This window comes from Ruegeria sp. CDSA141 (assembly GCF_059612005.1).
This window is the reverse complement of record NZ_JBXWPT010000015.1, coordinates 1-55,069: the sequence shown is the minus strand read 5'-3', so window position 1 is coordinate 55,069 and position 55,069 is coordinate 1. Positions and strand designations below refer to the sequence as shown.

At 57.2% G+C, this 55,069-nt stretch carries 61 protein-coding genes, 2 tRNA genes and 1 pseudogene (1 of these 64 cut by a window edge); 34 read left to right on the top strand and 30 right to left on the bottom strand.

Annotated features, from left to right (window positions below; all coding sequences use genetic code 11):
* The 4 genes from hflC to rpiA form a co-directional block, all read right to left on the bottom strand.
* Positions 1-458, bottom strand: partial view of a protease modulator HflC gene (gene hflC, locus AC2FLP_RS17755; RefSeq protein WP_117869375.1) — the 5' portion only. 439 nt of this gene lie to the left of the window's left edge; 458 of the gene's 897 nt are visible here — the first part of the coding sequence; the start codon lies at positions 456-458; its stop codon lies off the left edge, out of view.
* Positions 458-1,600: an FtsH protease activity modulator HflK gene (gene hflK / locus AC2FLP_RS17750; protein ID WP_117869376.1), complete on the bottom strand. Its 1,143-nt coding sequence runs from the start codon at positions 1,598-1,600 to the stop codon at positions 458-460. Before hflK ends, hflC begins: the two co-directional genes overlap by 1 nt.
* Positions 1,601-1,672: 72 nt before the next feature.
* On the bottom strand, positions 1,673-3,031 hold the full coding sequence (gene gor, locus AC2FLP_RS17745) for a glutathione-disulfide reductase (protein WP_496685248.1): 1,359 nt from the start codon (positions 3,029-3,031) through the stop codon (positions 1,673-1,675).
* A gap of 125 nt (positions 3,032-3,156) precedes the next feature.
* A complete protein-coding gene (gene rpiA, locus AC2FLP_RS17740) occupies positions 3,157-3,945 on the bottom strand; it encodes a ribose-5-phosphate isomerase RpiA (protein ID WP_117869378.1) in 789 nt (262 codons plus the stop codon).
* Positions 3,946-4,112: 167 nt separating this feature from the next.
* On the opposite strand from rpiA, the gene AC2FLP_RS17735 reads away from it, so the two are divergent.
* The 4 genes from AC2FLP_RS17735 to AC2FLP_RS17720 are packed head-to-tail and all read left to right on the top strand — an operon-like array spanning position 4,113 to position 7,589.
* Positions 4,113-4,814, top strand: coding sequence for a glutathione S-transferase family protein (locus AC2FLP_RS17735; protein ID WP_496685245.1), 702 nt, complete (start codon positions 4,113-4,115; stop codon positions 4,812-4,814).
* 1 nt (position 4,815) lies between these two features.
* Positions 4,816-6,189: an L-serine ammonia-lyase gene (locus AC2FLP_RS17730; protein WP_496685242.1), complete on the top strand. Its 1,374-nt coding sequence runs from the start codon at positions 4,816-4,818 to the stop codon at positions 6,187-6,189.
* 23 nt (positions 6,190-6,212) lie between these two features.
* A complete protein-coding gene (locus AC2FLP_RS17725; protein WP_496685239.1) occupies positions 6,213-6,629 on the top strand; it encodes a GFA family protein in 417 nt (138 codons plus the stop codon).
* Between the two features lie 45 nt (positions 6,630-6,674).
* Positions 6,675-7,589: a DMT family transporter gene (locus AC2FLP_RS17720; RefSeq protein ID WP_117869382.1), complete on the top strand. Its 915-nt coding sequence runs from the start codon at positions 6,675-6,677 to the stop codon at positions 7,587-7,589.
* On the opposite strand, the gene AC2FLP_RS17715 is transcribed toward AC2FLP_RS17720, so the two are convergent.
* The gene (locus AC2FLP_RS17715) at positions 7,534-8,241 is read right to left on the bottom strand and encodes a thiamine diphosphokinase (RefSeq protein WP_117869383.1); all 708 of its coding nucleotides are present in this window, start codon (positions 8,239-8,241) and stop codon (positions 7,534-7,536) included. The two genes, AC2FLP_RS17720 and AC2FLP_RS17715, sit on opposite strands and share 56 nt — an antisense overlap.
* A gap of 123 nt (positions 8,242-8,364) precedes the next feature.
* Here AC2FLP_RS17715 and AC2FLP_RS17710 point away from each other — a divergent pair, with 123 nt between their 5' ends.
* Entirely contained in the window at positions 8,365-10,077 is a 1,713-nt protein-coding gene (locus tag AC2FLP_RS17710; protein ID WP_117869384.1) for a hypothetical protein, read from the top strand.
* 161 nt (positions 10,078-10,238) lie between these two features.
* Positions 10,239-10,841: a GNAT family N-acetyltransferase gene (locus tag AC2FLP_RS17705; RefSeq protein ID WP_496685235.1), complete on the top strand. Its 603-nt coding sequence runs from the start codon at positions 10,239-10,241 to the stop codon at positions 10,839-10,841.
* On the opposite strand, the gene AC2FLP_RS17700 is transcribed toward AC2FLP_RS17705, so the two are convergent.
* The 5 genes from AC2FLP_RS17700 to nthA form a co-directional block, all read right to left on the bottom strand.
* The gene (locus tag AC2FLP_RS17700; protein WP_299895997.1) at positions 10,832-11,068 is read right to left on the bottom strand and encodes a DUF2842 domain-containing protein; all 237 of its coding nucleotides are present in this window, start codon (positions 11,066-11,068) and stop codon (positions 10,832-10,834) included. The two genes, AC2FLP_RS17705 and AC2FLP_RS17700, sit on opposite strands and share 10 nt — an antisense overlap.
* Entirely contained in the window at positions 11,068-12,363 is a 1,296-nt protein-coding gene (locus AC2FLP_RS17695) for an adenylosuccinate synthase (RefSeq protein WP_117869387.1), read from the bottom strand. The genes AC2FLP_RS17700 and AC2FLP_RS17695 overlap by 1 nt, the downstream gene beginning before the upstream one ends.
* Before the next feature lie 222 nt (positions 12,364-12,585).
* Positions 12,586-12,915: a nitrile hydratase accessory protein gene (locus AC2FLP_RS17690; RefSeq protein ID WP_496685232.1), complete on the bottom strand. Its 330-nt coding sequence runs from the start codon at positions 12,913-12,915 to the stop codon at positions 12,586-12,588.
* Positions 12,912-13,589 carry a nitrile hydratase subunit beta gene (gene nthB / locus AC2FLP_RS17685; protein ID WP_299895988.1) on the bottom strand — a complete coding sequence of 226 codons (678 nt, stop codon included), beginning with the start codon at positions 13,587-13,589 and terminating at the stop codon, positions 12,912-12,914. Before nthB ends, AC2FLP_RS17690 begins: the two co-directional genes overlap by 4 nt.
* Entirely contained in the window at positions 13,586-14,200 is a 615-nt protein-coding gene (nthA, locus tag AC2FLP_RS17680; RefSeq protein WP_496685229.1) for a nitrile hydratase subunit alpha, read from the bottom strand. The genes nthB and nthA overlap by 4 nt, the downstream gene beginning before the upstream one ends.
* A 151-nt stretch (positions 14,201-14,351) precedes the next feature.
* Between nthA and secG the strand changes: the two genes are divergently transcribed.
* The 12 genes from secG to AC2FLP_RS17620 all read left to right on the top strand — a co-directional run bounded on the left by secG (position 14,352) and on the right by AC2FLP_RS17620 (position 23,588).
* Complete coding sequence (secG, locus tag AC2FLP_RS17675) at positions 14,352-14,711, top strand: preprotein translocase subunit SecG (protein ID WP_299895982.1); 360 nt, start codon at positions 14,352-14,354, stop codon at positions 14,709-14,711.
* Between the two features lie 160 nt (positions 14,712-14,871).
* A complete protein-coding gene (gene pyrG, locus AC2FLP_RS17670) occupies positions 14,872-16,515 on the top strand; it encodes a CTP synthase (protein ID WP_299895979.1) in 1,644 nt (547 codons plus the stop codon).
* Between the two features lie 122 nt (positions 16,516-16,637).
* Positions 16,638-17,120, top strand: a complete 483-nt coding sequence (locus AC2FLP_RS17665; protein ID WP_117869392.1) for a bacterioferritin — start codon at positions 16,638-16,640, stop codon at positions 17,118-17,120.
* A 167-nt stretch (positions 17,121-17,287) separates the two neighbouring features.
* Positions 17,288-18,064: an isocitrate lyase/PEP mutase family protein gene (locus AC2FLP_RS17660; protein WP_496685225.1), complete on the top strand. Its 777-nt coding sequence runs from the start codon at positions 17,288-17,290 to the stop codon at positions 18,062-18,064.
* 75 nt (positions 18,065-18,139) lie between these two features.
* Complete coding sequence (locus AC2FLP_RS17655) at positions 18,140-18,433, top strand: DUF1330 domain-containing protein (RefSeq protein WP_299897219.1); 294 nt, start codon at positions 18,140-18,142, stop codon at positions 18,431-18,433.
* A 42-nt stretch (positions 18,434-18,475) separates the two neighbouring features.
* On the top strand, positions 18,476-18,925 hold the full coding sequence (locus AC2FLP_RS17650; protein WP_299895970.1) for a tellurite resistance TerB family protein: 450 nt from the start codon (positions 18,476-18,478) through the stop codon (positions 18,923-18,925).
* Positions 18,926-18,945: 20 nt separating this feature from the next.
* Positions 18,946-19,383: a tellurite resistance TerB family protein gene (locus AC2FLP_RS17645; RefSeq protein ID WP_117869396.1), complete on the top strand. Its 438-nt coding sequence runs from the start codon at positions 18,946-18,948 to the stop codon at positions 19,381-19,383.
* 5 nt (positions 19,384-19,388) lie between these two features.
* A complete protein-coding gene (locus tag AC2FLP_RS17640) occupies positions 19,389-20,147 on the top strand; it encodes a phosphate/phosphite/phosphonate ABC transporter substrate-binding protein (protein ID WP_366140753.1) in 759 nt (252 codons plus the stop codon).
* A 109-nt stretch (positions 20,148-20,256) separates the two neighbouring features.
* Positions 20,257-21,033, top strand: a complete 777-nt coding sequence (locus tag AC2FLP_RS17635) for an ABC transporter ATP-binding protein (RefSeq protein WP_117869398.1) — start codon at positions 20,257-20,259, stop codon at positions 21,031-21,033.
* Between the two features lie 32 nt (positions 21,034-21,065).
* Positions 21,066-21,815, top strand: a complete 750-nt coding sequence (locus AC2FLP_RS17630) for a transporter substrate-binding domain-containing protein (protein ID WP_117869399.1) — start codon at positions 21,066-21,068, stop codon at positions 21,813-21,815.
* Positions 21,816-21,897: 82 nt separating this feature from the next.
* Positions 21,898-22,785, top strand: coding sequence for an ABC transporter permease (locus AC2FLP_RS17625; protein WP_117869400.1), 888 nt, complete (start codon positions 21,898-21,900; stop codon positions 22,783-22,785).
* On the top strand, positions 22,782-23,588 hold the full coding sequence (locus AC2FLP_RS17620) for an ABC transporter permease (protein ID WP_496674983.1): 807 nt from the start codon (positions 22,782-22,784) through the stop codon (positions 23,586-23,588). The genes AC2FLP_RS17625 and AC2FLP_RS17620 overlap by 4 nt, the downstream gene beginning before the upstream one ends.
* A 93-nt stretch (positions 23,589-23,681) precedes the next feature.
* Here AC2FLP_RS17620 and AC2FLP_RS17615 read toward each other — a convergent pair.
* Positions 23,682-23,758: transfer RNA gene (locus AC2FLP_RS17615), tRNA-His, on the bottom strand.
* A gap of 47 nt (positions 23,759-23,805) precedes the next feature.
* The gene (locus tag AC2FLP_RS17610; RefSeq protein WP_496685219.1) at positions 23,806-24,288 is read right to left on the bottom strand and encodes a GNAT family N-acetyltransferase; all 483 of its coding nucleotides are present in this window, start codon (positions 24,286-24,288) and stop codon (positions 23,806-23,808) included.
* A gap of 77 nt (positions 24,289-24,365) precedes the next feature.
* Between AC2FLP_RS17610 and AC2FLP_RS17605 the strand changes: the two genes are divergently transcribed.
* Positions 24,366-24,554 carry a DUF6324 family protein gene (locus AC2FLP_RS17605; RefSeq protein ID WP_117869403.1) on the top strand — a complete coding sequence of 63 codons (189 nt, stop codon included), beginning with the start codon at positions 24,366-24,368 and terminating at the stop codon, positions 24,552-24,554.
* 2 nt (positions 24,555-24,556) lie between these two features.
* Here AC2FLP_RS17605 and AC2FLP_RS17600 read toward each other — a convergent pair whose 3' ends face one another.
* Positions 24,557-24,988: an MmcB family DNA repair protein gene (locus tag AC2FLP_RS17600; RefSeq protein WP_117869404.1), complete on the bottom strand. Its 432-nt coding sequence runs from the start codon at positions 24,986-24,988 to the stop codon at positions 24,557-24,559.
* A gap of 114 nt (positions 24,989-25,102) precedes the next feature.
* On the opposite strand from AC2FLP_RS17600, the gene AC2FLP_RS17595 reads away from it, so the two are divergent.
* Together AC2FLP_RS17595 and AC2FLP_RS17590 are read left to right on the top strand one after the other, a co-directional pair.
* The gene (locus tag AC2FLP_RS17595; protein WP_117869405.1) at positions 25,103-25,426 is read left to right on the top strand and encodes an ArsR/SmtB family transcription factor; all 324 of its coding nucleotides are present in this window, start codon (positions 25,103-25,105) and stop codon (positions 25,424-25,426) included.
* Complete coding sequence (locus tag AC2FLP_RS17590; protein WP_496685215.1) at positions 25,419-25,844, top strand: SRPBCC family protein; 426 nt, start codon at positions 25,419-25,421, stop codon at positions 25,842-25,844. The genes AC2FLP_RS17595 and AC2FLP_RS17590 overlap by 8 nt, the downstream gene beginning before the upstream one ends.
* 214 nt (positions 25,845-26,058) lie before the next feature.
* On the opposite strand, the gene AC2FLP_RS17585 is transcribed toward AC2FLP_RS17590, so the two are convergent.
* The 5 genes from AC2FLP_RS17585 to AC2FLP_RS17565 all read right to left on the bottom strand — a co-directional run bounded on the left by AC2FLP_RS17585 (position 26,059) and on the right by AC2FLP_RS17565 (position 29,265).
* Positions 26,059-26,364 (bottom strand): hypothetical protein, encoded by a 306-nt coding sequence (locus AC2FLP_RS17585; protein ID WP_299895950.1) that lies wholly within the window; start codon positions 26,362-26,364, stop codon positions 26,059-26,061.
* A gap of 59 nt (positions 26,365-26,423) precedes the next feature.
* On the bottom strand, positions 26,424-26,906 hold the full coding sequence (gene nusB, locus AC2FLP_RS17580) for a transcription antitermination factor NusB (RefSeq protein ID WP_299895947.1): 483 nt from the start codon (positions 26,904-26,906) through the stop codon (positions 26,424-26,426).
* Positions 26,903-27,454, bottom strand: coding sequence for a 6,7-dimethyl-8-ribityllumazine synthase (locus tag AC2FLP_RS17575; protein WP_299636648.1), 552 nt, complete (start codon positions 27,452-27,454; stop codon positions 26,903-26,905). The genes nusB and AC2FLP_RS17575 overlap by 4 nt, the downstream gene beginning before the upstream one ends.
* A 2-nt stretch (positions 27,455-27,456) precedes the next feature.
* Positions 27,457-28,578 (bottom strand): 3,4-dihydroxy-2-butanone-4-phosphate synthase, encoded by a 1,122-nt coding sequence (gene ribB / locus AC2FLP_RS17570; RefSeq protein WP_117869410.1) that lies wholly within the window; start codon positions 28,576-28,578, stop codon positions 27,457-27,459.
* 99 nt (positions 28,579-28,677) lie between these two features.
* Positions 28,678-29,265 carry a riboflavin synthase gene (locus tag AC2FLP_RS17565; protein ID WP_117869411.1) on the bottom strand — a complete coding sequence of 196 codons (588 nt, stop codon included), beginning with the start codon at positions 29,263-29,265 and terminating at the stop codon, positions 28,678-28,680.
* A 140-nt stretch (positions 29,266-29,405) separates the two neighbouring features.
* Here AC2FLP_RS17565 and AC2FLP_RS17560 point away from each other — a divergent pair, with 140 nt between their 5' ends.
* The 3 genes from AC2FLP_RS17560 (at position 29,406) to AC2FLP_RS17550 (ending at position 33,922) form a co-directional block, all read left to right on the top strand.
* Positions 29,406-30,704, top strand: a complete 1,299-nt coding sequence (locus tag AC2FLP_RS17560) for a capsule polysaccharide biogenesis protein (protein WP_299895942.1) — start codon at positions 29,406-29,408, stop codon at positions 30,702-30,704.
* Between the two features lie 80 nt (positions 30,705-30,784).
* Entirely contained in the window at positions 30,785-31,918 is a 1,134-nt protein-coding gene (locus AC2FLP_RS17555; RefSeq protein ID WP_299895939.1) for a polysaccharide biosynthesis/export family protein, read from the top strand.
* Positions 31,919-31,921: 3 nt separating this feature from the next.
* Positions 31,922-33,922, top strand: coding sequence for a capsule polysaccharide biogenesis protein (locus tag AC2FLP_RS17550; RefSeq protein ID WP_299895935.1), 2,001 nt, complete (start codon positions 31,922-31,924; stop codon positions 33,920-33,922).
* Between the two features lie 2 nt (positions 33,923-33,924).
* Here AC2FLP_RS17550 and ribD read toward each other — a convergent pair whose 3' ends face one another.
* From ribD to AC2FLP_RS17520, 6 genes and pseudogenes are all read right to left on the bottom strand, one after another.
* Entirely contained in the window at positions 33,925-35,025 is a 1,101-nt protein-coding gene (gene ribD, locus AC2FLP_RS17545; RefSeq protein WP_299895932.1) for a bifunctional diaminohydroxyphosphoribosylaminopyrimidine deaminase/5-amino-6-(5-phosphoribosylamino)uracil reductase RibD, read from the bottom strand.
* Entirely contained in the window at positions 35,022-35,492 is a 471-nt protein-coding gene (nrdR, locus tag AC2FLP_RS17540) for a transcriptional regulator NrdR (RefSeq protein ID WP_117869416.1), read from the bottom strand. The genes ribD and nrdR overlap by 4 nt, the downstream gene beginning before the upstream one ends.
* A gap of 120 nt (positions 35,493-35,612) precedes the next feature.
* On the bottom strand, positions 35,613-36,026 hold the full coding sequence (locus AC2FLP_RS17535) for a secondary thiamine-phosphate synthase enzyme YjbQ (RefSeq protein WP_117872795.1): 414 nt from the start codon (positions 36,024-36,026) through the stop codon (positions 35,613-35,615).
* Between the two features lie 21 nt (positions 36,027-36,047).
* Positions 36,048-36,452 carry a hypothetical protein gene (locus AC2FLP_RS17530; RefSeq protein ID WP_117869417.1) on the bottom strand — a complete coding sequence of 135 codons (405 nt, stop codon included), beginning with the start codon at positions 36,450-36,452 and terminating at the stop codon, positions 36,048-36,050.
* A gap of 78 nt (positions 36,453-36,530) precedes the next feature.
* Positions 36,531-36,839, bottom strand: a pseudogene (locus tag AC2FLP_RS17525) (DUF4166 domain-containing protein); the annotation flags it as partial.
* 238 nt (positions 36,840-37,077) lie between these two features.
* Complete coding sequence (locus AC2FLP_RS17520; protein WP_496685206.1) at positions 37,078-37,515, bottom strand: thiol-disulfide oxidoreductase DCC family protein; 438 nt, start codon at positions 37,513-37,515, stop codon at positions 37,078-37,080.
* A 343-nt stretch (positions 37,516-37,858) separates the two neighbouring features.
* Here AC2FLP_RS17520 and AC2FLP_RS17515 point away from each other — a divergent pair, with 343 nt between their 5' ends.
* Positions 37,859-38,899, top strand: coding sequence for a helix-turn-helix domain-containing protein (locus tag AC2FLP_RS17515; RefSeq protein ID WP_496685203.1), 1,041 nt, complete (start codon positions 37,859-37,861; stop codon positions 38,897-38,899).
* Between the two features lie 150 nt (positions 38,900-39,049).
* On the opposite strand, the gene rpoD is transcribed toward AC2FLP_RS17515, so the two are convergent.
* The 4 genes from rpoD to AC2FLP_RS17495 form a co-directional block, all read right to left on the bottom strand.
* Positions 39,050-41,038, bottom strand: a complete 1,989-nt coding sequence (rpoD, locus tag AC2FLP_RS17510; protein ID WP_299895913.1) for an RNA polymerase sigma factor RpoD — start codon at positions 41,036-41,038, stop codon at positions 39,050-39,052.
* Positions 41,039-41,151: 113 nt separating this feature from the next.
* The gene (gene dnaG / locus AC2FLP_RS17505; protein WP_496685199.1) at positions 41,152-43,098 is read right to left on the bottom strand and encodes a DNA primase; all 1,947 of its coding nucleotides are present in this window, start codon (positions 43,096-43,098) and stop codon (positions 41,152-41,154) included.
* 80 nt (positions 43,099-43,178) lie between these two features.
* Positions 43,179-43,475 carry a hypothetical protein gene (locus AC2FLP_RS17500; RefSeq protein ID WP_496685196.1) on the bottom strand — a complete coding sequence of 99 codons (297 nt, stop codon included), beginning with the start codon at positions 43,473-43,475 and terminating at the stop codon, positions 43,179-43,181.
* Between the two features lie 119 nt (positions 43,476-43,594).
* The gene (locus AC2FLP_RS17495; RefSeq protein ID WP_117869424.1) at positions 43,595-45,025 is read right to left on the bottom strand and encodes a Glu/Leu/Phe/Val family dehydrogenase; all 1,431 of its coding nucleotides are present in this window, start codon (positions 45,023-45,025) and stop codon (positions 43,595-43,597) included.
* Between the two features lie 334 nt (positions 45,026-45,359).
* Here AC2FLP_RS17495 and AC2FLP_RS17490 point away from each other — a divergent pair, with 334 nt between their 5' ends.
* Genes AC2FLP_RS17490 through AC2FLP_RS17480 form a run of 3 tightly spaced genes read left to right on the top strand, consistent with a single transcriptional unit; the run spans position 45,360 to position 48,122 of the window.
* On the top strand, positions 45,360-46,997 hold the full coding sequence (locus AC2FLP_RS17490) for a pilus assembly protein TadG-related protein (protein WP_496685194.1): 1,638 nt from the start codon (positions 45,360-45,362) through the stop codon (positions 46,995-46,997).
* Complete coding sequence (locus tag AC2FLP_RS17485; RefSeq protein ID WP_496685191.1) at positions 46,994-47,524, top strand: TadE/TadG family type IV pilus assembly protein; 531 nt, start codon at positions 46,994-46,996, stop codon at positions 47,522-47,524. Before AC2FLP_RS17490 ends, AC2FLP_RS17485 begins: the two co-directional genes overlap by 4 nt.
* 4 nt (positions 47,525-47,528) lie before the next feature.
* Positions 47,529-48,122, top strand: coding sequence for a TadE/TadG family type IV pilus assembly protein (locus AC2FLP_RS17480; RefSeq protein ID WP_496685188.1), 594 nt, complete (start codon positions 47,529-47,531; stop codon positions 48,120-48,122).
* On the opposite strand, the gene AC2FLP_RS17475 is transcribed toward AC2FLP_RS17480, so the two are convergent.
* Positions 48,087-48,566, bottom strand: a complete 480-nt coding sequence (locus AC2FLP_RS17475; RefSeq protein WP_496685185.1) for a hypothetical protein — start codon at positions 48,564-48,566, stop codon at positions 48,087-48,089. The two genes, AC2FLP_RS17480 and AC2FLP_RS17475, sit on opposite strands and share 36 nt — an antisense overlap.
* Positions 48,567-48,723: 157 nt before the next feature.
* On the opposite strand from AC2FLP_RS17475, the gene AC2FLP_RS17470 reads away from it, so the two are divergent.
* Positions 48,724-49,635, top strand: a complete 912-nt coding sequence (locus AC2FLP_RS17470; RefSeq protein WP_299895898.1) for a pirin family protein — start codon at positions 48,724-48,726, stop codon at positions 49,633-49,635.
* Positions 49,636-49,656: 21 nt separating this feature from the next.
* Here AC2FLP_RS17470 and AC2FLP_RS17465 read toward each other — a convergent pair whose 3' ends face one another.
* Positions 49,657-50,244, bottom strand: a complete 588-nt coding sequence (locus tag AC2FLP_RS17465) for a TetR/AcrR family transcriptional regulator (RefSeq protein ID WP_299895895.1) — start codon at positions 50,242-50,244, stop codon at positions 49,657-49,659.
* A gap of 102 nt (positions 50,245-50,346) precedes the next feature.
* Here AC2FLP_RS17465 and AC2FLP_RS17460 point away from each other — a divergent pair, with 102 nt between their 5' ends.
* From AC2FLP_RS17460 to AC2FLP_RS17440, 5 genes are all read left to right on the top strand, one after another.
* Positions 50,347-50,595, top strand: coding sequence for a hypothetical protein (locus tag AC2FLP_RS17460; protein ID WP_299895892.1), 249 nt, complete (start codon positions 50,347-50,349; stop codon positions 50,593-50,595).
* Positions 50,596-50,722: 127 nt separating this feature from the next.
* On the top strand, positions 50,723-52,009 hold the full coding sequence (locus AC2FLP_RS17455) for a homoserine dehydrogenase (RefSeq protein ID WP_496685181.1): 1,287 nt from the start codon (positions 50,723-50,725) through the stop codon (positions 52,007-52,009).
* 69 nt (positions 52,010-52,078) lie between these two features.
* Complete coding sequence (gene glpX, locus AC2FLP_RS17450) at positions 52,079-53,062, top strand: class II fructose-bisphosphatase (protein WP_117869433.1); 984 nt, start codon at positions 52,079-52,081, stop codon at positions 53,060-53,062.
* Between the two features lie 91 nt (positions 53,063-53,153).
* Complete coding sequence (gene recJ / locus AC2FLP_RS17445) at positions 53,154-54,896, top strand: single-stranded-DNA-specific exonuclease RecJ (RefSeq protein WP_299895887.1); 1,743 nt, start codon at positions 53,154-53,156, stop codon at positions 54,894-54,896.
* A gap of 98 nt (positions 54,897-54,994) precedes the next feature.
* Positions 54,995-55,069 (top strand) — tRNA-Glu (locus tag AC2FLP_RS17440).

Genomic DNA, 55,069 nt, shown 5'->3' with positions numbered 1-55,069 from the left:
GCAATAGCACTGTTGCGGATACGCAGCATCAGCGCGGCGCGGTCGGAACTCAGGATATCGCGCGAGGACACCGAACCCAGAACTTCGCGGGTTTCGGCGCGCAAAATGCGATCCAGTCGATCTTCGGCAACCGGGATACCGCCAACACCAACCGCCTGGCGGAACTGGTTCAGATCCGAAATCCGGTAACGTGCAAAAGCGTCAACCACGAGGCGACGATCATCCAGAGGTGTGACCTCCAGCGGCTGCACGTCGATGGACAAGATGCGGTCGTCATAGCGCACCACTTCCTGAATCAGCGGAATTTTGAACGCCAGACCTGGCTCTTCCTTCACAGCGACAACGCGGCCAAATTGCAGAACCAGAGCACGCTCGCGCTCGTCCACGATGAAGATCGAGGACAGCACGCCGACTATCGCGATAAAAACGATCGGCAATATAAATGTCGTCTTACGCATCAGTTGCTCTCCCCTGCAGGGCTTCGGCGCAGCTCGTTGAGCGGCAGATAGGGTACAACGCCCTGCCCTTGCCCACTCGAGCTCGGGTCTAGAATGATCTTATCGACGTCACCCAAAATCTGTTCCATCCGTTCCAGATACAAACGCTTGCGTGTCACGTCCGGTGCCTTGGAATACTCTTCCAGAACCGCGCTAAAGCGACTGGCCTCACCCTGAGCACTGTTGATCTGTTGAGCACGGTACCCTTCGGCCTCTTCAAGAATCTGCGCAGCTTCACCGCGCGCCTCGGCAAGAACCCGATTGGCATAGGCGTCGGCCACGTTTTGCAGACGGTCACGCTCCTGCGCAGCAGCCTGAACATCGCGGAACGCGGCAATCACGTCCTGCGGCGGGTCGGCCTTGTCAAAGTTAACGCGGACAATATTCACGCCGGAATCGTAACTGTCCATCGTGGACTGAATCAGCTCCTGAAGGCGGTCGGCGATGACACCGCGATCCCTGTTCAGAATCGGAGCAAGCTCACTTTGCGCAATAATCTCGCGCATGGCCGATTCCGATACAGCACGGATTGTCTGTCGCGGATCGCGCAGGTTGAACAAGAACTTGGCCGGGTCATTGATGTTCCAGACGACCTGGTAGTCAATGTCGACCACGTTCTCGTCACCGGTCAACATCAGGCCATCGTCACTGCCGCGTGCTCCGCCCATGTCTTCGTTTTGTTCGCGGGTAACCGGAATGACTTCGGCGGTGACAAACGGCCATGGCGCAAAGTTCAGACCCGGATTTCCAACAGCCGAAAACTCGCCCAGAAACAGTTCGACTGACTGTTCTTCGGGTTTGACGGTGTAAAAACTTGCAAGGCCCCACAAAACTGCAGCCGCCACCAGACCGATCGCAATTGTGCCCTTTGTAAAGGCCGGGCCACCGCCGCCCTGACCACCGCTGCCACCACGACCACCGCCGCCGCGACCGCCCATAAGGACGCGAAGCTGCTCCTGGCCTTTTTTCATCAGCTCGTCGATCTCGGGGATCTGCGGGCCGTCGCCTTCGGGCGGCTTGCGCCCGTCCCCGTTGTTACCCCGATTTCCTCCGCCACCGGATGAGCCTCCGCCCCCCCAGGGGCCGCCGCTGTTGCCCGCCATATGTATCTTTTCCCTTGTATTGGACCGTGTGATCACGGGTTCCCTTGTAACGTGTGTGCGCGCGCTTGCAAATCAAGCCGTGCGTACAGGTTGCCGCATTGTCACCAGTTCTTCGGCCATCACCGGATGAACTGCAACCGTGCGATCGAAATCTTCCTTTGTCGCGCCCATCTTTACGGCAACTCCGGCCAGCTGGATCATCTCACCGGCACCCGGAGCCACAATGTGGCAGCCTAGTACTTTGCGGGTAGCCTGAGAAACGATCAGTTTCATCAAAACCCGCTGCGTTCCACCGGCAAACGCCTTCTGCATCGGCTTGAACGACGTCGCATAGACCTCAATCGGTTCCTGTGCCGAGGCTTCCTCCTCGCTCAGGCCTACTGTGCCGAATTCAGGTTGCGTGAAAATGGCGGTTGGGATCAGCTCGTGATCTACAGGTGTCGGGTTGCCTTTGAAAACAGTTCCTACAAAAGCCATCCCTTCACGAATAGCCACGGGTGTCAGGTTGACCCGGTCGGTCACATCGCCAATGGCATAGATCGACGGAACAGCGGTCTGGCTGTATTCATCCACGACGATCTCACCCTTGCGACCACGCTCGACGCCCAGATCTTCCAGCCCGAGATTGTCGGCATTCGGCGCACGGCCTGTGGCGTACATGACCACGTCAAAACGATCCTCGGTGCCGTCAGTTGCCTTGACGCGGATCTGTTCACCATCCCTAGTCATTTCCAGCACATTGGTGCCCAGACGAACGTCGATACCGTTCTGACGCATTTCTTCGCAGATCAGCCCGCGCGCTTCTTCATCAAAACCACGCAGGATTTGTGCACCGCGGTAGAATTGCGTGGTCTCGACGCCAAGACCGTTCATGATCCCGGCGAATTCGCTGGCGATATAGCCACCACCGACGATCAGAATACTCTTTGGCAGCTTGTCCAGATGGAAAATCTCGTTCGACGTGATCGCAAGATCCGATCCCGGGAACTCTGGCACAACCGGGCGACCGCCTGTTGCAATCAGGATGTGTTTGGTGGTTTTCCGGCTGCCATCAGTCAGCTCGACCGTGTGCGCATCCACCAGGCGCGCGCGCTGATCAAAGCTTTCAACGCCGTTGTTTTTCAGGATGCTGCGATAAATTCCTTCCAGCCGATCCAGTTCGGCAACGAGTTTGCCGTGAAACGTATCCCAGTCAAACGCGCCGGGCTGAACGTCCCAACCATAGGCTTTTGCATCTTCGACCATGCCCGAGTATTCGCTGGCAAAGACCATCAGTTTCTTTGGCACGCAGCCCCGGATCACACAGGTGCCGCCATATCGGTCTTCTTCAGCCAGCGCGACCTTTGCACCCGTTTCACCCGCCGCCACACGTGCCGCTCGGACCCCGCCCGAGCCTCCGCCGATGACGAAAAGATCATAGTCAAAGCTCATGCCGGTTTCCTTCGTTCAACTTGCAAATTCCTCTGGATATCTGGGCGCGAAAACCGCGGTGCCAACCCCCGGGCGCGGATTATTCGACCTTTTACCGACGCTTGTCCGAATAGCTTGCATGAAACTCAGTCCGTTTGATCGGAAAACAGGTTTTCCCGAGAGTCACGCAACAGCTGATCCAGTTCAAGGGTGCCCGCGTTGATATCCCGCAGTTCGACCCGCCCGTCTCCATGGCCGATGACGACCTTGTCACAGATATCGATAAACAGGCCGTTTTCCACCACGCCGGGAACCTGATTGAGGATCAAGGCCATCTGACGGGGATTGCCGATGCGCTGTAGGTGCAGGTCAAGAATGTGGTTGCCTTCATCTGTCACGAACGGGGCCTCTCCATTCATACGCAGCGCCGCCGAGGTTCCCAGCACATCCATCGCATCCAGCGCTTCTTCGATCAGTGTCCGTGTGGTTTGCCAGCCAAAGGGGACAACCTCGACCGGCAAAGGAAAAGCACCCAGCGTTTCCACCTCTTTCCCGGCATCGGCGATGACGATCATCTGATCGCTGGCTGTGGCAACGATTTTTTCCTGCAAATGCGCGCCGCCACCGCCCTTGATCAGGTTCAGGTCACCATCGAATTCGTCCGCGCCATCGATGGTCATGTCCAGCCACCCGGCCTGATCCAGAGAAATGACTTCGATCCCGACTTGGCGTGCCAGCTGCGCGGTGCGGGTGGACGTGGGAACACCTTTGATCCGCAGGCCTTCGTCCTGCACCCGTTCACCCAAACGGCGGACCAGCCAGGCCGCTGTAGACCCCGTTCCAAGACCCACGCGCATACCGTCCTCGACCATCTCGGCGGCACGGCATGCAGCCACAAATTTTGCGGTGTCGATGGGCGACAATTCTCCGGTCATGGCAGCTTTCCCAGTTTGGCCTGCCGGTGTTATAGGGAATGCACCACACAACTGCGACCACAATTTGCGGTCCGGCAAGTTCAAAGATGTCTCAAAACTGCGCGTTTCCTATCGGAAACGTCGCAATCATGTCTTCCGCACGAATCTTTGTCATATAGATTGCCCGCATGATGACCCGATACCGCCTGCATTATGCCCCTGATAACGCCTCGCTGGTGGTCCGGCTGGTGCTGGAAGAAATGGGTGCGCCCTATGAAACCGTGCTGGTCGATCGCCGTCGAAACGATCAGGACAGCGTAGCGTATCGGGCGTTGAACCCCAACGGGCTGATCCCTGTGCTTGACACTCCGCAAGGGCCGATCTTTGAAACGGCGGCAATCCTGCTATGGCTGTCCGAGCGCCACGGTCAACTGGCCCCGGCGGCAGAAGCCCCCGAACGCGCCGAGTTTTTGAAATGGCTGTTCTTTGCGTCCAATACCCTGCACGCCGATCTGCGCATTTTGTTTTACGCTGAGAAATACATCGATCCCCCACGGGCCGATACGTTGCGTGCAGGTATCCGACCCCGTATAAAGCAACACCTGCAACTGCTGGACGCGCTGGCAAAACACGCGCCGATCTGGTTCAGCGCAGAATGTCCGTCGGTTCTGACCTATTACGTCGCATGCATGATGCGCTGGATGGCCTTGTACCCGGCCAAGGCAGATCGCAGTTGGTATCAACTGACTGACACCCCGGCCCTGCAAACCATCCTGGCACAGCTTGAGACGCGCCCTGCCACCCTCGCAGCCATCGCGGCCGAGGGTCTGGGACCCAAACCGTACACCTCTCCTATTTACGCCACCCCCTTAGAAGGCTCAGCTACCTGACATGTTCCTCTCTGTCTTCGATATGTTCAAAGTGGGCATCGGCCCGTCCTCCTCGCACACCATGGGCCCCATGGTGGCGGCGGCTCGCTTTCTGGACATGATGCGTGCATCACCATTTGAATTTGCAGGTCTGAAGGGCTCGCTGCATGGCTCGCTCGCCTTTACCGGCGTTGGCCATGCAACCGACCGGGCGACCATTCTGGGATTGGCCGGCTTTGTTCCGGACACCTACGACAACGACAAGGCCGAGGCCGTATTGGCGGACATCGCCAAGACACACACGGTTACCCCCGAAGGCCTGCCGACACTTCAATTCGACCCAAAAGCTGACCTGGTTTTCGACTATGACACCAACCTGCCGGGGCACGCCAACGGGATGATCCTGATGGCCACAGACGCGCAGGGGGACGTGATCCTGCGTCAGGTGTTCTATTCCATCGGTGGCGGTTTTGTCCTGACCGAAGAAGAGCTGGCCGAGGGCAAGGCAACCGACGAAGGCGCGCCTGTACCGTTCCCGTTCAAGTCTGCCGCGGAGATGCTGGATATGGCCAAATCCAGTGGAAACAGCATCGCCGAGATGAAGCGCGCCAATGAGATAGCGCGCGGCTGTGCTGACAGTTTTGCCAAAGGCTCTGCCCGCCTGTGGGACGTCATGAATGCCTGTATCGAACGCGGTTTGACGACTGACGGCATCCTGCCGGGCGGGCTGAAGGTGCGCCGCAGGGCAAAGGGTATCTATGACGCGCTGATGGCCGAACGCGGCATGAACCTGACCGCGCCGCACACGATCAACGACTGGATGAGCGTCTACGCCATGGCGGTCAACGAAGAAAACGCCGCCGGTGGGCAAGTCGTCACAGCACCGACCAACGGGGCGGCAGGCGTTCTTCCTGCGGTGTTGCGCTATTACCTGGACCACGTTCCCGGTGCCTCGGAGAGCCATATCGAAGACTTCTTTCTGACCGCGGCCGCGATTGGAGGGCTGGTCAAATACAATGCGTCCATCTCGGGGGCCGAAGCGGGGTGTCAGGCCGAGGTTGGCAGCGCATCAGCCATGGCCGCAGCGGGGCTCTGCGCCGTGATGGGCGGCACGCCTGAACAGGTTGAAAACGCCGCCGAGATCGCGCTGGAGCACCATCTGGGCATGACGTGCGATCCCGTCGCCGGGCTGGTTCAGGTGCCCTGTATCGAACGTAACGGGCTGGGTGCCATCAAAGCAGTGTCAGCTGCATCGCTGGCCCTGCGCGGGGATGGCGAACATTTCGTACCATTGGACGCGGTGATCGAAACCATGCGTCAAACTGGCCACGACATGCACGAAAAGTACAAGGAAACGTCACTTGGCGGTTTGGCCGTGAACGTGCCAAACTGCTGAAATCGCAACAGGAGAGGGTCGATATGCGTGGACATTGCCTGTGCGGCAGCATCAAGTACGAGATTGACCCTCCTGCCTTGTCCTGTGTCACCTGTCATTGCGACAGCTGCCGACGCCAATGCGCTGCACCAATGACCACCTATTTCGCAGTTCGTGACGGAAAGTGGCGCTGGATCGGAGAAGAGCCGAAACGCTTCAACTCTTCTCCCGGTGTCGAGCGCAGTTTTTGCCCGCATTGCGGCACCCCAATCTCATTCCGTTCAGCCAAGATGTCGGATGTGATGCACCTGTATGTAGCCACTTTGGAGACCCCAGAGGCGTTACAGCCCACGTTGCACGTGTCTCATGAGGAAAAGCTGAGCTGGCTGCACCTGGCTGACGGTCTGCCCACCTGCACCGGGCCGGATTACACAAAAATTCAACCCCTGCCGGACGCCTGACATTCGACCTTTCCACTGCGCCGCGAAGCAGATAGCGTCGCGCTCATGACTCAGGATCGTCCCGTCTTCGGCATCTTTTTGATGTTAGGTTTTTGCGTGCTCGCACCCTTGGGAGATGCGATGGCAAAGCTGTTGGGTGAGACGACTCCGTTAGGTCTGCTGGTTGCTGTCCGCTTCGCGGTGCAAGCGTTGATTCTCATCCCCCTTGTGGTGATGACGGGTCGGCCCTGGCGGATGCGCGGGCGGATTCTGCGCCTGACAGTCATCCGCACGCTGCTGCACATCATCGGCATAACTGCGATGTTCAGCGCGCTGCAGTTCCTGCCTTTGGCTGACGCCATCGCCATTGCCTTTGTCATGCCTTTCATCATGTTGCTGCTGGGCAGATACGTTCTGGGCGAAGAGGTCGGCGCGCGGCGCCTTGTGGCTTGCATCGTCGGTTTCATCGGCACACTTCTGGTCATCCAGCCCAGCTTTTCCGAGGTCGGCGCACCTGCTCTGCTGCCTTTGATCGTTGCCGTGGTTTTTGCGTTGTTCATGCTGGTCACGCGCCAGATCGCCAAGGAAACTGATCCGATTTCCTTGCAGGCGGTGTCTGGCGTCCTAGCAACTGTGGTGCTGGTTCCTGTCCTTGTGATCGGAACACCGCTTGGTATCTGGGACCTGTCAGCCGCCTTGCCCGCCCCCGACATGTATTGGTTGCTGATCGCGATTGGAGTTCTGGGGACCGTCGCGCATCTGCTGATGACATGGTCACTGCGCTATGCACCTTCGGCCACGCTGGCCCCGATGCAATACCTGGAAATCCCGGTGGCAACCCTGATTGGCTGGGTAATTTTCAGCGACCTGCCGGACGGGCCGGCAGCGGTTGGCATCATGATCACAGTCGCCGCCGGTTTGTACGTTATTCTTCGCGAACGGGCCACCGCTCGCACTGTCCCGACAGAAACACCTGCATGAGCGGGTCGAGTGCAGTGCGGGGAGCCATGACCAAAAGGCCTGGTCCATCCATCTGCAATTCAACATCCGAAAGCGCGCGATTGGAAGTACCCACCTGCCCGTCCGGATGAAACCGCAGGCCGTCGATGGGCCATTCCAGCCCGGTGCTGCGCCCCGTCACCGGGCGCATTGGAAAGAGGGAAACCACATCTCCGGGCGCAACCGGCAGCCGGATTCGGGGAGGCGCGTGAAAAACCACCTCATGCTCGCCCAACAAAATGCAAGCCTGGTCCTGACGTCTGACAAGTATGCTCAGAACTGCAAGCTGATGATCAAGTCGTCCGCCAAGAAAACCGGCCCCCAAAACCAGCGGAGCCTGCACATTGCGCAAGGCCTTGTCGAAATCGGTGCTGTCCTGCTCGCGAATGGCAAAAAGCCGGTCAGACGGGATTTTCGCTTTCGACGCGTTGTCCAGCGAATCGAAATCCCCGATGACCGCGTCCGGAATCCGACCTGATTCTGTCAGAACTGCCGCCCCACCATCCGCTGCAACGACTGAAGTGACGCGGTTCAGCACCAAATTCAGGTCGTCGAAACCAACATAACCGCCCCCAAACAACCCGATTGGATCAGCAGAGCGTACAATTGGTTCATTTTTCCTAAGATTGGCCATTTTTCCCGGATTTGGACACATTAAGACCACAAAATGATAGGTTCATGCATAAAGTTCAGAGCCTCCGTGTGCTCCCGATTCCGGGTAAGTGGGCTCTTGTAGTTTGTAAAGGACGTGCGTCTGATGGTACAGAATAACAAGGTATTAACCGTTTCATATGGAACCTTCTCCTGCACTTTGGAAGGATTCGACGATTCCTTTGAAACGATGAAGGCCATTGCCGAATATTTCCGCGATCTCGCTGCGGATGATCGTTACTTCGGCTCGGAGCCTCCGCAACCAGACGCCGAAATGCTGACCCGCATTGCACGCCGCGATGCATCGCAACGCGTTGAAGCCAGTCAAAACGAATCCGGGCTTTTGCTGCGTGCTTCATCAGGCACCGAAGCCCCGGCACCGATCGCTTCTGACGCACCGGCCCCGCACACGGCTGATATTGATATCATGAAAACCCCCGGTCCCGAATATACTCAACCAAGCCCGGCACAGACCTCTTTCGCGGACGCGGAAACCGTCGAAGACACCCCTTCTCCGGCAGCCGACAGCATCGCAGCGAAACTGCAGCGTATCCGAGCCGTTGTTTCCCATTCGGACGTCCCCCCTACTGCCTATTCCGAAGACGAGGAGTCTTCGTTGCTGGCCAACACCGCCCCGCCGGTGGACGCCGTAGCAGCTGCTTTCGAAGCCGGTGCTCTCAGTTCGGAAGACTTTGAAGAACCTGCCGAGCCCGAGGCCGCGGAAATCGAGGATCTGCAAGCGCTCGATGTAGAAGACGTACAGGCCGATGAAGCGCCCGCAACAGCTGAAAAGCAGGACATCGAAACCGCAGAATCGGGTATCGAGAACGTTTCCGAACAGCAAGTGCCACTGACCCCCGAGCACCTGCAGGACGAGAATTTCGAAGAAACAACGGAAACCGCACAGCTTCCTGCAGAGCCCCTGTTCTCGGATCTTGAAGACGATAGCGAAGAGGAATTCGACGAAGAAGATGTTCCAAACATCCTCAACGTTGAAGACGTGGCGATCGAGTCCGAAGAAGAACCAGGTGAAGAGCCGCAGGACAATCAGGCGCAGGGTGTGCAGGGTGTATTGTCGGAAGAGGACGAATATCGACTGTTGTCTGAGATTTCGGAAATCGAAAAAGACATGGCAGGTCGTTCCAGCCAGAAACTGACTGATGACGCCGATCCTGATCAGGATATCTCGCGACTGATGGCCAAAACCGGTGAACACATGGAGGATCCCTCCAGCAGCGACGCGCGAGAAACTTATTCGCATCTTCGTACTGCCGTTGCCGCAACCGAGGCCGACCGTGATGACCAAACGACTCCGGACGCCTCGCCTGTCGATGAGTACCGCGTTGACCTCGCGTCAGCGGTCAGCCCGCGCCGCCCCGAGGTAAACGTGACCAGTATACGCCCTGAAGCAGATACTCCGGCCCCGTTGAAGCTGGTTGCCGAGCAGCGCGTGGACGATCAAAGCGAATCCAATGGCCCCGTGATGCCGCGCCGCGTCACCACTCAGACAGAAGAAACCGAGTCGGAAGAAGGCGGTTTTGCGCAATTCGCACAGGATCAGGGCGCACAGTCGCTTCAGGATCTGCTGGAAGCAGCTGCGGCCTACCTGTCCTTTATCGAAGGACAGCAGCAATTCTCGCGCCCGCAACTGATGAACAAGGTCCGCTCTTTGAAGCAGGATGAGTTCAATCGCGAAGAAAGCCTGCGTTCGTTCGGACAGCTGTTGCGCGACGGAAAAATCGAGAAAGCCGGTGGTGGCCGTTTTGCTGCGTCCAACCTGATCGGTTTCCGCCCTGATGATAAGCGCGCAGTAGGCTAACTGCCATACCAGTTGACAAACAGGGCCGGCTGCCCCACCGGCCCTTTTTCTTTTGCCGACAACCAAAAATACCGAAACTGAGTAATTTTTTAAATAATACCACCCAACGGGTGACGCTGCAGTGCAGAAATATGGTATGATCATACGATAGTAATTTCGTCATGATATCCATTTCAGACATGGGCAGCGCTATGCAAGATGTCATAATCCGCCGACTTCGGAAGTGCGATCAGGCCTTAATCAAACACCATTTCAACAAGTTGGATGAAGAGATATTGTTGTCGCGCTTTGGAGTGCCTGTTCAGCCGCAGGGATTGCAAGACTACCTTTCCAACATGTTTGCTGGTGCAGCATTCGTTTTCGGAGCATTCCCGGATCCTTGCCTGCGTGGTCTAGGAGAATTGCGCCTGATACCTGACCACAAACACCACGTTGCCGAAGTAGCCTTTACCGTAGAGAAGGCCTGGCAGGATCGGGGCATCGGCGATGCATTGCTGTCACGCCTCATTACGGTCGCCCAAAATCGAGGGATCAGAGAAGTTCACATGCTTTGCCTTGCGGCAAACCAAAAAATGCGGCGCTTGGCCGCCAGGCACAACGCCAAGCTGACCCTTGTACCGGGTCAGGTCGAGGCTACCCTGACCACTCCGTGGCCGACACCGTTTAGTATGGCCAAAGAAATCACAGGCGAGTACCACGCGTTTGCACGCGCAGTGCTCAACTGGCCCAACCATGTGCACACATCAAACGAGGCTCAGGATTGATCCGGGTCTTCTTTGCCAACCCCGCGAAAAACGAACTTGAACGGCAGGGCCCAAAGAATGCCCAGAACGATATAGACCAGAAGTTCCACCCATATCGGGGGGCGCTCCAGCCAGTTCAAAACCGTCACCACCGCCACAATGTAAAGTGGCAGGCCGATCACAAGAATAACCAACGACCAGCGCCGGCGCGCCTTGTAACTCAGACCTGTTTTCTGCTCTTTCTTCATCAATCAGCAAACGGGTCGGTCACCAGAATGGTGTCGTCCCGCTCCGGGCTGGTGGACAGAAGGGCCACAGGGCATTCGATCAGCTCTTCGACCCGGCGCACATACTTGATCGCATTGGCCGGCAAATCAGCCCAGCTGCGCGCGCCTTCGGTCGATTCGCTCCAACCCGGCATTTCTTCGTAGATCGGTGTGCAACGGGCCTGCTGGTCAGCCGCTGTCGGCAGATAGTCCATGCGTTCACCGTCTAGCTCATACCCTGTACAGATCTTCAGAGTTTCGAACCCATCCAGAACGTCCAGTTTTGTCAAAGAGATACCGTTCACGCCACTGGTCGCACAGGTCTGACGGACCAGGCACGCGTCGAACCATCCGCAACGGCGTTTGCGACCTGTTGTTGTCCCGAATTCATGCCCACGTTCACCCAGGCGCTGACCATCCGCATCCTCAAGTTCCGTCGGGAATGGGCCTTCGCCGACACGGGTGGTGTAGGCTTTTACAATCCCCAGCACAAAATCGATCGATCCCGGTCCAATCCCGACCCCTGTCGCGGCCTGACCTGCGATCACGTTGGACGAGGTCACGAATGGATAGGTGCCGAAATCGATGTCCAGCAGCGCCCCTTGCGCCCCTTCGAACAGGATGCGTTTTCCGGCTTTGCGCTTTTCGTTCAGAACTTTCCAGACCGGAGCAGCAAAAGGCAGAATGCTCTGCGCGATCTCTTTCAATTGGGCAATCAGCGCGTCGCGGTCGACCAGTTCGATTCCCAGACCTTTGCGCAGCGGGTCATGGTGCTGCAAAGCGCGGTCCACCCGTGCCTCGAGCGTGGCTTCATCCGCCAGATCGGCGACACGCACGGAACGGCGCCCGACCTTGTCTTCATAAGCCGGTCCAATCCCACGACCTGTAGTGCCGATTTTGGTGCCTTTGCTTGCCGCTTCTTCACGCGCCCGATCCAGCTCACCGTGAATCGGCAGGATCAGCGGGGTGTTCTCGGCAATCATCAACGTATCGGGGGTGATCTCCACACCCTGCGCCCGGATGGTCGCAATTTCCTTAAGCAAGTGCCAGGGATCCAGCACGACGCCGTTGCCGATGACGCTCAGCTTGCCACCGCGCACGACACCGGAAGGCAGCGCATGCAGTTTGTAGACTTCTCCATCGATCACCAGCGTGTGACCGGCGTTATGTCCGCCCTGAAAACGCGCGATCACGTCCGCCCGTTCGCTGAGCCAGTCGACGATCTTGCCTTTTCCTTCGTCACCCCACTGGGCGCCGACAACAACCACGTTGGCCATATCCGGTCCTTTTGCGCTGAGTTATCAAACCCGGCTCATATAGCGGGGCGCAAACGGCAGGGAAACCGATATTTCGCCGCAGATGAAAATCGCGCGCACGCGCGATGCCTCAGGCGGGGATATTTATAGCCAGATGAAAAGCGGATCCCCGGCTTCATCTGGCAAAAAATATCCCGGGGAGCCTCTCGGAACGGGCGGCGGGGCAGAACCCCCTACCCGACATCAACGCAAATGCACCGGTTGCCCATGAGGTGTCGTCAGATATGCTTCTTCCCAGAATTGACATAACTCTTTTACATCCTGCTGCGGCGCAGTGCCCTGCTCGGCCAACAACCCCTCAAGCGTTTCCAGCCATGCTTTGAAGTAATCGTCACCTCCATCCAGTTCTCGAGAGAGTCCGTGGCGCTTCAACGTATTCGAAAACCGGGTGGCCCAGTCGGGCCATTCGAACCGACCGGCCTCGTTCAACGCCACGGTGACAGCGAATACCTGAGCGTGCCAGGGCTCGGCAAAGACGGGATCGGGTGCGCTGTGGGTGATGCAATCGTTCATGCCGGCTCCAGGTAGCTTTGCCAGAGGTCCAATACGACTTCGTCATCGGGGTGTTCAGGGTTGGCCCAAAGCTCCGATGCCGGGAATGCCACGGCATAAATCGGTTCAGGCGCTTCGCCCAGCCCGTGAGCGTTGGAATCAGGCAGGACATGGGTTCCGTGCAGGCGCAGGACTCGGCCCTTGGCACCAGACGCATAGATCGGCAGGCGCGTATGGCCGCCATCTACAAGCCGATTTGCTGCGGGGCGATTTGTGACAACCTGTTGCCCGACAGAAAACCGCACCGACACCTTCGAGGGCCTGTCCGCCGGCCCACCTTTGGCCAAAGCAGCAGAAACAGCTTCCGCTTTCAGCCTCCTATCTGCCAGTGGACTCGGTACGTCATTCCCATCGCCCCGCAGGTCGGCCAAGGTAAGAACGCCGTGTTCTACCAGCAGGTCAGCCAGGCCCGATATCCACTTCTCATAGTACGAAAACCGCGTGTAGTCTTTCGGGGACAGCCGTTCGCGTGCGTGGCGAGATATGTCGATGTTCCACTGCCCCAGAAAGCCGGATGCAAGTGTCACTGCCAGTGCCCGTGCGTTCCAGTCTTCGGCAAAAACCGGTGCATTCTCGGCTTCGGGACTTATCGGACCATCTCCGAACCGGCCTCCCATGTCATGAACGCGGGTCATGAAAGGACCTTCGGCAGGCCCGTGCCGATCATACTGTCGCGTGTCACAAGCGCAGTAAGTTCCTTCTCACTCATCCCATCTGTGCCTTCGGGACGCATCGGCAGAACGAGGTAGCGAACCTCGGCCGTCGAATCCCAGACCCTTACGGAAGTTCCCTCGTCCAAGGTGACACCGAATTCAGCCAGTACTTTGCGGGGCTCACGCACCGCACGAGCTCGATAGGCATCAGATTTGTACCAGCCCGGCGGGATACCCAGCAAAGGCCAAGGATAGCAACTGCACAAGGTGCAGACGACCATGTTGTGCCGGGCCGGCGTGTTTTCGACAACAACCATGTGTTCGCCCTGGCGACCATAATAGCCGAGATCCGCGACCACCGGGGTGGCGTCTTCCAACAGAGCGGCCTTGAAAGCTGGGTCGCTCCAGGCTTTGGCAACAACCCGCGCGCCGTTCTGCGGGCCAATCTTGTTCTGATAGGTGTCGATGATTTCATCCAGAGCCGCTGGATCGATCAGACCTTTGCGGGTCAGAATCGTTTCAAGCGCTTTGACACGCAATGCGGGTTCAGGCGGCAAAAGGGCGTGCGGGTGGTCGTGGTCGTCATGTGGCATAGGCCGCAGCCTGCGTCACGCATCGGCGTTCTGTCCAGCCCCTTTACCGTGATATCATGCATCACGTGCGGTGATGCGAACTCCTGACTTGCCCCCGCTGGCAAACTTGCATAAGTACCACGCGATACACGCCACGCTGTACAGGACCACCATGGAAAACGTCGTTCTCATTATCCACCTTCTTTTGGCTCTGGGCCTGATTGCCGTTGTTCTGTTGCAGCGGTCCGAAGGCGGTGGCCTTGGCATGGGTGGTGGTGGCGGTGGCGCCATGACAGGCCGTGCAGCAGCGACCGCTTTGGGCAAACTGACCTGGATCCTCGCCGCTTGCTTTATCGTAACCTCGATAACATTGACCATTCTGGCGGCTCAGAAGTCTTCGGGCAGCTCGGTGATCGACCGTTTGGGCGCTCCGGCTTCGACTGAGGAAAGCACACCGGCGGTTCCGGCGGCGGATGACCTTCTGCCGCCTGCACAGGACGACAATGCACCGCTGATCCCGCAAGCGGACTAAGCCACTACACTTAGAAACTCAAAAGAGAACTGCAACAGCATCTTGCGGTTCTCTTGCGCTTTGGGCGCGAATCCTTTATACGTGAAGTCCCGTGATGCAGCGGTTTTTCGTAAACCGTCGGGCAGCTGATTTTGACGTCTCACGGGAGCAGCCGAAAAACATGGCGCGTTTTATTTTCATCACCGGTGGTGTGGTTTCGTCTTTGGGCAAGGGACTGGCTTCGGCGGCGTTGGGCGCCTTGTTGCAGGCCCGGGGATACTCGGTACGCCTGCGTAAGCTGGACCCCTATCTGAACGTCGATCCCGGCACGATGTCGCCGTTCGAACATGGTGAGGTTTTCGTCACCGACGACGGGGCCGAAACCGATCTGGATCTGGGCCATTACGAACGTTTCACCGGCGTGGCCGCGCGCAAGACCGACTCGGTCAGCTCGGGCCGGATCTATTCCAACGTGCTCGAAAAGGAACGCCGCGGCGACTACTTGGGCAAGACCATCCAGGTGATCCCGCACGTCACCAACGAGATCAAGGATTTCATCGCCATCGGCGAGGACGAGGTCGATTTCATGCTCTGTGAGATCGGCGGCACCGTGGGTGATATCGAGGGCCTGCCGTTCTTCGAAGCCATCCGTCAGTTCAGTCAGGACAAGCCGCGCGGTCAGTGCATTTTCATGCACCTGACACTGCTGCCCTATATCAAGGCTTCCGGTGAGCTGAAAACCAAGCCGACACAGCACTCGGTTAAGGAACTGCGCTCGATCGGTCTGGCACCTGACATTCTTGTCTGCCGCTCGGAAGGGCCGATCCCGACCAAGGAACGCGAAAAACTTGCCCTGTTCTGTAATGTGCGCCCCGACAGTGTGATCGCAGCGCAGGATCTGAGCACCATCTATGACGCCCCTCTGGCCTATCACCGCGAAGGTCTGGATCAGGCCGTTTTGGACGCGTTCCAGATCAGCCCTGCACCCAAACCCGATCTGGCCAAATGGGAAGATGTCAGCGACCGCATACACAACGCCGAGGGCGAGGTGAAAGTTGCCATCGTGGGCAAGTATACTCAGCTTGAAGACGCCTATAAGTCGATTGCCGAAGCGTTGACTCATGGCGGCATGGCAAATCGGGTCAAGGTCAAGGTCGAGTGGGTCGATGCCGAGGTGTTCGATAACGAAGACGTCGCACCATATCTTGAAGGTTTCCACGCCATCCTCGTCCCCGGAGGCTTTGGTGAGCGCGGCACAGAAGGAAAAATTAAGGCAGCCCAATATGCGCGCGAACACCAGGTCCCCTATCTGGGCATCTGCCTGGGTATGCAGATGGCCGTGATCGAAGCCGCTCGGAATGCCGCTGGTATCAAGGAAGCGGGTTCAGAGGAATTCGACCACGAAGCCGGCAAGAAGCGTTTTGAGCCTGTCGTGTACCATCTGAAGGAATGGGTGCAGGGCAACCACAAGGTCGAACGCAAGGTCGGCGACGACAAGGGCGGCACCATGCGCCTGGGCGCCTACAACGCGGTGCTGGCGGAGGGATCGAAAGTCGCTGAGGTTTATGGCGGCACACAGATCGAGGAGCGCCACCGTCACCGTTATGAGGTGGACATCAAGTACCGTGAGCAGCTTGAAAAGGCGGGGCTCAATTTCTCGGGCATGTCGCCGGACGGTCGCTTGCCAGAGATCGTGGAATGGTCGGATCACCCATGGTTCATCGGCGTGCAGTACCATCCGGAATTGAAATCCAAACCGTTCGACCCGCATCCCCTCTTCCGCGATTTTGTACGCGCTGCGAAAGACACTTCGCGCCTGGTCTGACACCGGGCTGTGTCGGACTGTCACCCCGCGTTGTTTTGTGTGGACTGATCTCTTAACTGTGTGTGTAAGCAGAATTTCTGCTTCACACGTTCGATGCCGTTCAGAGTTTCAGGAGATTTCCGATGAGCAACGCAACAACGATTACCAACCTTCAACAAGCGCTTCACATGGAGCTGACGGCGGCGCACCAGTATCAGCTGCATGCCCATGTGCTGGAGGACTGGGGCCTTGATATCCTTGCGGAAAAAATGCGCGCTGAAATGCAGGAAGAACTGGGCCACTCCGACGCGTTCATTGAGCGTATCCTGTTCCTTGGTGGCGTACCCGAACTTGCGTTCCAGAAAAGCCCTGCAGCTGCGGCTTCTCTGGAAGACATGTTCGCTGCGGACCTGAAGGATGAAACCGAGGCGGTCGACTTCTATACCAACGCCGCGCTGCAGGCCGCCGAGGTCGGGGATGTAGGATCAAGGACCCTGTTCGAACGCATCTTGTTGGAAGAAGAAGGTCATAAAGACTGGTTAGATACACAGTTGAACCTGCTGAAACGCCTGGGTGAAGCCAACTTCAGCGCAAAATTCGTATCCGGTGTGGCAAACGACGCCTGAAGCACCTACGATCGCTTGCCCAAACGCCAGCATCGCTCAAACCACTTTATCATGGTCTGAGCGATGCGGTTTCCGTCACTTCAATGTGACGTTTCAGTGCAAAAAACCTCTACTCGGTCTGCCCGCATGGGGTTAACTGTTGATCACACCACGACAGGAGAGCCCCGATGAGCGAACAATCCCAAAGCGCGAAGACCTTTACCAGCCTTCACAAAAAGGGCGACCCCGTCATTCTGTTCAACATCTGGGATGCTGGAAGTGCAAGCGCGGTGCGGGATGCAGGCGCGCAAGCCATTGCTACCGGCAGCGCACCTGTTGCCATGGCACAAGGTTTTGGCGATGGGCAGAACATCCCGCTAGAGGTCGCTTTGGACAATGCGCGCCGCATCGTTGCAGCGGTTGATCTTCCGGTGACACTGGATTTCGAAGGGGCGTATGCCGAAGACCCGCAAGGTATCGCGCAAAACGTCAAGCGTGCGCTGGATTGCGGCGTGGTTGGTTTCAATTTCGAAGATCAGATCATCGGCAGTGACGGGCTGTACGATACAGCGGTTCAGGCCAAGCGCGTCGAGGCCATGCGAGAGGCCTGCGAAAGCGCGGGTATAGCTGCCTATGTCAACGCGAGAACCGATATTTTCCTGAAGTCTCCGGCAGAAACACATGATGAGGCCATGCTGGACGACGCCATTGCACGTGCTTCGGCCTATGGAGCAGCGGGGGCCAGCGGTTTTTTTGCTCCGGGGTTGAAAGACGAGATAATGATCGGCCATCTGTGCGAGAGGTCAAATCTGCCCGTCAACATCATCGCCCTGCCCGGCACCCCCGGCACACCACGCCTGGCTGAACTGGGGGTTGCGCGCGTCAGCTATGGTCCGGTTCCTTATCGCCAGATGATCAAATGGTTAACAGATCAGGCGCACGCCGCTATCCACTACCGCACCTGATCATCCTGAGGTTGCGGGATTGCAATTGGCGGCATTTCTCATCACCCTGCCTTTGAAACTGAACAGGAGGCAAGCCTGTTGAAAGGCTGTTGGGTCGCACATGTCGATGTGGACGACATGGACACATACAAGACATACATCGCTACAAATGCGGAACCCTTTGCAGCTTATGGTGCACGCTTTCTGACGCGGGGTGGAAAACGTGAAGTGAAGGAAGGAGCGGCGCGCGCGCGAACCATTGTAATAGAATTTCCCAGCTATGAAGATGCGCTTGCCTGTTACGAAAGCGAAGCATACCAGAAAGCCAAAGCTCTGCGCGCCCCGGTGTCGATGGGCGATCTTGTGATCATTCAGGGCTATGACGGGTAGTCTACGCTTGGCCTGCCACAAAATATGGAATAACTTGTAGCCATGTTGAAAAAGCTCTTTCAGGCGTTCAGACCGCCTCAGCATGAACATCTACCGGACCCGGATGCCGAACTTGCTCTGGGCGCGCTCATGGTGCGTGTGGCGCAAGCCGATCGGGATTACAAGCTGGAAGAGATCAGCCTGATCGACAAAATCCTGGCCCGTCTCTACCAGCATAATGCAATCGAAGCGGCCAAGGTGCGCGCCACGTGCGAAAAGCTCCATGCGGCTGCGCCTGAAACTGATACATTCGGTAAACTGATCCGGGAAACAACGGACTTGAAAGAGCGTCTGGCCGCGCTGGATGCACTTTGGGAAGTCGTTCTGGCCGACGGAACGTCCGACGAAGGTGAAATGAAAATTGTCGAGGAAGCCCGCGTCGCCATGGGCTTGAGCTTCAACGACAGTAAGGCCGCACGTGAACGCGTTCAAAGTCGCTTGGATGTGAGTTAGGCGCTCGCTATATCTAACACATGTTCAGTGAATTTCTTTCCAGGCTCACGCAGCCTCAGCCCGATCCGCTTGTCGATGATGACGCCCGCCTCGCCCTGACGGCCCTGCTGGTGCGTCTGGCGCGGTCCGACAATGACTATTCCGATACCGAAATGGCTCGGATAGACCGAATCTCGGCGCAACGTTTCGGCCTGTCTCCGTTCGAAAGTGCTGCCCTGCGCGCACGTGCCGAAAATCTGGAGGCGGAAGCCCCGGACACCGTCCGCTTTACCCGAGCCATCAAAGAGGCGGTTGCCTATGAAGACCGCTTGGCGGTCGTTCAGGCGCTGTGGTCCGTGGCTCTGGCCGATGGGCACCGCACAAGCGAGGAAGATTCGCTGCTGCGTCTGGTTGTCAGTCTTCTGGGCGTCAGTGATGTGGACTCCGCTTTGGCACGTCAAAAGGCTGCTAAGTCGTGAGTGCAATGCTGGGCATGTATGACATGCCCGCGCTGCAAGCAGCCAATGACCGGTTCTGGGGAATGATTCGCGCGCAACTGGAATCAGGCCCCGAACACCTTACCCGCGACAAAGATGTGTGGGAGGTCTGGCGAGACCCGAACCTAGTTCTGGCCCAAACCTGTGGCATGCCGTACCGAACCCAATTGCATGGCGATGTCCAACTGGTTGGCACTCCGGATTATGGCCTTCCCGGGTGCCCCCCCGGATACTATTGCTCGGTCTTTGTGGCCCGGCATGACGACGCCCGGGATCTGGCGGGTCTGAGCACCGGCGTGTTCGCGTATAACGAATGCTTGTCCCAATCCGGCTGGGCAGCCCCGATTACACACATGTCCCATGCAAACCTGAGCCCCGCCGAACTTTTGGAAACCGGTGGGCATGCACTGTCCGCCCAAGCCGTCGAAGACGGCAAAGCCGACTTTGCCGCGCTGGACATACTGACGTGGCTGATGCTGCAACAGCACACCAATCTGGGGACCAAACTGCGCGAACTGGCAAGGACGTCACCGACTCCGACCCTTCCCTACATCACATCGATGGGTCGGAATCCGCAGGTCATTGCAGGCGCAGTTCGGGCCGCAATTGACCAGCTTTGTGACGACGATCAACGATTGCTGCATATTCGCGGGTTGATCGACATTCCCGCAGTCCACTATCTTGCTGTTCCCACTCCGCCTTCCCCCAAAGATGGCAGATCAACGACTGCCCAAATTGTTGACTGATTTTGACCAATTTGGGTGTTTCTCCGCCTGATTCTGTCATTTGCGCATTGCATTGACCTTTTTTTTCGGCCCTAGTACCGGACCAACGCCACCAACCACTGGACTGCCCGTGACAGAAACTGATCCCGTCATCGAAATCAAAGACCTTCACAAAAGCTTCGGAAATCTAGAGGTGTTGAAGGGGGTGGATATCACGGCACATCGCGGTGACGTGGTTTCGCTGATCGGGTCGTCCGGCTCGGGGAAGTCGACACTTCTGCGGTGCTGCAACCTTCTGGAAGACAGCCAACAGGGCGAAATCCTTTTCAAGGGTGAGCCGGTCAAGTGGACCGGGCAAAGCCATGGGCGCCGCCCAGCAGATCCCAAGCAGGTTCTGCGTATCCGCACGAACCTGTCCATGGTGTTCCAGCAGTTCAACCTTTGGGCTCATTTAACCATTCTCCAAAATGTGATGGAAGCTCCGGTCACTGTTTTGGGGCGTGACAAGGCCGAGGTTGAAGACAGCGCCCGCAAATACCTTGAGAAAGTAGGCATCGGCGACAAATGCGATGTCTACCCCGCTCAGCTATCCGGCGGACAACAACAACGTGCCGCCATCGCCCGCGGCCTGTGCATGGAACCCGAGGCCCTGTTGTTCGATGAGCCCACATCGGCACTGGATCCCGAGCTGGAACAGGAAGTCATTAAGGTAATTAAGGACTTGGCCGCTGAAGGGCGCACCATGATCATCGTGACGCATGACATGAAAATGGCCGCCGACATCTCAAGCCACGTGGTGTTCCTGCACCAAGGCCTGATCGAAGAAGAAGGCACGCCGGAAGATATCTTTACGTCACCCGAATCCGAAAGGCTTCGGGGCTTTCTCTCCGCCACTCAGGCGGCTTAACTTCAAAACAGAACCAAACTGGGGAGTAACCAATGAAAAACCTGATTCTGTCCACTGCCGCACTGGCACTGACCGCCGGTATCGCCATGGCCGACACGGTCCGCATGGGGACCGAGGGCGCCTACCCTCCGTACAACTTCATCAACGATGCCGGCGAAATCGACGGTTTCGAGCGTGAAGTCGGCGACGAACTGTGCAAGCGCGCGAACCTGGAGTGCGAGTGGGTCAAGAACGACTGGGATTCGATCATTCCGAACCTGGTCTCGGGCAACTACGACACCATCATCGCGGGCATGTCGATCACCGACGAGCGTGACGAAGTTATCGACTTCACCCAGAACTATTTCCCGCCTGCGGCTTCGGCCTATGTCGGTGCATCGGACGGTGTTGATGTCACCACCGGCGTCGTTGCCGCACAGACTGCGACCATTCAGGCTGGCCACGTGGCTGAATCGGGCGCGACTCTGGTCGAGTTTGCAACTCCGGAAGAAACCATCGCTGCCGTCCGTAACGGCGAAGCCGATGCCGTGTTTGCCGACAAGGATTTCCTGGTGCCGATCGTAGAAGAATCCGCCGGAGAGCTGGTCTTCGTAGGCGATGACGTCCCGCTGGGCGGTGGCATCGGACTGGGCATCCGTGAATCGGATGGCGAACTGCGCGGTAAGTTCGACGAGGCGATCACTTCGATGAAAGCGGACGGGTCGTTGAACGAACTGATCACCAAGTGGTTCGGCGAAGGCGTTCCGACCTACAACGCTGACGGTTCGGTCGTTACAAACTAATCCGTATCAAGCGGTTCGGCGCGTCCATCGCGCCGAACCCTGCCTGGTGGAATACCCGGGTACGACGTTCGAAAGACGCTTCATGTTTTCCTATTGCGCTGACCCTGACACGCTCGGAACATTCCGTTGGTTCTCTTGCTACCTGACCAACGGTGTTCACTGGTCCTTCTACCTGTCATTCCTAAAGGTGCTGGGATTGCTGGCGGTGACCGCGCCGGTCGCGTTGGCGTTTGGCTTTATGGGCGCAATGGCCGCCCGATCACATTTCCCACCCCTCAGCTGGCTGGGTAATGGATATATTGCCATTGTGCGCGGTGTTCCGGATATCGCCTTCTTCCTGTTTTTCGTGATAGCCTTGGACCAGGCGTTCGAATGGACGCGGCATAAGATCCTGTGCCCTGAATGGACCGACCCCATCCGTCAGGGGAATGATTTTATCGTCTGTCAGGCGGCCAAGCTGCCATTGGGGACCGCACCGGAATGGATGCATGAAACCTATGGTTTTTTCCTGGCTGTTATTACTTTCTCAATCGTTTTCGGCGCGTTTGCCGCGAACGTTCTTTTTGGTGGAATGCGCGCGGTTCCCCACGCACAGCTTGAAACCGCCGAGGCCTATGGCATGTCCCGTCGCCAGACGTTCTGGCGCATCCTTGTGCCGCAGATGTGGGTCTACGCCCTGCCTGGCTTGTCGAACCTTTGGATGGTCCTTATCAAAGCCACACCGCTGCTGTTCCTGCTGGGTATTGAAGACATCGTCTATTGGGCCCGCGAGCTAGGTGGCACCAAGACCTCCAAATTTACCCAGTATCCGCATGGCGACTGGCGCATGTGGTACTTCCTGTTCCTGCTTGTCTTCTACCTCGGCATGACACGTGTGTCTGAACTTGGGCTGGAGAAGCTGATGCGGAGGCTGTCCCACGGACAGGCCACATCAGGCGGCGAGCTTCTGCGCAAGGAGACCACGGCATGAGCTGCTTGCAGACAATCCAAGATTATGGCCTGCGGTCCCTCGGTATTGGCGAGCGTCTGCTGCCCAAGACTGACTTCACCCTGTGTGAGCAATTCACACTGATCGGGTCGGGCATGATCTGGAATGTCTATTTCGGGATCATGGCTCTGGCGACCGGGTTCTTCCTGGCCACCGCCCTCGCAGTAGGTAAGGCATCCAGCAACAAATGGCTCCGCAAACCTTCGGAATGGTTTATCTTCCTGTTCCGCGGTTCGCCTTTGTTTATCCAGTTTTTTTTCGCCTATTTCCTGTTCCTGTCGCTGAAGAAATCTAACCCGATGTTCGACGCCTTTACCGCGGCCTGGCTGGGCGCGCTGATCGTTCTGTTCCTGAACACCGCGGCTTATACGGGCGAGATTTTCTATGGCGCGCTGCGATCCATTCCCAAAGGCGATATTGAAGCTGCGGATGCCTATGGCATGTCCGGTTGGGCGCGTTTCCGCCGGATCGTCTGGCCCACCATGTTGCGGCTTGCATGGCCTGCTTACACAAACGAAGCAATCTTTCTCTTCCACGCAACAACGCTGGTCTTCTTTTCAGCTTTCCCAGCTTGGCAGCAACGTGGAGACGCCTTGTACTACGCCAGTTATTTTGCCGACAAGACGTTCAACCCGTTCATCCCATACCCGATTCTGGCGTTCTATTTCATCCTGCTGACACTGGTGATCGTCGGGGTCTTTGGCCTGATCAACAAGCGCTTGAACCGGCACCTGCCGGTCGCAAGGCAGGCCAAGATGCGGTTCAAACTGAATCTGGCGCGCTAATTCCCGGCGCGCCGACCACGTCCGGAAGCAAAGCCAAATCAACGACAGTCAACGCGCACCCGCACGCTTTTTTCAGCACATTCAGGAGGGAAGTGGTACCGCCTCCCTGGCTTGAACAGGGGACCTCTGGATCCACAATCCAGCGCTCTAACCAACTGAGCTAAGGCGGCACTCGTGAGGGGCGATGTACCGAACACGCCCGCGGAATGCAAGAGGATTAAAACCGAAATTTCCAGCTTTGTTCGACAAGATCGACACCAAAGGAATGCACCGCTTTGCTGTCCATCAACTCCCAGCCAGACGCCTTGTACAGAGCGCATGCGGCGGTATGGCTTTCGTGTGTCCACAGGACCATTTCCCGGTATCCTGCCTCGCGTGCGAAAGCAGTACACGTATGTAAGAGCCGCTTTCCCAGTCCTAGCCCTCGTGCTTCCGGGACAAGTAGGAACAAGCGCAGCTTGGCGATACTTCGGTCAACAGCAACGCAGAAAACACTGCCCAGACGCTGCCCTTCCCGTTCCGCGATCCAGCCTCTTTCAAGCTCAGGGTCACTATTTTCGATGAAATCATCAAGGATGCTGGCCACCAAGGGGGCAAAGCTGTCATCAAACCCTTCGTCCCGGGCATAAAGCAGACCGTGCTGCTCAACCAGCCACGCGGCGTCATCGGGGCGAAAGGATCTGAGAACGGCGTCTTCCATGTCTCATCTGACCGCAAAGGTGACTTGATTCTCAACCCCGTGCGCGCTAGCAGGAACGCTCAGTCTCGGAGGCACAGATGGGCATCAATACCGAACGCGACATTCAGGCAAACCTGCAAATCGGTCCGACCGATCAGGGTATGGTCCGCCTGTTCATCGAAGCTGACGGCATCGAAATACCGATGGATTTTGACCCGGAAGAAGCAGAAGAAATCGCCGACGAAATTCGCGCCGCGATACAAGCCGCCCTCGCCGTCAAAGGCTGATCTTACAGTCTGGGATCCCGTAGCGCATGCAGGCGTCGCGCGGCATCCGTTGCAAACTTCTGGATCATCTTCTTGCGCCGCGCCGGGGCAATTTTGTCCTCGGGCGCCATACGTACGATTTCCGCATCATACGCGTCAGCAATGATCAGGCCTGTTTCGTCAGGCAACAGATCGGTTGGAAACTCTGTGTCGACGGCCCAGAAGAATCGGTCACACCATTCCAAATAGCCCTGCCATTTCGCATCCGACTGATAATCGGCACGGCTGGATTTGCACTCGATCAGCCACAGCTCCCCCTTGGGACCCAACCCCATCACATCGACGCGCAGGCCACGTGTCGGGACAAATTCCTCCACGGAAACAAACCCATGCGCCGCAAGATGCCGCGCGACACCGCGCGCCAGTTTCTGTCCAGGTTGCAGATCCAAAGTCATGTATGAAAATGTGAACAATAAGTGAACAAAAGTAAAGTGACATTGCTCCTTGACATGATACCCTTCGGTATCGCAATAATGTAATACCAAATGGTATCCCTTGCGAGGTTGCTAATGGAAAACCAAACTCAAAACGCGTTTCGTGCCCTGGCCGACCCCACCCGCCGGGACATCATACAACTGCTTTCGTCTCGGGACATGACGATCGGGCAGTTGACCGATCGGTTCGATATGACCCGGGCTGCAGTCAAAAAGCACCTCACCGTGTTGTCCGACGGCGGACTGATCACTGTCGAAGTGCGCGGGCGGGAACGCATCAATCGACTTGAACCACAGGGGATGGCCCCCGTGCTCGACTGGCTCAGATACTTCGACCGGTTCTGGGACGATCGCCTGAACTCACTAAAAGAAGCTATTGAAAGGAAACAAAATGACTGATGCCGTACTGAAGAAATCGATTTTCCTGAGGGCGGAACCGGAAACCGTTTGGGCTTATCTGACGGAACCTGACCACCTTGCAGAATGGTTCCACAAACCTAAAAAAACGTTGACGGAAGGTCAGAAGCTTGAGATGTTCGGCACAACAAGCGGCGACTTGTTGATCTGGGGAGAGGTCCGTGTCGCCAATCCTCCCAGGTATTTGGAATACACTTTCACAGTGAAACCCATGGGCGACGCCATAAGCACGGTGAAGTGGACTTTGGAACCTGTGGCAGGTGGAACACGCCTGGATCTGCTGCATGAAGGTCTGCCACAAGGTGCCGACGCATTTGACCTGATCCTGGCCCTGGATAAAGGCTGGGATGAACATTTTGGCAAGATGCGTGTTGCATTGCACGAAACTGTTGATGCATGACCCCTTGTGTGAACCCGTCAGACGCCCTACTTAAGCGCTTGGCGGGTTCTGCCCTTCTTGTGACAGGTAGCATTCTGGTGGCCTTAAGCAATTCCGAGGGGGCTGGCTCTGTTCAGGTCCTGGCCTGATTACCTGGCGCCCACCTGTACATACAGGTCCTCGGGAATCAAACCGCACGGTTGATTGGTGGTCCCGCCGCACTTTACCCGATTTATCAGCGCCCTGCGCGAACTTCCTTCTTGACCGTTGCAGGTTCAAAGCTGTGCACGACCGGCGTTCCCCGACGTGGCCCCTGCGGCTTTTCGGCCAAGCTCATGATCTTGTAAGCGAACTGAACACCCGCAAAAACGATACCGTTCATGAACCAGATCATTACCAGCGCAATCAGGCCGATTTCCGAACCGGTGATCAGATGCCGAAGGTTCGCGACGTTCAGCGCCAATAGCGCCCCGACAAACACGGCAGAAATGACAAAACCCCAAGCGACTTGCGTGATATACAGGCGGATCAGTTTGGGCATGGCGAACCTCCTTGCGCTGTGACATTCATTTTAGCGCATGTCAGGTTCAGGTAAACGTGTCAGAACGCCTCGGGCTGAGCCTCGCGCGCCATGTGATCCAGCACGGCATTGACGAATTTAGGTTCTTTACCTTCAGGGAAAAAGGCACGCGCCACATCGACAAACTCGGTGATCACCACCTTGGGCGGTGTGTCGCTTTGAGTCAGTTCCGCACCCGCCGCGCGGAACAGCGCGCGCAGGGTCGGGTCGATGCGCGAAATCGGCCACTTGGCCACCAGCGCACGGTCGGTCATCTGGTCGATTGGGGCCTGATAGTTCACGGCGTCATCCACCAGCATGCGGAACAGCGCGCTGTCGCCCTCAAGCATCTCGTCGCCCTCGTAGACCGCGCCAAACCGATGATCCAGAAACTCGTTTACGACGGCTTCAGTCGTCTGCCCGGACTGCTCCATCTGGAACAGCGCCTGCACGGCATAAAGCCGGGCGGCGGATTTCTTAAGGCGTTTCTGGTTGGCCGGTTTCGGCGCGTCTGTCTTGGTCATGCTGTCGTGGGTCCGTTGTTGTCGCCCGCCACTAGGATGGACTCGGACGGCGGCTTGAAGCCGACGCCCTTTTTGGAAGAGCCCCACTTACGGCTGAGCGCAATCAGATGCAAGGCCGCAGCGGCCGCGCCGCCCCCTTTATTCATCTTTTCGGGGTTGGCGCGCACTTCGGCCTGTTCGTCATTCTCGACAGTCAATATGCCGTTGCCGATGCACAACCCCTGCAGGCCCATCAATTGAATGGCCCGGCTGGAATCGTTGCAGACGGTTTCGTAATGCGTGGTCTCACCGCGAATGACGCAGCCCAACGCGACATAGCCGTCAAAATTACACTGTCGGTCGGCCATGGCGATGGCTGTGGGAATTTCCAGCGCGCCGGGAACTTCGACCACTTCACAGGTCCCGCCAGCCGCTTCGATTTCAGCCGTGGCACCCGCGATCAGGTTGTCGGCAATCGAGCGGTAGAACGGGGCCGCCACGATCAGTAGTTTCACCGGTTTGTCGAAACTGGGTGTCGGCAGAATCCCGTGTTTGTCTTGTTCAGCCATGTTCAGTCTTCCTTCAGAATCGAGCGGGTGCCGACGATGGACAAGCCAAACGCGTCGAGCCCCAGATACACCGTTTCAGGAGAGTCGGTCAGAAGCACCAGTTCCTGAATACCCATCTTGGACAGGATCTGTGCCCCCAGACCGGTTTGCTTGATGGTGCGCGGACCTTCATCCTCGACCGCATACAGTGAGTTGCGAGGCTGGCGGAACAGGCAGACCACACCACGTCCCTCCTCGGCAATTTTTTCCATAGCGCGCGGCAACTCGCGGGAAGACTTCGGACCAAGACCCAGGATATCAGGTGCTTCGTGCAGGGCGTGTGTACGCGTCAGAACAGGCTCTGGCGTGGTGATGTCACCCTTGATCATGACAACATGTTCAATGCCGTGGGTCTGATCGGTGAAAATCCGCATTTCCCACTCACCACCGTATTCCGAGGTGACTGTTTCACGCGAGGTCTCGACAACCAGATTGTCGTTGCGCGACCGGTAGCTGATCAGATCGCTGATCGTGCCGATTTTCATATTGTGCTCTTTGGCGATCTCGACCAGATCCGGCAGGCGCGCCATGGTTCCGTCTGCATTCATGATCTCGCAGATCACTCCTGACGGATTAAGCCCTGCAAGGCGCGAGATATCCACGGCGGCCTCAGTATGGCCAGCGCGCACCAGCACCCCGCCCCGCTTTGCCCGCAACGGGAAGACATGCCCCGGGGTGGCGATATGCGCCATCGTGTTCTGTTCGTTGATTGCGGTCGCCACGGTCAGCGCCCGGTCGGCGGCTGAAATCCCGGTGCTGACACCTTCGCGCGCCTCAATCGATACCGTAAAGGCGGTCTCGTGCCGGGACGAGTTGTTCACGGCCATCATCGGCAGTCCCAGCGCATCTATCCGTTCCGCCGTCATCGGCAAACAGATCAGACCGCGCCCGTGGGTAGCCATGAAGTTGATCGCCTCGGCATCTGCAAACTCGGCGGGGATCACCAGATCGCCCTCGTTCTCACGATCTTCATGATCGACCAGAATGTACATCCGGCCTGCACGCGCCTCTTCGATGATATCCTCGATCGGGCTGATCGCGTCGCGCAACTGGGCCTCGACCGGTCCGGGGGTTTCAAAGCTCATGGGGCAGCCTTTCACATGGCAGGTTTGCTCGGCGGAATAGACCACTGAGGGCGCAAAGACCAGTCCACAAACGGCGCAGGTGCTTTCCGACGCGACGTATCAGGACATCTCGGCCAGACGCGCGACGTACCGGGCCAGCGTATCGATCTCAAGATTGACGTGATCGCCTACGCCCACATCGCCCCAGGTTGTGACTTCTTTGGTGTGAGGGATGAAATTGATGCCAAACTCGCAATCACTCACGTCATTGACCGTCAGCGATGTCCCGTTCAGCGCAACCGACCCTTTGGGCGCTATGAACCGGGCCAGTTCCTTCGGTGCGCGCAAGGTGACACGTGTGCTGTCGCCTTCATCCTCGACCGCGACCACTTTGGCCACGCCATCCACATGGCCCGAAACAATGTGACCGCCCAGTTCATCACCCACTTTCAGCGCTCGCTCCAGATTGACACGCTTGCCGACGGCCCATGTATCAAGGTTGGTCTTCGAAACCGTCTCGGCGCTGATCTGAACATCATACCAATCGTCGCCCAGCGCGATCACTGTCAGGCACACGCCATCACTGGCGATCGAGGCACCGATATCGATACTGGCCGTGTCATAGGCTGTCCTGATCCGGGCGCGCAGATCTCCTTGCTGTTCCAGCTCGGTGACAGTTCCGATGTCGGTGACGATCCCTGTGAACATTCCGTTAACCCTCAGTTCCTACCTTGTGTCTGACTTTCACCGTCGAGGTAAGCCCAATGGGCGTCCCGGGCAAGCCCCACCTTGCCGTACAACGCCCAAACAGGCATAGTTTCAGCAACAAAACCAAAAGAGCAGTCCAGATGCCGCAAACGCCTTCAGGCTCAGATGATCGGGTCTTCCTGTTCCTTCAGGGGCCTCATGGACCGTTTTTCTCGGCGCTCGGGCAGATGTTACGCGCCACGGGGGCGCAAGTCTGGCGGGTTGGGTTCAATGCGGGCGATCAGGCTTTCTGGTTTGACAAAGCATGTTTCATCGCATTTCAGAACCAGCCCGGCGATTGGCCCAAAACACTGAACAGATTGATTGCCGACAAGGCGGTCACGGATATCGTTCTTTATGGCGACACAAGACCTGTCCATGCCCGGGCGGTTGAGATCGCCAAGTCGCACGGGCTTACCATTCACGTTTTCGAAGAAGGTTATCTGCGGCCTTGGTGGGTCACGTACGAGCGGGATGGATCAAACGGGCACTCGCGTCTCATGTCATTGGATGTGGACCAGATGCGGCAGGCTCTGGCCCAGTCGGACAGCAAGGCACCTCCGCCTCCGTCACATTGGGGGGACATGCGGCAACATATTTTCTACGGCGCCCTCTATCATTGGTTCGTGATGTTTCTGAACCGGAGATACCGCAATTTCAGGCGCCATCGTGATCTGTCGGTTTCGCAGGAGTTCAGATTGTATTTCAAACGTCTGATGTTGATGCCTGTTCATCGCCTGCAACGCAGCGTTGCGACGGCGCGTGTCAGATGGGGGGGCTTCCCATATCACCTCGTGCTGCTGCAACTCGGGCATGACAGTTCGGTTCAGGCCCATTCCCGTTTCTCCTGTATGTCCGATTTTCTGGAGCTGGTCATTGCCGGATTCGCGCAAGGCGCACCGACGCACCACAGACTGGTCGTGAAAGAGCACCCTCTGGAAAACCACCGTGAACCATTGCACCTGCGTGCCATGGAGATAGCCAGGAAACACGGAGTACAGAACCGTGTTCACTATGTCCCCGGCGGCAAACTGGCAAGTTTGCTGGATGAGGCAAATTCGGCCGTCACCGTGAACTCCACTGCGGGGCAGCAGGTCTTGTGGCGGGGTATTCCGCTGCGGATTTTCGGGCGTTCGGTTTATGACAAGACCGACTTCGTATCGCAGCAGTCGATCGCTGCTTTTTTTGCTGACCCTGACTCGCCTGATGTCGAAGCATATCGCAGCTATCGGCAATTCCTGCTGGAAACCAGCCAGGTTCCGGGCGGCTTTTATTCCCGGCGCGGACGTCGGCAATTGTTGCGCCGCGCCGTGGACATGATGCTAAGCAGCAGCGACCCCTATCAGGCCATTCTGAACAAGAACGAGGCGCAGACGCCACAGTTGAAAATCGTCGAGTAGACCGGATGCTCTGTGACTGGAAGTTGAGCGATTTACCGGGTAATCTTCCGGCAACAACAAAAGACTGAGGATATCCGGCAGTGCAATTCTCTCCTAAGCGATGGATGCGGGGGGTTTCCCTTGTGGCCACAATCGGCTTGCTGGCGGCCTGCCAACTTCCGAAATCCGGGCCAAACAAGACCGAAATTCTGGCTGGCGCAGTTCAGAATGGCGGCAACGCGTTTGTCGTCGAAGTCGATGATCGCGTGACACGCCTCACATCCGCCGTGCCTCAGTTTGGCTTTTCTTCCTCGTTCAGCAGCGCCCAGGCCTTGACCGCCGACACTGTACGGCCCGGAGACGTGCTGGGCCTGACCATATGGGAAAACGTGGACGACGGTTTGCTGTCCGGCGAAACCGGTACGGCAACCGCCCTGGATGAAGTTCAGGTCGACAGCGACGGTTTTATTTTTGTCCCTTATGCAGGTCGGATACGGGCCGCAGGTAACACGCCGGAACAGCTTCGCGTTTTGATCACGAACAAGCTGCGTGAACAGACACCCGACCCACAGATCGAAGTGCGGCGTGTTGCTGGCGACGGATCCACCGTCTCGCTGACAGGAACTGTTGCATCCCCCGGCATCTATCCGATCGAACGCCCAACCCGTTCGCTGCTTGGCATGCTGTCTCAGGCGGGCGGGGTTTCTGTAGCGTCAGATATCGCGCTGGTGACTCTGATCCGAGGAGATCAAAAGGGCACCGTCTGGTACGAAGACCTGTTCCGCAATCCAAAACTGGACGTCGCATTGCGTGGCGGAGACCGCATTTTGGTGGAAGAAGATAGCAGATCATACATCGCTCTAGGTGCCACAGGTGGCCAATCGCGCGTCGCCTTTGAAAGCCAGGATCTTTCTGCGCTGGAAGCGTTGGCCCAGGTCGGTGGTTTACTGACGCTGTCCTCTGATCCAACCGGTATTTTCATTCTGCGAAAAGAACGCCAGGACGTCGCACGCAGTATCACCGGACGCGCCGATTTTAAGGGCGACCAGCGTATGATCTACCTGCTGAACCTGACGGCCCCCAACGGCCTGTTCATTGCGCGGGATTTCGTGATCCGCGACGATGATACGATTTACGTGACCGAAGCACCCTATGCACAGTGGAGCAAATCCATCTCGCTTATCGCTGGTGGCCTGACCCCCATCGCAAACGTTGCCACGCTGACCGGCAACTGATGCATGGTACCCGATCCGGACAGCGCAGCCGGGGCCAAGCGCACCCAGCTGTTTGTCTATAACGGTGGCTTCCTGACGCAGAAACGTCTCAGGCGTATTCTGACGCTTTCGGGCTATGACATTCGCCTGGGTTTTCCCAAGGATGGCGGCTGCGTAGGACTCTGGGGTAACAGCCCTACTGCGTATCGGGGTCTACGGGTCGCCGAAAAATACAATGCCCCGGTTCTGCGCGTCGAAGACGCCTTGCTCAGGTCCCTGCATCCGGGCCGTGCCGGTGAACCCCCGTTGGGCCTGTTGCTGGACCGTTCAGGCCCGCATTTTGATGCAGCCGAACCTTCGGACCTTGAGAAGTTGCTGAACGCTGATCCGCTGGACGACACCGCGCTGCTGAACCGCGCGCGTGCCGCGATCGAGCGGGTCAGGGAGCTGCACCTCAGCAAGTATTCAGCGTTTGACCCGGGTATTGTCGCACCCACCCCCGGATATGTACTGGTCATTGATCAGACGGTTGGCGATGCTGCTGTCACGGCAAGTGGTGCCGATCGTGCCCGTTTTCTTGAAATGCTGGTGGTCGCACAGGAGGAGAATCCCGGCGCGCGCATTTTGATCAAGACACATCCAGAAACGCTGGCGGGTCATCGTCAGGGGCACTTTACCGATCAGGACCTGACAGACCGGGTCACTCGGTTTGACAAGCCGATCAGCCCCTGGCCCCTGCTTGAGGGCGCAATCGCGGTCTATACCGTATCCTCGCAACTGGGCTTCGAAGCGATCCTGGCCGGTCACAAACCGCGCATTTTCGGCCAACCTTTCTACGCCAGTTGGGGCCTGACGCAGGATGAATTCCCAGTCCAACGCCGTCAGCGCAATCTGACCCGCGCGCAACTGTTCGCGGCCGCGATGCTGCTTTACCCGACTTGGTACGACCCTTACCGAGATCAGCTGTGCGAACTGGAAACGGTTCTGGACACGTTGGAGGCACAGACCCGCGCGTGGCGGCAGGACAGGCACGGTTGGACCGCCGCTGGCATGCGCTTGTGGAAACGAAGACACTTGCAGCAGATTTTCGGGCGACATGGCAAGTTGCGCTTTACGTCCACACAGCCTGTCGCCTCGGATCGCCCCCATATGGTCTGGGCCAGTCAGGCGCGCGAAAGCGAAGGGGCAGTTCGCGTGGAAGACGGATTCTTGCGTTCACGCGGATTGGGGGCCGCACTTGTTCCGCCTCTATCCTTGGTAACGGACAAAATCGGCATCTACTACGACCCCACAAAACCCAGCCAGTTGGAAAACCTGATCGGCGAGCGCGCAACATTGCGTTCGGATCAGGAATTACGCGCTGAAAGACTTGTTGAGAGATTGCTGGCCGATGGTTTGAGCAAGTACAACTCGGGCCAGCCAGCGCCTTCACTGCCCAACGGGCATCGTATTCTTGTGCCCGGACAAGTTGAAGATGATGCCTCGATCCTTTTGGGCACCAACACAGTGCGTAGCAATCTGGCACTGCTGCAAACCGCGCGCAAGGCCAACCCCAACGCGATCCTGATCTACAAACCGCACCCAGACGTCGAAGCCGGGTTACGGGATGGCCAGATAGACGCAGAGGCACTTGCAGACCTTGTTGTGACCCATATTGACCCCGCCTCTCTGCTTCCGCAGGTGCACGAGGTGTGGACGATGACATCGCAGTTGGGGTTCGAGGCATTGTTGCGCGGGGTGAAGGTCACGACTCTGGGGGCGCCCTTCTATGCGGGATGGGGCCTGACCACCGATCTCGATACCGTTCCCGTCAGGCGAGGCGCACGGCCATCGCTGATGGGCTTGGTGCACGCCACCTTGATTGACTATCCGCGCTATTTCGATCCGATCACCAGACAACCCTGCCCTGTCGAAGTGGCTGTTGAACGCTTGGCGCTGGGGTATTCGGCACCGTCTGGTCCGTTCAATCGTTTCCTGGCAAAGCTGCAGGGCGCGTTCGCGACGCACGCTCATCTTTGGCGTTGACGTTATTCCGACGCTCTGCGCCAACGGTGCAAAACATCCCCGCCGACCGCCTGCGTTTCGATCAAATCGAACCTCGGTGCGACCTCCAGCGTTTCCAGACCAAGTGTCCCGACCGCGGCCAGTCCTTCGGCTCCGATGGTCAAACCGGCAGTGAACCCGATCAGTTCGTCCACCAGATCCTCAGCCAGCAACGAGGCCGCAAGCGCAGCCCCACCTTCGCAGAACACGCTGGTCAGACCGGCCTGACCCAGTTGCTGAAGCAGATCCAACGCATCGATATGGTGGTCCTTCAACGCGCAGGGGATCAGCTTTGCCCCCAATCCCTCCCACGCCTGTGCACGTTCGGCATCCGGGTGATGCGCATGGCAGAGCCAGACAGGTATCTTTGAGGCCGTGCGCGCCAGCTGCCCCATCAGAGAAATATCCATATGGCGGGACACCACGACGCGGACGGGTTGATGCTCAACGCCAAGATCCCGAACGGTCAGCGAGGGGTCGTCGGCGCGCGCCGTCCCTGCCCCGACCATCACTGCATCGTGACGTGCACGCATGGCATGGACCAAACGACGTGCTTGCGGTCCGGTGATCCATTGGCTGTGCCCTGTCGAGGTCGCGATGCGCCCGTCAAAACTGCTGGCCATCTTCAGCGTCACAAAAGGCCGGCCTTGTTCAGTCTTGAGGAAGAAGCCTTCCAGATCCCGTTCTGCCTGTTCCGCAAGAACGCCATTTACAACGTCAATCCCCGCCTCGCGCAACATGGCAAAACCCTGCCCAGCCACGCGCGGATCGCTGTCTTCGACAGCGGCCACAACACGGGATACACCTGCCGCAATCAAGGCCTCGGCGCAGGGCGGCGTTTTGCCGTGATGGGCACAGGGCTCCAGCGTTACATAGGCGGTCGCACCACGCGCACCCTGCCCGGCCTGAGCCAATGCTTCGGTCTCGGCATGAGGGCGGCCACCCGGTTGTGTCCAGCCCCGCCCAATGATCCGGTCATCACGAACGATGACGCACCCTACGGCGGGGTTCGGCCAGCAGGTCCCCTGACCGCGCCGCCCCAAAGACAGGGCAAGCGCCATAAATCGCTTATCTGCTTCGTTCACTCGTCAGTCGAAGGCTGCGGCGGGCGCAGTTCGTGGACGAACTCCTCGAAATCATCGGCCGCCTGGAAATTCTTGTACACACTCGCAAAGCGAACATAGGCGACAGTGTCGATCCGCGCCAGAGCTTCCATAACGATTTCACCGATCTTGTTGGACGGGATATCCGTGTCGCCCATGCTTTCCAGACGGCGCACGATGCCCGAGATCATCTGATCGATCCGTTCGGGATCAACGGGCCGTTTCTGCATCGAGATGCGGATCGAACGCTCCAGCTTGTCGCGATCGAAATCCTCGCGTTTACCATTGGTTTTTATGACAACCAGATCACGCAGCTGCACACGTTCGTAGGTCGTGAACCGTCCGCCACAGGCCGGGCAGAACCGGCGTCGGCGGATAGCCACGTGGTCCTCTGCCGGGCGTGAATCTTTCACCTGAGTGTCGATATTTCCGCAAAACGGGCAGCGCATCCGCCGTCTCCTCGTACCATGTTCGGCCTCTTTTTGTAAGCGCTGCGGCTTACTTATCCACAACTATAGGGCAGCCGCTAGGGTTTGGGTAGTCGGAAATTCAAACCGCTAAATAAAGGGTCAGGCCAGATGCGCTGCAACCTTCCTTTGATGCGGCGCAGTACGGTGTTCAAACAGGTAAATCCCTTGCCATGTTCCAAGCACAGGCCGGCCCTGCGACACCGGGATCGTCAGCGAAACCGGCATGAGCGCCGCTTTGATATGCGCTGGCATATCATCCGGGCCTTCATACGTGTGCCTCAGGTAGGACATGGCGGGGTTGTCTGACCGAGGAACGAGCCGCTCAAAAAACGCCTGAAGATCAGTTTGAACCTCGGGGTCCGCGTTTTCCTGGATCAACAACGAGCAAGAGGTGTGGCGAACGAACAGAGTCAAAACCCCATCCTTCGCTACCCGTTCAAGCCATTGCAGCACATCAGACGTAAATTCGTACAGCCCCGGCCCTTGAGTGTGCAAAACGAATTCAGTCTGCATCGTTACAATCCCGCGCGCCAATCAATCGTTGAAGAACGGCCGATAGTTACACCGTGCATTCGCACCTTGTATAGATTCACTGTTACCGGGCTGAAACCCGAACGAAACAAAGCTGCTTGGTTGCACATCAACCGACTGAGGCTGCTTAATCGAAAACTGAACTGCTGTTCTGCGCCCGGTGGTGACACTGGGCCCGTATCCTCGCAACACATAAATCCGGTCCATCCAGCCCAACCCCAAGGTCCGGCGCGCATAGTCCGCGGCCGCGCACCAATAGCCTTCGACACGTTTGTCACCGCGCGGGATGACCTCAAAATCAGTGGCGTTGATGGGTTCTGTTCGAAATCCATTCGGCGCAGCATCTGCTGTCATGGGGATACTGAGGGTCAAGGCGGCCAGCGCGGCGAAGGTGCATAACTGTTTCATCGTTAATTCTTCCCTGATTGCTTGTTCCAAATAGGTTAGACGAACTTCATCGCGTGCACAGGGCACCTCACGATCAATTCAACCCGCTTCGTGCATTGCGTGATCCGGCGTGAGCCAGCCCTGATAGCGGATCAGCAGACCCAATCCCGGTGCCTCTGCTGACACGTCGAACCTGAACCGGCCCGTTGCATCCTGCCATTCCCGTGTATGCGAACGTGGCACCGCAAAAAAAGGTACCGGGATGCCCAATACTGTCAGGCGGAGGATCCTGATATACAGCGCGCCGTTCTGCCAGCTGGGCTTCAGCCAGATTGAAATCGCTCCGAAATCCTCGCGGACACTTGCCCGCGTGCTGTCATAGGTCAGACAGGAGGTTGTGCGATGGCCGGCGAAGTCGCGTTACCAAATTACGGCCTGACCTTCTGAGCGTACCTTCACTGATACTGCGACGTCCTTTCCGTCCTGCGGAATCCGGCCACGCGCGTTGCAAAAGCAACCAAGGCACCTGCGCCAAGCTCGATATCGCATCGACCTGAGTAGGATGCCTCGGAGCTGTGCAGCCGAAGGACCGCATCTGGCACGTCATCAACCGAACCAAGCGCCTGCAAAAACGGATCCCACGACATCAATATCCATCGCTCGCAAAACGTGCCTTCACATCAGGTCCCGGCACCAAACATGTCTTGGTTTTTCCGAACAATGTATATCTGTTTCGCGCAATCAGGCTGTAAATCGGATCTTTGACTAAACCGGGCAGGAACCGGCACACCGAAAGCAGCGGCCACAAACCCGGCAATTGACGCATCGCGGCGGCAAACGCATCCAGATTTTGATAGGCTGCGCCATTCACTATCACCAGATTTGTCTGAAAGTCGCATGTGGGCAGATCAAGGTCGCGATACAGTTTTTGTCCAAGGGGTGACTGCGCTGTCGCGAATTGGAAATTCCGTGACCGATCACGTTCAAGCATGAATCGGAAAAAGCCCGAACACAGAACGCATTCACCATCAAATACGATCAGGTTTCCAATGCGGGTATCTGTGTTTCCGGCCTTGTCTCGCATTCGCATCGCACAAGTGTCATCATTCGAGTCAGGATGACAATTCCAGCGTCGCAGAACAATGCGACACTTGCGGAAGAAAAAGAGTGTGCCGGGGAGCCCTGAGCGGAGGCTGGTGATTTCTCCGAGGCTCTGACCTCATCCCCATAAAGGTCTCGACCCGGCAACGCTGCTGATTTGGGCAGCCAGGCGCCTCAGTTCATGTGCGTTCCGGTCAAAACCTTTCGAGAACTTGCCAACACATCGAACGCCGTTGCACAATCCCCCTAGCCAATAGCCAAGGTCAAAAACGGGATTTCTGTGATAGCCTGTTAGAGTATTTGAGAACGTAAGGTGTTGTTCCACGATGGATGTAGATATCGGCCGACTACATTTTTTGACCCGGGCGCTTGATCGCCTCACCGGCAATAGCGAAGTATCTCAGCGGGTAATGATGCAGACCGGGCTTCGACAGCAAGACATCGCGCCCCCTGCCGCAGTCTACAGTGCGCATAAAGAGGCCCTGTTCATCCGACACGCCTGTGACGCCGTTGGTGACATCACATTTGCGGCACGCACTGGGCTCGAGGTCACGTCGGCTTCGACCGTTACAGGGTATATCAGCAAATACTCACGCGATTTGAAGCAGGTGATGGAAAACCTGTCACGCTTTCACGGAATCATCGACCCGGCCATCGGGCTCAGCTTCCGTGTTGCCGGTAACTTCGCGGCGCTTGAGGCCGATTGGAAAGATGCGAGCTTTGCCCGCTATCATCGGCGCACGGAATTCCTGTTGTTCGCTGCGTTGGCAAGAATGAGGAACCTGACGCAGGTGAACTTGTACCCGATTGAGATGCGCTTTCAGCACAAAGTTGGAAACCACGTCAAAACCTACGAAAAGCTGGTAGGTTGTCCCGTGGTTTTCGGAGCTGAAAAGATCGAGATCATTCTGCCGTTATCTGCGCTGGATTTGCAGGTGCCGACCTATGATCCCAAGCTGCGGGCGCATTTGCTCGAATACGGTGAAAGACTGCTGGCCGAGAAGCCATCCCCCAAGAATATGACCCGTGCCCGTGTCGAAGGGCTGATCACCCGATCCCTGCCCGGCGCAATCCTGCAAGCCGAAGATGTAGCCGCTGATCTGGGCATGAGCCTCAGAACCTTCAGCCGACGCCTTAAGGATGAAGGCACCAGCTATCGCGATATTGTTGACGATCTAAGGTGTGATCTGGCCCAGACATTCATCACAAATGGCATGACTCTGTCTGAAATCTCATACGCGTTGGGGTATGCTGATCAGGCTGCTTTTTCGACCGCCTTCAAACGGTGGACAGGTCAGCCGCCCAGCGCCTTTAAGACCCGTGTGGAACATCCCATTCGGACAGCTGGCCAGGGGTCATCGGTGTGAAAAACCTCGCCCCGGCCTGTCCCATGAGTGGACTGGACCGATATAGAAAGGCACACCGCCCGGACCTTGTGCGTTCTCGCCAATGTGATGTGAGAACCAGCCAATGTGAACAAAATGAAAAAAGGCGCCTCGGTCGAGGCGCCTAAAAGTTTACTGATCCAGGAACGAACGGAGTTTCCGCGAACGGCTGGGGTGTTTCAGCTTCCGCAGCGCTTTCGCTTCGATCTGACGGATACGTTCGCGGGTAACACTGAACTGTTGGCCGACCTCTTCCAGAGTGTGGTCGGTGTTCATGCCGATGCCGAAACGCATCCGCAGAACCCGTTCCTCGCGCGGGGTGAGCGAGGCAAGAACCCGGGTCGTGGTTTCCTTGAGGTTTTCCTGAATGGCACTGTCCAGCGGCAGCACGGCATTCTTGTCCTCAATGAAATCGCCAAGCTGGCTGTCTTCCTCGTCGCCGATGGGCGTTTCCAGCGAAATCGGCTCTTTGGCGATTTTCATCACCTTGCGAACCTTTTCCAGCGGCATTTGCAGCTTTTCCGCCAGTTCTTCCGGCGTCGGTTCACGACCGATCTCGTGCAGCATCTGACGACCGGTCCGGACCAGCTTGTTGATCGTTTCGATCATATGAACCGGAATACGGATCGTGCGGGCCTGATCCGCGATCGAGCGGGTGATCGCCTGCCGGATCCACCAGGTCGCATAGGTCGAAAACTTGTAGCCACGGCGGTATTCGAACTTGTCCACGGCCTTCATCAGGCCAATGTTGCCTTCCTGAATAAGATCAAGGAATTGCAGGCCGCGATTCGTGTATTTTTTGGCAATTGAAATCACCAGACGCAAGTTCGCTTCGACCATTTCCTTCTTGGCCTGCCGCGCTTCTTTCTCGCCCTTCTGAACCTGCTGCACGATGCGGCGGAATTCAGAGATATCCAGACCGACATACTGACCAACCTGGGCCATGTCGTTGCGCAGTTCTTCAACCTTGGCGGTTGATCGTTCGATGAACATCTGCCAACCCCGGCCCGGTTTTTCAGCCATCTCGGCCAGCCAGTTCGGATCAAGTTCCCGCCCGCGATAAGCGTCGATGAACTCACGGCGGTTAATGCGCGCCTGATCCGCCAGTTTCACCATCGAGCTGTCCAGCGACATGACGCGACGGTTGATCCCATAAAGCTGGTCAATCAATGCGTCGATACGGTTGTTGTGCAGGTGAAGACCATTCACCAGCTCGACTATCTCGGCCCGCAGCTTCTGATACGTCGCCTCGTCTTTTTCGCTGAAAGTGCCGTCTTCGTTCAGCGTGGCCGAAATCCGGCTGTCCTGCATTTCAGACAGCATCGAGAAGTCGGTCGAGATGCGCTCCAAGGTTGTCAGAACCTGATCCTTCAGCGCCGCTTCCATCGCGGCCAGCGACATGTTGGCCTGATCGTCGTCATCGTCATCGTCGTCGTTGTTCAGCGGGTTGCCATCGGCATCCAGCTCAGGGCCGTTATCCTTGGCCGGCTTGTTCGCCTGCACCGCCGACGTATCAACGACCGGCTCATCAACGTCACCGTCTTCGTCCAACTGGTTGCCGAACGTGGTTTCCAAATCAATGACATCCCGCAGAAGAATGTCTTCGGACAGCAATTCGTCGTGCCAGATTGTGATCGCCTGGAAGGTCAGCGGGCTTTCACACAGGCCGGCAATCATCGTGTTGCGACCGGCTTCGATCCGCTTGGCGATTGCGATCTCGCCCTCGCGGCTCAGCAATTCAACCGAACCCATCTCACGCAGATACATGCGGACGGGGTCGTCCGTGCGGTCCAGCTTTTCTGCGCCTGCTCCAGCCAGTGCAACCTCACGGTTGCTTTCCGCGGCAACCAGTTCGGTCGAGCCTTTGTTCTCTTCTTCTTCGGCCTCTTCATCTTCGATGATGTTGATGCCCATCTCGGACAGCATCGACATAACGTCTTCGATCTGTTCCGAGCTGACCTGATCAGGCGGCAGGACCTGATTGAGCTGGTCGTAGGTGATGTAACCTTTCTCGCGAGCCTCGGCGATCATCTTCTTGACGTTGGCCTGGCTCATGTCCAGCGAGATTTCCTGTTCCTGCTCGTCGGATTTGCGGTCTTCGTTCGTATCCTTGGCGGCCATTCAATGCTCCTGCAGGGATGGGTGATTCGTCTCAGCCGAATCATTAGCGCGTATAAGTGATTCGGCCACCCGTTTACCCGTTTTTCTTTTCCAGTGCCTTACGAAAACACCACTTATCGGCGTTTCCGCTCGAATTTGATACCTGACGTGATCGCCGCAAACGCGTCTTTCTCGTCACGATTGATTCGCGCGCCGTTGTCGGCGACGTCGAATACGGCCCGGTCTTCGTTCTGGCTGCGGCTTGTTCGGTTACGCTCTTCGGCGGCTTGCGCCAGCCGATATGTCAGCGCCTCATCAGCCAGATCAGACAGTTCTTCTGAAGCTTCGGCAATCTCGGCATCCAACCCCCGGAGCGCTTTGATTTTCGCGAGTTCCTCGGCCAGTGTCATTTCGGCCTTTTCTACGTCGCCTGGCTTGAACACACAGGGGATAACTGCCACATGGCGAAGCGTCAGCAGGTTTTCAAGGGCGTCAGGTCCCATTGATGCGATAATGTGGTCTTTCAGGTTGTCCGGATCATCGATCGCATGACGCAGAACAGCATCGCGCAATACTGCGTGGTCAGGATCGTGACACTCCATTTCTTCCAACTGTTGCTCAAATTGAACAACAACCTTGGGATTCAGGATTGAGATCGCCAGAATAGCGGCTTCGCGCAGATGGATGTCCGCGTTTTCCGAAGAGGCCAGAAACGAACTGCGCGCGCCCGGCGTCGCTTTTTGCGGCGGCTGCCATTTGCCGCGCGGTTGCCACTGACGATTTTGCGGTTGTCGTTGTGGGCGGAACAGTTGCCAGCGCAGATCTTTGATTTCCTGCCCGTAATGCGAACGGATCGACGGGTCCCGGATAAGCTTGATCTTGTCGCGCAAGGATTTATCCAAAGCCGCCTTGCGCTCGGGGCTGTCGAAAACCTTGCCTTCGGTCTCGCGCTGCCACAGCAGCTTGACCATCGGAATGGCACCATCCAGCACAGCCTTTACGGCCCCTGCCCCTTCGGCGCGCAAAAGATCGTCCGGGTCCTTACCTTCAGGCATCAAAGCAAAACGCATGGATTTTCCGGCCTCCAGCAGAGGCAGCGCCAGATCAACCGCCCGCATGGCCGCTCGCAGACCTGCTGCATCCCCGTCCAGCGCTATGATCGGCTCATCTGCGATCCGCCAGAGCAGTTGCAACTGGTGTTCCGTAATGGCCGTTCCTAACGGTGCAACCGACGCACCAAAGCCCGCCTCGGCCAGCGCGATCACGTCCATATACCCTTCGGCCACGATCAACGGCTGCCCTTTGCCCGCCGCCTGCCGCGCTGGACCTTGATTGTAAAGGCTGCGCCCCTTGTCGAACAACTCGGTCTCGGGTGAGTTCAGGTATTTCGCGTTGTCATTCGGGTCCATCGCGCGGCCACCGAATGCAATGCAGCGCCCACGCGGATCACGGATCGGGTACATGATCCGATTGCGGAAGGTGTCGTAGGGTTTTTTGCCCTTGTTTGAAGGCTTGGCCAGCCCGGCGCCAAGGATCAACTCCTCTTCGATGCTCTTGCCGCGCAGGTGATCCCAAAGCGCCTGCCAACCGTCCGGCGCAAACCCGATCTCCCACCGATCCAGCGCCCTTTGATCCAGACCCCGGCGCGACAAGTAATCCCGTGCCTCTGCCCCCGCCGCTGTTTTGAGCTGCAAGCGGAAGAACTGCACGGCCTGCTCCATCACATCGGCAAGCTGACTGCGGCGGTCCTGCTTTTCCTGCGCCTTGGGATCACGCGCAGGCATCGGCATCCCGGCCTCGCGGGCCAATATTTCAACGGCTTCGATGAACGAGACATTCTCAGTCTCTTTCACGAAGCTGATCGCGTCGCCCTTGGCGTGACAGCCGAAGCAGTAATAAAACCCCTTTTGGTCGTCGACATGGAATGAGGCTGTCTTTTCGTGATGAAACGGGCAAGGCGCCCACATGTCACCCTTGCCTTGATTGGATTTGCGCTGATCCCACATAACCTTGCGCCCGACGACCTGAGACAGGCTCAGGCGGGTGCGTAGTTCATCCAGAAATCCGGGGGGCAGTGACATGGGTCAAACCTGACAGAAACGGGAACGCGCGCCAAGGGTATGACGCGCGTTTGTCCACAGGGAAATGATGGTGCTGTGGATTATTGCTGCAAACACAGCTCAAGCCACGCGGCACCCAGATCCTTTTTGCGCACGTCGCGCATCTTTTGTTCGTAGACCCACGGTGTGATCAGCGGGATCGCGGCGTTATAGTTCTCAGGCCATGATGGGTCACTATCTGCAACGGCTTGTGCTACATCACGTTCTTTCACGCGATCCAGCCGGGCCTTTTGTATCGCGGCTACGACATCAGCCTGATACTTGCAGCTTTCTTCCTTTGTTTCCTGTGCGGCCAAAGGGGTGGCCAGCAGAGCCGCGACAATGGCTATACGCAACATGGGGGTCTCCGGGATTCGTTTCTCTGAGTGTCTACTATCCGTCAAACTAACGGGCCACCATCGACATTCAAGCCGCAGAACGTTCAGGCGGGGCGAAATGATCATCCCGCCTGTTTGATTCAGAGCCCCTTGGCGCGATAGCTTTTGGCCACGCGGTCGATCGCGACGATATAGGCCGCAGTACGCAGGTCTTCGACATCGTCACGGCTGTGCCACACCTCACGCATCGACTGGTAGGCAATACGCATGGTGTCATCGAGGCCTGAGCGCACCAGTTCAAGCTCATCAGCACCCTTGAGGTACTTGGCCTTGAAGTCTGGCGACATCGACCACGCATCACCCAGATAACGGTCCAGCCGCTCCAGCTCGCTGACAATCAGTTCATGCCGCGCCTCTTCCTGGCGACGCTGCATCCGACCGAAACGAATGTGGCTAAGGTTCTTGACCCATTCGAAATAAGATACCGTCACACCGCCCGCGTTGGCATACATATCCGGGATGATGATGGTGCCTTTCTTGCGAAGAACCTCATCCGCGCCAGCAGTGACCGGGCCATTCGCGGCCTCTATGATCAAAGGCGCTTTGATCCGATCAGCGTTGGACAGGTTGATGACAGCTTCTAGGGCTGCCGGGATCAGGATATCGCACTCAGCCTCCAGAACGCTTGCGCCTTCTGCTGAATGTGTCGCGTCCGGGTAATCCTTGACCCCACCATGCTTGACGATCCACTGCCGAACGGCTTCGACATCGATACCGTCCGGGTTGTACAACGCCCCGTCCCACTCGATGATACCGACAACGCGCGAGCCGTCTTCCTCGCTCAGGAACTTTGCCGCGTGGTAGCCCACGTTGCCGAGCCCCTGCACCACGACGCGCTTTCCATCCAGCTTTCCCGACAGGCCAGCCTTCTGGATGTCTTCAGGGTGACGAAAAAACTCGCGCAGAGCATATTGTATGCCACGACCGGTCGCCTCGACCCGCCCCGCGATGCCACCTGCGTTCAATGGCTTACCGGTCACACAGGCACGCGCATTGATATCGGTGGTGTTCATCCGCGCGTATTGGTCGGCCATCCAGGCCATTTCGCGTTCGCCCGTGCCCATGTCGGGCGCCGGAACGTTTTGCGACGGGTTGATCAGATCGCGCTTGGCAAGCTCATAGGCAAAGCGTCGCGTGATCTGTTCCAGCTCGTGCTCTTCGTATTTCCGCGGATCGATGCAAAGCCCACCTTTCGAACCGCCGAACGGTGTTTCGACAAGAGCACATTTGTAGGTCATCAGCGCAGCCAGAGCTTCGACCTCATCCTGGTTCACCGCGGTAGCGTAGCGAATGCCGCCTTTGACCGGCTCCATATGTTCGGAATGGACAGACCTGTACCCGGTGAAGGTGTGGATCTCGCCGCGCAGGCGCACACCAAACCGAACGGTGTAGGTCGCGTTACAAACCCGGATTTTCTGCTCCAGCCCCGGCGGCAGTTCCATCAGGGCTGCCGCCCTGTTGAACATCAGGTCAACACTTTCGCGAAAGCTTGGTTCTTGGATGCCGGTCATAAAATCCTCCGTACCGCTGGATGACGAAACGTCATGACGTTTTGTCGCACCACTCAACGCTGGCTGCAATCAAACAATGCACTTTTTTTCATCACCTTCTTAATAGCAACTTAAGCACCTGATAGTGAGTCGCCCAATCTGGTCAATCGCTTAACTGATTGTCTTCATTTCATCGACAGACTAGGGGAAAAAGCTAAAATTATACCCCGTGGGCGCTCAAAAAGGCCAAAACCAAGCCTTTTTCGCCCAATTCACGCCACGTTTGAAAATTAAATTGAACCCAAATTTCTTTTCTATGTCGCACCAATTCGAAGTGCGGAGCGGAGTCATCAAAATGATAAAATTCTCGCTTCATATAGTCCGTATGCAGCCGAAGCGCAAAGTTTCAAAGTTGCACAAGTTCGCCTCGGAAGAAGACGGTACTTTCACCATTTTCACTCTACTCATGATCATCCTCATGTTTGCGATCACCGGCGTCGCGATGGATTTTATGAATTACGAGCGTGACCGTGCAAATCTGCAATCCACATTGGATCGCGCAGTCCTAGCGGCAGCCGACCTTGATCAGGACCTTCCTCCTCAGGAAGTCGTTGACGCTTATATGGTGAAGGCGGGACTAGGCCACCTCGAAAAAACCGTAACTGTTACCGAAGGGTTTGGCTCCAGAAGTGTCGTAGCAACGGCCGACGCCGTCGTTCCAACGCGGTTTATGGGATTTGCAGGTATTGAAGCCTTGGGAGTGAGGGCCGTCAGTGCCGCCGAAGAGTCCATTGGCGCAGTCGAGATTTCTTTGATTCTCGACATATCCGGCTCAATGTCACGATCTTCGGCCACTTCGGGAAAAAGCAAAATTGCAGTGTTGAAAGAAGCGGCATCAGAGTTCGTAAGGCTTATGCTCGACAAACCTGATGATACCCAGATCTCAATCTCGATCGTTCCATACGCAACTCAAGTCAACGCCGGCGCCTCGATCTTGGACAAATTTACTAATGTCACTCAGGAGCACAGCTACTCTCATTGCGTAAACTTTATCCCGGAACAGTACAGCGACGCTGACCTGCATCGTTCGGATACACTCGAACGTACGGCCCATTTCGACCCGTTCACATATTCTGAGGGCTCTATCGATCTTCCTGTTTGTCCGGTACGCGCGGGCAGCGCAATCACACCCGTGACCGACAACATGAACAAGTTACTAAGCCAGATCGCCTCTCTAACACCCGGAGGGAATACATCAATCGATATTGGGATGAAGTGGGGGACCGCCCTTCTTGATCCGAGTATGCGCGGGATTGTACAGGATCTATCACTCGAAACAGACCCTTCCTATCCATCATCATTCATTGTTCCACCAAAGTTCTCCGTTCGCCCTTCGGATTACGGAACTGACGTCCTGAAAGTGGCGATTGTCATGACAGATGGTCAGAACACCGACCAGTACATGCTGAACCCATCACTGCGTGAAGGAATGTCTGATGTATGGTACAATCAAGAAGCAGGCGAATACACGGTTTATCATTCGCAGGGCAATCCCAATTTTTTCTGGCCTCAACAAGATACCTGGGAGGATCACCCATTTGGTAATCCAGAACCAGAGACTCCGCTCAATGAAGAAACCGGCACCGCCGTACGACTGACATATCCAGAACTTCTCAACCGTACATCGTTGGCTTGGAACGCAAGATACAATTACTACTGGCAATCCAGTGGTTGGGCTGAATGGTATTCCAAAGCTTACTCAAAAGTGGAAACTTCAGCCAAAAACCAGCACACAAAACATGTTTGTGACGCTGCAAAAGATGAAGGCATCATTGTTTATGGTATCGCATTCGAAGCGCCAAGAAGCGGCTTCAGAACTCTGAAAGACTGTGCCAGCTCTGACAGCCACGTATACGATGTAAGCGGCCTGAATCTGGAGAAAGCGTTCGAGTCTATTGCCTCGTCTATTCGCAAGCTAAGGCTGACCCAATGATCCGCAATGCACTCTTTAGATGTCGCCTTTTTAAGCGGTCGGAAAGTGGAAACGCTACGATTGAATTCGTTATGATCATTCCGTTTTTTCTTGCTTTGCTTGTGGCTGGCGCGGAGGTATCAATCATTACAACGCAGCATGGTGCGCTGGAACGCGGCGTTGATCTGGTCGTACGGGACATTCGTCTCGGCACAGGTGCCAACTGGGATCATGATGAAATCAAGAACCAGATCTGTGACGTTTCCGGCATTCAAAACTGTAAAGAGAACTTGCGACTACAAATGATCCGCCAAGACGCTTTTAGCGGCATTTCGCTTTCCAATGAGGCATCCTGCACTGACAGTTCTGAAGATGTAAAACCTGTACTGGAATTCGAAAGCGGACAATCCAACGAACTAATGATCTTACGTGCCTGCTTGCGCATCGATCCGGTACTCGAAACTTCGGTAATTGCGCGCACCGTGCCTGATGCGTCCGGCCACTATTCATTGACCGCAACGACTGCATTCGTACAGGAGCCACTGTAAGATCATGTCCGTAATGAAAAATCTAAAGAACCGCGTCAAGGCGTTCAAACGGGAGGAAAGTGGCGTTCTAACCGTAGAAGCCCTTATGATTTTTCCTTTATTTCTGTGGACGATAACGTTTACGTTCACTGCTTTTGAGGGATTTCGTCAAAGTGCCTCTAATCTGAAGGCGGCCTACACGGTTAGCGACCTGATCTCGCGAGAAACGCAGGCCGTTACCGATATCTACATCAACTCTGTTCACGACTTGTTGGGGAAGATGGTCAATAACAGATCCGATGTGAAAATGCGGGTCTCTTTGATCCTCTACGATGAAGATGACGATCGTCACTATGTCCGTTGGTCGACAGTGCGCGGTTTTGATAATGAATGGAATAACAACAACATTCGGGAAATCGAAGATCGTCTTCCTCCAATGCCCAATCAGGACACGGTCATTTTGGTGGAAACGTCCAACGAGTTCGTTCCTACGTTCAAACCTGGTTGGGATTTTGCAACGGGCATTACCTTTGAGAATTTCATTTTTACACGCCCCCGCTTTACTAACAAAGTCGCGTGCAACCTAACCAAAACCCCGTTCGTCTGCGACAATAGTTGACAGAACTTCGGACATGAACTTGGCCTCGGCGGCAGACGTCATGCCGCCTATTCCGACACGGTGACCAATTCGCCACCACAATCCGGGGGCCCATTGTTTTGTCGCTTTGTGCTTTGTACGAACCAGAAAGCCGTTTGACGGCTTGAATGCGAACGCACCGCGATCCACCGATTCAATATCGTCCACTTTTGCGATCACCTGGCCTGACCCAGTACGCAACTCCGACTGCGTCAGTTCAATATGGTCCTGGGTCGCCTGCCAAACGCGGTAGGCCAGCCAAAGCGACGCGCCACCAACGGCAAACAGAAACACTTGCCACTCCGGTTCTGGCGGCGATGCCAAAGCAACGTATGTAACCAGCGCCCCAACCGTTGACAGCATCCCTACTCCGACCCACCGTCTGGGGGATGATGCCTGAATCGTTGCCAGCACTTCGTCCTTCATGGATGTCTCCTGTTCGTTCAGCTTCGGCTTAGCGACTTTCCATCGGAAACAACAGGGCTTTGGTCACGCAGCAAATTTGCACAGGTCCGGTTAGTTCACGCAAATTGACCGCATTCACGCATAGGTTACATGCTGATCAAACGAACCGGAGGCCAACATGTCCCTTAGACCTACATTGGAAACACGCAGGGCCACCCCGACAATGGAAGGGGCTGGCGTGAAACTTCACCGCGCATTCGGGTTTCAGGACCCGTCAGAACTTGATCCTTTTCTGCTGTTCGATGACTTCAGAAATGAACGGCCTCAGGACTATCAGGCCGGTTTTCCCTGGCATCCGCATCGCGGGATCGAGACGATCACCTATGTTCTGGCCGGATCGGTCGAGCATTCGGATTCGCTGGGCAACACCGGCACTCTGGGCGCCGGTGACGTACAATGGATGACGGCGGGGTCCGGTATCCTGCATCAGGAGATGCCCCAGGGAAACACCTCGGGGCAGATGCACGGGTTTCAACTTTGGGGCAACCTGCCTTCGGATCAGAAGATGACTGCCCCGCGCTATCAGGATGTTCAAAGCAAGGACATCCCCGAAGTCACTGATGACGACGGCACGACCGTTCGGGTGATTGTCGGCGATTTCTGGGGCAAGACCGGCCCCGTGGATGGCATCGCGGCAGATCCACAATATCTGGACATCTCGGTCCCCGCAGGTTTGAAAAAGACCTTCCGCATTGACACTTTCCGTCGTGCCTTTGCCTATGTGTTTCAAGGTCAGGCAGCCTTTGCAGATGCATCACAACCGTCCGGTGTGCTGCTGGAGAAAGAGGTCGCCGGGCAAGAGATGAATATCCGGGATATGTCGGGCGACCGCACGCTTGTCCGTTTCGGGACGGGGGACGAAATCACCGTTCAGGCTGGCCCCGAAGGCGTGCGGTTTCTGCTGATCTCGGGGGCTCCGATCAATGAACCCGTCGCCTGGCATGGCCCGATCGTGATGAACACGCGGGCCGAACTTGAACAAGCCTTTCGGGACCTGCGCAACGGGACCTTCATTCGCCCTGCGCACTGACACTGTGACGGTCTGGCCGTGTCAGGCCGTCACCGCCTTATGCACCATGTTCCAATAGATCTGTTCAACCTCGTCCAGTGACAGCCGCCCTCCGGACCTGTACCAGGTCATCACACCGTTCAACATGGCAATCACCGCCAGCGTGGCGATCTTGGTGTCCGGTATTGCAAACTGACCAGCCTGTTGGCCAGAGTGAAGGATGTCTTCCAACGCGTTTTCGTACTGACGCCGAAGGTCTTCGATTTCGGCGAAGTTTTCGGGTGAGAGGTTGCGCAGTTCCATATAGGCGATGAACACCTCGTCAGGGCGTTGCAGATGGAAACGAATGTGAAAGCCAACAAATCGGCGCAACGCTTGCTGACAGTCATCGCAGCGCTCCAGCGCGTCGAGCGCTGAAAGCAGCTCCTGCATATGTTCCCGCATTAACCGATACAGCAAACTCTGCTTGTCCGGCGTGTAATTGTACAACGCCCCCGCTTGAACGCCGACCTCTTTCGCGATCTGTCGCATCGAGACCGATGCATAGCCGTGGCGGGCAAACAGGTTCAGGGCCGCCTTTCGGATGCGCGGGCCTGTAATATCAGAGTGGGAGCCTTGAGTACGTGCCATGCGCCCACAGTATCTGAACAAATGTTCATATAGAACCCCGCTTGATCGACGCCAGTAAAAGGTGCATCACGAAAGGACGAGCGAAACCGAAAAGCGTGCCACATGAAACTGCTTCCTGTTCTGCCTATTATTCTTGTGTTTGCGGGGTGTTCAGACTTTCCCGAACTTGAAGGAAGTGAACCGGCCTCGGTCAAATCGGCCCCCTACCCGCGTCTTGTCCCGTTGCAGGAAACTTTGGGGCCTTCTATTGACCCCATCAGCCAGGCCGCAGAGGTGGAAGAAGACCTGACGCAGCGCAGCGAGGCGCTGGCTAAAAAGGCCCTGGCGCTGCAAAACGCGCAAACCAACTAAAGCGCGACATTTCATGCCTACAATCCCCCGGTGACGGATTGCACCCTTGGCCTGAACCCGATAAGGCAGCGCTGATCGGGCGGGCGTCCGAATTCAGATAAGTTTCGAGCGAAAAGGAACCCACGAAATGACACAGGCACTGCGGCTGGGAATTGCGGGCTTGGGAACTGTCGGCGTGGGTGTCGTCAAGATTGTCCGCCGCCATGCAGAGTTGCTGAAGACACGCACGGGCCGATCGATTGAAATCGTGGCCGTATCTGCGCGGGATCCAAACAAAAACCGTGGCGTGAACCTGTCAGATTATGCGTGGGAAACCGACCCGGTTGCGCTGGCAAAACGCGACGATATCGATGTCTATGTCGAACTGATGGGCGGCGAAAACGGCCCTGCCAAAGCCTCGGTCGAAGCCGCGCTGGCCAGCGGTAAAGATGTAGTGACCGCCAACAAGGCGTTGCTGGCTATTCACGGGCAGGAACTGGCCGAACAGGCCGAAGCCGCAGGTCGCGTCATCCGGTTTGAGGCCGCAGTCGCGGGCGGTATCCCCGTAATCAAATCCCTGACCGAAGGGCTGGCCGGAAACGAGATCACGCGTGTGATGGGCGTGATGAACGGCACCTGCAACTACATTCTGACCCGGATGCAATCGCAGCGCCAGGGCTATAACGCCCTGTTCGACGAATGCGCCGAACTTGGGTATCTTGAGGCCGACCCCAATCTGGATGTCGGTGGCATCGACGCCGCGCACAAACTGGCTTTGCTGGCCTCGATTGCTTTTGGCACCAAGCCGAATTTCGACGGGATCGAAATCGAAGGCATTCAGCAAATCAGCCTCGACGACATCGACCAGGCCGAGGATATGGGCTTCCGCATCAAGCTGCTGGGCGTGGCACAGCGCACTGCGCGCGGGCTGGAGCAGCGCATGCAACCTTGCCTTGTGCCCAGCGACTCGCCGTTAGGTCAATTGGAAGGCGGCACCAACATGGTGGTGATCGAAGGCGACGCGGTGGAACAGGTTGTTCTGCGCGGCCCCGGTGCAGGCGAAGGCCCGACCGCCAGCGCCGTAATGGGCGACGTCTGCGATCTGGCACGTGGGTTGCAAATCCCGACCTTTGGTCGACCGGCCAATTCGCTGGAAACTGCGGCCCCCGCTGTCACCGGTCTGCCGGCGCCTTATTATCTGCGGCTGGGCCTGTTGGACAAACCCGGTGCTCTGGCCAAGGTTGCAGCCATTCTGGGCGATGCGGGTGTCTCGATTGACCGGATGCGCCAGTATGCCCATGCCGAAAGCACAGCGCCTGTGTTGATCGTTACCCACAAAACCACCCGCGCCGCGCTTGACGTCGCGCTGGACCGGTTCCGGGAAACGAATGTGGTAGCTGGCGACCCCGTCGCTTTGCGGATTGAAGAGGTTTGAACTTGCGGCCTGCATGAAACGCAAGCTATGCCGATAGAAACGGCTTTAATGACCAGAGGATACTGAACAATGAGTGCTGCCAAAACCGATTTCAACGACCGCCTGCTGTCTCTGGGGCTGGCAAGGGTGGCAGAACAGGCTGCGCTGGCCTCGGCTTTTCTGGTTGGGCGTGGTGACGAGAAAGCCGCCGACCAGGCCGCCGTAAACGCGATGCGCGAACAGCTGAACATGTTGGACATTGCTGGCGTCGTGGTGATCGGTGAAGGTGAACGCGACGAAGCTCCGATGCTTTATATCGGCGAAGAAGTCGGCACCGGAAACGGCCCTGGCGTGGACATCGCGCTGGACCCGCTGGAAGGCACAACGCTGACCGCCAAGGATATGCCCAACGCACTGACCGTGATTGCAATGGGTCCTCGCGGTTCCATGCTGCACGCGCCGGACGTTTACATGGACAAGCTGGCCGTTGGTCCGGGCCTGCCCGAGGGTGTCGTCAATCTGGACATGTCTCCGCGTGAACGCGTTGAGGCACTGGCCAAGGCCAAAGGCTGCAAACCGGCCGACATCACCGTCTGTATTCTGGAACGTCCCCGTCACGAGGCGATGATCGCCGAAGTACGCGAAACCGGAGCCTCGATCCGCCTGATCACCGATGGTGACGTGGCGGGCGTCATGCATTGCGCTGAAAGCGAAGTGACCGGCATCGACATGTATATGGGCCAGGGTGGCGCTCCCGAGGGGGTGTTGGCTGCTGCTGCGCTGAAATGCATGGGCGGTCAGATCTTTGGTCGCCTGTTGTTCCGCAATGATGACGAACGGGGCCGTGCTGCCAAGGCCGGCATCACTGATCTGGACCGGGTATATTCGCGCGATGAGATGGTGACTGCGGATGTGATCTTTGCCGCTACAGGCGTAACCGGCGGCTCTCTGTTGCCGCGCATCAAGCGCGAGCCGGGTTGGGTGGAAACCACGACGCTGCTGATGCGGTCAAAGACCGGGTCCGTGCGCCGCATGTCGTATCGTACTCCCACTTGGCCGCACGACAACGCTTAACGGCTTGCGCCGTTGCCTTCGGCCTGCATAACTTGAAGAAACGAAAAGGCCGGGTCCGCGAGGGTCCGGCCTTGGCACATAAGAGGCATGGATGAGTTTTCTTGGGGTTGAGCAATCATTGACAGGTCGGCGCTGGGTTGGCCCGGGAGCCGAGGTGGAACGGGCTGCCGAGATGATGGCGCAACAGACCGACCTGCCTCGTGCGGTATGTCAGGTTCTGGCCCGTCGTGGCGTGCCGGTCATGGAGGCGCGCGGCTTCCTGGATCCAAAACTCAAGGAACTGCTGCCCGATCCTCGCGACATGAAAGACATGGAAGCGGCGGCGACACGCTTCCTGGACACCGTGCGTCGTCGCGAGAAGATCGCGGTGTTCGCAGATTACGATGTTGACGGCGGCAGTTCTGCCGCGCTGCTGCTGGTTTGGCTTCGGCAGATGGGATTGCAGGCGACCCTTTATGTGCCGGATCGGATTGATGAGGGATATGGTCCCAATGCCCCGGCAATGCGAGAGCTGGCAGCCAGCCACGATCTGATCATTTGCGTCGATTGCGGCACCCTCAGCCATGAACCGATTGCCGCAGCCAAGGGTGCGGATGTAATTGTGCTGGATCATCACCTTGGCGGCGAAACCCTGCCGGACTGCGTTGCCGTCGTGAATCCCAACCGGCAGGATGAAAGCGGTGATCTGGGCTATTTCTGCGCGGCGGGTGTCGTGTTTCTGATGTTGGTCGAAGCTGGGCGCCAAATGCGCGAGGCGGGCGCAAAGGGGCCTGACCTGATGTCGATGCTGGACCTGGTGGCCCTGGCAACCGTGGCTGACGTCGCGCCTCTGATCAGTGCCAATCGCGCCCTTGTTCGACAAGGCCTGAAAATGATGGCGCAAAGGCAACGCCCCGGACTTGTCGCATTGTCCGATGTCTCACGCATGGATACGGCGCCTAACAGCTATCACCTGGGTTTTCTGCTTGGTCCCCGCGTTAACGCGGGCGGTCGCATCGGACAGGCCGATCTGGGTGCCCGCCTGCTGAGCACGGATTCCCTGCCCGAGGCACAGGCCCTGTCCGAACGGCTGGACGCGTTGAACACAGAACGCCGGGACATTGAAAATGCCGTACGCGCTGCAGCAATGGAACAGGCCGAAGGCCGCGGTCTCGACGCGCCACTGGTCTGGGCAGCCGGTGAAGGCTGGCACCCGGGTGTGGTGGGCATCGTGGCGTCTCGATTGAAGGAAACCGCCAACCGTCCGGCCATTGTGATCGGTTTTGACGGTGATGAGGGCAAAGGCTCGGGCCGCTCGGTCTCGGGTGTGGATTTAGGGGCGTCGATCCAGCGGCTCGCGGCTGAAGGGTTGCTGGTCAAGGGTGGCGGCCACAAGATGGCCGCTGGACTTACCGTCATGCGCGACAAACTGGAACCTGCCATGGAACGTCTCAGTGAATTGCTGGCAAAACAAGGCGCAGGTCAGGGCGGCCCGGCGGATATGAAGCTGGACGGTGCCCTTATGCCGGGTGCGGCGACAGTGGAACTGGTCGAACAGATCGAACAGGCCGGACCCTTTGGTGCCGGAGCCCCCGCCCCGCGATACGCGCTTCCGGATCTCCAGGTGCGTTTTGCCAAACGTGTGGGGGAAACGCATCTGAAGCTGTCGTTGTCCGATGGCATGGGCGGCGGGCTGGATGCAATTGCCTTTGGTGCCTTTGACGGTCCGATGGGCGAGAAATTGTCAAATCATGGTGGCGCACGCTTTCATTTTGCAGGCCGACTTGAGGTGAACACCTGGGGTGGACGCCATTCCGTGCAACTCAGGCTCGAGGACGCGGCAGAGGCAAGTTGACGTCTCGCCCAGATGGGCCAAAAAACTTTCAACTCCCTGCGTTTTTCGGCTTGCGGGGGTCACAGTGAAACCGTAAAAGGCCCTCCACAAGCCAGCGTGGCCCGTTCGTCTATCGGTTAGGACGCCAGGTTTTCAACCTGGAAAGAGGGGTTCGATTCCCCTACGGGCTACCA

Coding starts and splice junctions, on each gene's coding strand:
- hflK (WP_117869376.1), bottom strand. CDS start 1,600: ATGGCGGGCAACAGCGGCGGCCCCTGGGGGGGCGGAGGCTCATCCGGT.
- gor (WP_496685248.1), bottom strand. CDS start 3,031: ATGAGCTTTGACTATGATCTTTTCGTCATCGGCGGAGGCTCGGGCGGG.
- rpiA (WP_117869378.1), bottom strand. CDS start 3,945: ATGACCGGAGAATTGTCGCCCATCGACACCGCAAAATTTGTGGCTGCA.
- AC2FLP_RS17735 (WP_496685245.1), top strand. CDS start 4,113: ATGATGACCCGATACCGCCTGCATTATGCCCCTGATAACGCCTCGCTG.
- AC2FLP_RS17730 (WP_496685242.1), top strand. CDS start 4,816: ATGTTCCTCTCTGTCTTCGATATGTTCAAAGTGGGCATCGGCCCGTCC.
- AC2FLP_RS17725 (WP_496685239.1), top strand. CDS start 6,213: ATGCGTGGACATTGCCTGTGCGGCAGCATCAAGTACGAGATTGACCCT.
- AC2FLP_RS17720 (WP_117869382.1), top strand. CDS start 6,675: ATGACTCAGGATCGTCCCGTCTTCGGCATCTTTTTGATGTTAGGTTTT.
- AC2FLP_RS17715 (WP_117869383.1), bottom strand. CDS start 8,241: ATGGCCAATCTTAGGAAAAATGAACCAATTGTACGCTCTGCTGATCCA.
- AC2FLP_RS17710 (WP_117869384.1), top strand. CDS start 8,365: ATGGTACAGAATAACAAGGTATTAACCGTTTCATATGGAACCTTCTCC.
- AC2FLP_RS17705 (WP_496685235.1), top strand. CDS start 10,239: ATGATATCCATTTCAGACATGGGCAGCGCTATGCAAGATGTCATAATC.
- AC2FLP_RS17700 (WP_299895997.1), bottom strand. CDS start 11,068: ATGAAGAAAGAGCAGAAAACAGGTCTGAGTTACAAGGCGCGCCGGCGC.
- AC2FLP_RS17695 (WP_117869387.1), bottom strand. CDS start 12,363: ATGGCCAACGTGGTTGTTGTCGGCGCCCAGTGGGGTGACGAAGGAAAA.
- AC2FLP_RS17690 (WP_496685232.1), bottom strand. CDS start 12,915: ATGAACGATTGCATCACCCACAGCGCACCCGATCCCGTCTTTGCCGAG.
- nthB (WP_299895988.1), bottom strand. CDS start 13,589: ATGACCCGCGTTCATGACATGGGAGGCCGGTTCGGAGATGGTCCGATA.
- nthA (WP_496685229.1), bottom strand. CDS start 14,200: ATGCCACATGACGACCACGACCACCCGCACGCCCTTTTGCCGCCTGAA.
- secG (WP_299895982.1), top strand. CDS start 14,352: ATGGAAAACGTCGTTCTCATTATCCACCTTCTTTTGGCTCTGGGCCTG.
- pyrG (WP_299895979.1), top strand. CDS start 14,872: ATGGCGCGTTTTATTTTCATCACCGGTGGTGTGGTTTCGTCTTTGGGC.
- AC2FLP_RS17665 (WP_117869392.1), top strand. CDS start 16,638: ATGAGCAACGCAACAACGATTACCAACCTTCAACAAGCGCTTCACATG.
- AC2FLP_RS17660 (WP_496685225.1), top strand. CDS start 17,288: ATGAGCGAACAATCCCAAAGCGCGAAGACCTTTACCAGCCTTCACAAA.
- AC2FLP_RS17650 (WP_299895970.1), top strand. CDS start 18,476: ATGTTGAAAAAGCTCTTTCAGGCGTTCAGACCGCCTCAGCATGAACAT.
- AC2FLP_RS17645 (WP_117869396.1), top strand. CDS start 18,946: ATGTTCAGTGAATTTCTTTCCAGGCTCACGCAGCCTCAGCCCGATCCG.
- AC2FLP_RS17640 (WP_366140753.1), top strand. CDS start 19,389: ATGCTGGGCATGTATGACATGCCCGCGCTGCAAGCAGCCAATGACCGG.
- AC2FLP_RS17630 (WP_117869399.1), top strand. CDS start 21,066: ATGAAAAACCTGATTCTGTCCACTGCCGCACTGGCACTGACCGCCGGT.
- AC2FLP_RS17625 (WP_117869400.1), top strand. CDS start 21,898: ATGTTTTCCTATTGCGCTGACCCTGACACGCTCGGAACATTCCGTTGG.
- AC2FLP_RS17620 (WP_496674983.1), top strand. CDS start 22,782: ATGAGCTGCTTGCAGACAATCCAAGATTATGGCCTGCGGTCCCTCGGT.
- AC2FLP_RS17610 (WP_496685219.1), bottom strand. CDS start 24,288: ATGGAAGACGCCGTTCTCAGATCCTTTCGCCCCGATGACGCCGCGTGG.
- AC2FLP_RS17605 (WP_117869403.1), top strand. CDS start 24,366: ATGGGCATCAATACCGAACGCGACATTCAGGCAAACCTGCAAATCGGT.
- AC2FLP_RS17600 (WP_117869404.1), bottom strand. CDS start 24,988: ATGACTTTGGATCTGCAACCTGGACAGAAACTGGCGCGCGGTGTCGCG.
- AC2FLP_RS17595 (WP_117869405.1), top strand. CDS start 25,103: ATGGAAAACCAAACTCAAAACGCGTTTCGTGCCCTGGCCGACCCCACC.
- AC2FLP_RS17590 (WP_496685215.1), top strand. CDS start 25,419: ATGACTGATGCCGTACTGAAGAAATCGATTTTCCTGAGGGCGGAACCG.
- AC2FLP_RS17585 (WP_299895950.1), bottom strand. CDS start 26,364: ATGCCCAAACTGATCCGCCTGTATATCACGCAAGTCGCTTGGGGTTTT.
- nusB (WP_299895947.1), bottom strand. CDS start 26,906: ATGACCAAGACAGACGCGCCGAAACCGGCCAACCAGAAACGCCTTAAG.
- AC2FLP_RS17575 (WP_299636648.1), bottom strand. CDS start 27,454: ATGGCTGAACAAGACAAACACGGGATTCTGCCGACACCCAGTTTCGAC.
- ribB (WP_117869410.1), bottom strand. CDS start 28,578: ATGAGCTTTGAAACCCCCGGACCGGTCGAGGCCCAGTTGCGCGACGCG.
- AC2FLP_RS17565 (WP_117869411.1), bottom strand. CDS start 29,265: ATGTTCACAGGGATCGTCACCGACATCGGAACTGTCACCGAGCTGGAA.
- AC2FLP_RS17560 (WP_299895942.1), top strand. CDS start 29,406: ATGCCGCAAACGCCTTCAGGCTCAGATGATCGGGTCTTCCTGTTCCTT.
- AC2FLP_RS17550 (WP_299895935.1), top strand. CDS start 31,922: ATGGTACCCGATCCGGACAGCGCAGCCGGGGCCAAGCGCACCCAGCTG.
- nrdR (WP_117869416.1), bottom strand. CDS start 35,492: ATGCGCTGCCCGTTTTGCGGAAATATCGACACTCAGGTGAAAGATTCA.
- AC2FLP_RS17535 (WP_117872795.1), bottom strand. CDS start 36,026: ATGCAGACTGAATTCGTTTTGCACACTCAAGGGCCGGGGCTGTACGAA.
- AC2FLP_RS17530 (WP_117869417.1), bottom strand. CDS start 36,452: ATGAAACAGTTATGCACCTTCGCCGCGCTGGCCGCCTTGACCCTCAGT.
- AC2FLP_RS17520 (WP_496685206.1), bottom strand. CDS start 37,515: ATGCGAGACAAGGCCGGAAACACAGATACCCGCATTGGAAACCTGATC.
- AC2FLP_RS17515 (WP_496685203.1), top strand. CDS start 37,859: ATGGATGTAGATATCGGCCGACTACATTTTTTGACCCGGGCGCTTGAT.
- rpoD (WP_299895913.1), bottom strand. CDS start 41,038: ATGGCCGCCAAGGATACGAACGAAGACCGCAAATCCGACGAGCAGGAA.
- dnaG (WP_496685199.1), bottom strand. CDS start 43,098: ATGTCACTGCCCCCCGGATTTCTGGATGAACTACGCACCCGCCTGAGC.
- AC2FLP_RS17500 (WP_496685196.1), bottom strand. CDS start 43,475: ATGTTGCGTATAGCCATTGTCGCGGCTCTGCTGGCCACCCCTTTGGCC.
- AC2FLP_RS17495 (WP_117869424.1), bottom strand. CDS start 45,025: ATGACCGGCATCCAAGAACCAAGCTTTCGCGAAAGTGTTGACCTGATG.
- AC2FLP_RS17490 (WP_496685194.1), top strand. CDS start 45,360: ATGATAAAATTCTCGCTTCATATAGTCCGTATGCAGCCGAAGCGCAAA.
- AC2FLP_RS17485 (WP_496685191.1), top strand. CDS start 46,994: ATGATCCGCAATGCACTCTTTAGATGTCGCCTTTTTAAGCGGTCGGAA.
- AC2FLP_RS17480 (WP_496685188.1), top strand. CDS start 47,529: ATGTCCGTAATGAAAAATCTAAAGAACCGCGTCAAGGCGTTCAAACGG.
- AC2FLP_RS17475 (WP_496685185.1), bottom strand. CDS start 48,566: ATGAAGGACGAAGTGCTGGCAACGATTCAGGCATCATCCCCCAGACGG.
- AC2FLP_RS17470 (WP_299895898.1), top strand. CDS start 48,724: ATGTCCCTTAGACCTACATTGGAAACACGCAGGGCCACCCCGACAATG.
- AC2FLP_RS17465 (WP_299895895.1), bottom strand. CDS start 50,244: ATGGCACGTACTCAAGGCTCCCACTCTGATATTACAGGCCCGCGCATC.
- AC2FLP_RS17460 (WP_299895892.1), top strand. CDS start 50,347: ATGAAACTGCTTCCTGTTCTGCCTATTATTCTTGTGTTTGCGGGGTGT.
- AC2FLP_RS17455 (WP_496685181.1), top strand. CDS start 50,723: ATGACACAGGCACTGCGGCTGGGAATTGCGGGCTTGGGAACTGTCGGC.
- glpX (WP_117869433.1), top strand. CDS start 52,079: ATGAGTGCTGCCAAAACCGATTTCAACGACCGCCTGCTGTCTCTGGGG.
- recJ (WP_299895887.1), top strand. CDS start 53,154: ATGAGTTTTCTTGGGGTTGAGCAATCATTGACAGGTCGGCGCTGGGTT.